Origin of the sequence: Actinomadura monticuli, assembly GCF_041463655.1 — a bacterium.
Lineage (GTDB): Bacteria > Actinomycetota > Actinomycetes > Streptosporangiales > Streptosporangiaceae > Spirillospora > Spirillospora monticuli.
In genome coordinates this window covers 1-56,307 of the sequence record NZ_JAXCEI010000005.1, presented here as the reverse complement: position 1 = coordinate 56,307, position 56,307 = coordinate 1, and the positions used below count along the sequence as shown (strand labels likewise).

At 73.0% G+C, this 56,307-nt stretch carries 51 protein-coding genes (1 of these 51 only partly in view); 22 read left to right on the top strand and 29 right to left on the bottom strand.

What is annotated here, in order from left to right:
* The 3 genes in view from SM611_RS12110 to SM611_RS12100 are tightly spaced (at most 57 nt apart) and all read right to left on the bottom strand, a layout consistent with a single transcriptional unit that may run on beyond the window.
* On the bottom strand, positions 1-741 hold the 5' portion of the coding sequence (locus SM611_RS12110; protein ID WP_371949582.1) for a CDP-alcohol phosphatidyltransferase family protein. Its footprint begins 108 nt before the window's first position; the window shows 741 of its 849 coding nt (coding positions 1-741); its start codon is at positions 739-741; its stop codon lies off the left edge, out of view.
* Positions 731-1,804, bottom strand: coding sequence for an iron-containing alcohol dehydrogenase family protein (locus SM611_RS12105; RefSeq protein ID WP_371949580.1), 1,074 nt, complete (start codon positions 1,802-1,804; stop codon positions 731-733). The genes SM611_RS12110 and SM611_RS12105 overlap by 11 nt, the downstream gene beginning before the upstream one ends.
* A gap of 57 nt (positions 1,805-1,861) precedes the next feature.
* Positions 1,862-2,593 (bottom strand): phosphocholine cytidylyltransferase family protein, encoded by a 732-nt coding sequence (locus SM611_RS12100; RefSeq protein ID WP_371949578.1) that lies wholly within the window; start codon positions 2,591-2,593, stop codon positions 1,862-1,864.
* 308 nt (positions 2,594-2,901) lie between these two features.
* Here SM611_RS12100 and ispD point away from each other — a divergent pair, with 308 nt between their 5' ends.
* Together ispD and SM611_RS12090 are read left to right on the top strand one after the other, a co-directional pair.
* Positions 2,902-3,603 (top strand): 2-C-methyl-D-erythritol 4-phosphate cytidylyltransferase, encoded by a 702-nt coding sequence (gene ispD / locus SM611_RS12095; RefSeq protein WP_371949576.1) that lies wholly within the window; start codon positions 2,902-2,904, stop codon positions 3,601-3,603.
* On the top strand, positions 3,600-4,364 hold the full coding sequence (locus tag SM611_RS12090) for a glycerophosphodiester phosphodiesterase (RefSeq protein WP_371949574.1): 765 nt from the start codon (positions 3,600-3,602) through the stop codon (positions 4,362-4,364). Before ispD ends, SM611_RS12090 begins: the two co-directional genes overlap by 4 nt.
* A gap of 101 nt (positions 4,365-4,465) precedes the next feature.
* Here SM611_RS12090 and SM611_RS12085 read toward each other — a convergent pair whose 3' ends face one another.
* Positions 4,466-5,221, bottom strand: a complete 756-nt coding sequence (locus SM611_RS12085; protein WP_371949572.1) for a hypothetical protein — start codon at positions 5,219-5,221, stop codon at positions 4,466-4,468.
* A 98-nt stretch (positions 5,222-5,319) separates the two neighbouring features.
* The gene (locus SM611_RS12080; protein ID WP_371949571.1) at positions 5,320-6,393 is read right to left on the bottom strand and encodes a glycosyltransferase family 2 protein; all 1,074 of its coding nucleotides are present in this window, start codon (positions 6,391-6,393) and stop codon (positions 5,320-5,322) included.
* 242 nt (positions 6,394-6,635) lie between these two features.
* Between SM611_RS12080 and SM611_RS12075 the strand changes: the two genes are divergently transcribed.
* The 6 genes from SM611_RS12075 (at position 6,636) to SM611_RS37635 (ending at position 12,105) form a co-directional block, all read left to right on the top strand.
* Positions 6,636-8,303 (top strand): LCP family protein, encoded by a 1,668-nt coding sequence (locus SM611_RS12075; RefSeq protein WP_371949570.1) that lies wholly within the window; start codon positions 6,636-6,638, stop codon positions 8,301-8,303.
* Positions 8,304-8,350: 47 nt separating this feature from the next.
* On the top strand, positions 8,351-9,142 hold the full coding sequence (locus SM611_RS12070) for a thioesterase family protein (RefSeq protein WP_371949568.1): 792 nt from the start codon (positions 8,351-8,353) through the stop codon (positions 9,140-9,142).
* A gap of 74 nt (positions 9,143-9,216) precedes the next feature.
* A complete protein-coding gene (locus SM611_RS12065) occupies positions 9,217-9,675 on the top strand; it encodes a hypothetical protein (protein WP_371949566.1) in 459 nt (152 codons plus the stop codon).
* A 112-nt stretch (positions 9,676-9,787) separates the two neighbouring features.
* On the top strand, positions 9,788-10,450 hold the full coding sequence (locus tag SM611_RS12060; protein WP_371949564.1) for a serine/threonine-protein kinase: 663 nt from the start codon (positions 9,788-9,790) through the stop codon (positions 10,448-10,450).
* A gap of 7 nt (positions 10,451-10,457) precedes the next feature.
* On the top strand, positions 10,458-11,573 hold the full coding sequence (locus SM611_RS12055; protein ID WP_371949563.1) for a helix-turn-helix domain-containing protein: 1,116 nt from the start codon (positions 10,458-10,460) through the stop codon (positions 11,571-11,573).
* Positions 11,574-11,589: 16 nt separating this feature from the next.
* Positions 11,590-12,105: a PIN domain-containing protein gene (locus tag SM611_RS37635; protein ID WP_504230280.1), complete on the top strand. Its 516-nt coding sequence runs from the start codon at positions 11,590-11,592 to the stop codon at positions 12,103-12,105.
* A 95-nt stretch (positions 12,106-12,200) separates the two neighbouring features.
* On the opposite strand, the gene SM611_RS12045 is transcribed toward SM611_RS37635, so the two are convergent.
* A complete protein-coding gene (locus tag SM611_RS12045; protein ID WP_371949560.1) occupies positions 12,201-13,370 on the bottom strand; it encodes an acyl-CoA dehydrogenase in 1,170 nt (389 codons plus the stop codon).
* A gap of 114 nt (positions 13,371-13,484) precedes the next feature.
* Between SM611_RS12045 and SM611_RS12040 the strand changes: the two genes are divergently transcribed.
* Positions 13,485-14,819, top strand: coding sequence for a UDP-glucose dehydrogenase family protein (locus tag SM611_RS12040; RefSeq protein ID WP_371949558.1), 1,335 nt, complete (start codon positions 13,485-13,487; stop codon positions 14,817-14,819).
* A gap of 42 nt (positions 14,820-14,861) precedes the next feature.
* Positions 14,862-15,272, top strand: coding sequence for a CoA-binding protein (locus SM611_RS12035; protein ID WP_371949556.1), 411 nt, complete (start codon positions 14,862-14,864; stop codon positions 15,270-15,272).
* Here the strand turns inward: SM611_RS12035 and purE are convergent.
* Together purE and SM611_RS12025 are read right to left on the bottom strand one after the other, a co-directional pair.
* On the bottom strand, positions 15,269-15,736 hold the full coding sequence (gene purE / locus SM611_RS12030; RefSeq protein WP_371950029.1) for a 5-(carboxyamino)imidazole ribonucleotide mutase: 468 nt from the start codon (positions 15,734-15,736) through the stop codon (positions 15,269-15,271). The two genes, SM611_RS12035 and purE, sit on opposite strands and share 4 nt — an antisense overlap.
* 23 nt (positions 15,737-15,759) lie before the next feature.
* Positions 15,760-16,932, bottom strand: a complete 1,173-nt coding sequence (locus SM611_RS12025; RefSeq protein ID WP_371949554.1) for a 5-(carboxyamino)imidazole ribonucleotide synthase — start codon at positions 16,930-16,932, stop codon at positions 15,760-15,762.
* 278 nt (positions 16,933-17,210) lie between these two features.
* Here SM611_RS12025 and SM611_RS12020 point away from each other — a divergent pair, with 278 nt between their 5' ends.
* Positions 17,211-17,780: a GtrA family protein gene (locus SM611_RS12020; RefSeq protein WP_371949553.1), complete on the top strand. Its 570-nt coding sequence runs from the start codon at positions 17,211-17,213 to the stop codon at positions 17,778-17,780.
* 87 nt (positions 17,781-17,867) lie between these two features.
* Here the strand turns inward: SM611_RS12020 and SM611_RS12015 are convergent, their stop codons facing one another.
* The 5 genes from SM611_RS12015 to glgX all read right to left on the bottom strand — a co-directional run bounded on the left by SM611_RS12015 (position 17,868) and on the right by glgX (position 26,403).
* The gene (locus SM611_RS12015; protein ID WP_371949552.1) at positions 17,868-19,139 is read right to left on the bottom strand and encodes an ATP-binding protein; all 1,272 of its coding nucleotides are present in this window, start codon (positions 19,137-19,139) and stop codon (positions 17,868-17,870) included.
* Positions 19,140-19,237: 98 nt separating this feature from the next.
* Positions 19,238-19,909: a response regulator transcription factor gene (locus SM611_RS12010; RefSeq protein ID WP_026402549.1), complete on the bottom strand. Its 672-nt coding sequence runs from the start codon at positions 19,907-19,909 to the stop codon at positions 19,238-19,240.
* A gap of 140 nt (positions 19,910-20,049) precedes the next feature.
* Positions 20,050-21,822 carry a malto-oligosyltrehalose trehalohydrolase gene (treZ, locus tag SM611_RS12005; protein ID WP_371949551.1) on the bottom strand — a complete coding sequence of 591 codons (1,773 nt, stop codon included), beginning with the start codon at positions 21,820-21,822 and terminating at the stop codon, positions 20,050-20,052.
* Positions 21,819-24,203 carry a malto-oligosyltrehalose synthase gene (treY, locus tag SM611_RS12000; RefSeq protein ID WP_371949549.1) on the bottom strand — a complete coding sequence of 795 codons (2,385 nt, stop codon included), beginning with the start codon at positions 24,201-24,203 and terminating at the stop codon, positions 21,819-21,821. The genes treZ and treY overlap by 4 nt, the downstream gene beginning before the upstream one ends.
* 13 nt (positions 24,204-24,216) lie before the next feature.
* Positions 24,217-26,403, bottom strand: coding sequence for a glycogen debranching protein GlgX (gene glgX / locus SM611_RS11995; protein ID WP_371949548.1), 2,187 nt, complete (start codon positions 26,401-26,403; stop codon positions 24,217-24,219).
* Positions 26,404-26,638: 235 nt separating this feature from the next.
* Here glgX and SM611_RS11990 point away from each other — a divergent pair, with 235 nt between their 5' ends.
* Positions 26,639-26,968: a (2Fe-2S)-binding protein gene (locus SM611_RS11990; protein WP_371949546.1), complete on the top strand. Its 330-nt coding sequence runs from the start codon at positions 26,639-26,641 to the stop codon at positions 26,966-26,968.
* Between the two features lie 97 nt (positions 26,969-27,065).
* The gene (gene bfr, locus SM611_RS11985) at positions 27,066-27,563 is read left to right on the top strand and encodes a bacterioferritin (protein ID WP_371949544.1); all 498 of its coding nucleotides are present in this window, start codon (positions 27,066-27,068) and stop codon (positions 27,561-27,563) included.
* 3 nt (positions 27,564-27,566) lie between these two features.
* Here the strand turns inward: bfr and SM611_RS11980 are convergent, their stop codons facing one another.
* Entirely contained in the window at positions 27,567-28,565 is a 999-nt protein-coding gene (locus tag SM611_RS11980) for an adenylate/guanylate cyclase domain-containing protein (RefSeq protein ID WP_371949542.1), read from the bottom strand.
* A 123-nt stretch (positions 28,566-28,688) separates the two neighbouring features.
* Positions 28,689-29,546, bottom strand: a complete 858-nt coding sequence (locus SM611_RS11975; protein WP_371949540.1) for a biotin--[acetyl-CoA-carboxylase] ligase — start codon at positions 29,544-29,546, stop codon at positions 28,689-28,691.
* An 80-nt stretch (positions 29,547-29,626) separates the two neighbouring features.
* Here SM611_RS11975 and SM611_RS11970 point away from each other — a divergent pair, with 80 nt between their 5' ends.
* Positions 29,627-30,397 carry an enoyl-CoA hydratase/isomerase family protein gene (locus tag SM611_RS11970; protein ID WP_371949538.1) on the top strand — a complete coding sequence of 257 codons (771 nt, stop codon included), beginning with the start codon at positions 29,627-29,629 and terminating at the stop codon, positions 30,395-30,397.
* Between the two features lie 222 nt (positions 30,398-30,619).
* On the opposite strand, the gene SM611_RS11965 is transcribed toward SM611_RS11970, so the two are convergent.
* Positions 30,620-33,247: a phosphoenolpyruvate carboxylase gene (locus SM611_RS11965; RefSeq protein WP_371950028.1), complete on the bottom strand. Its 2,628-nt coding sequence runs from the start codon at positions 33,245-33,247 to the stop codon at positions 30,620-30,622.
* Between the two features lie 132 nt (positions 33,248-33,379).
* Here SM611_RS11965 and SM611_RS11960 point away from each other — a divergent pair, with 132 nt between their 5' ends.
* From SM611_RS11960 to SM611_RS11945, 4 genes are all read left to right on the top strand, one after another.
* Positions 33,380-34,972: an acyl-CoA carboxylase subunit beta gene (locus SM611_RS11960; protein ID WP_371949537.1), complete on the top strand. Its 1,593-nt coding sequence runs from the start codon at positions 33,380-33,382 to the stop codon at positions 34,970-34,972.
* Positions 34,973-35,054: 82 nt separating this feature from the next.
* The gene (locus tag SM611_RS11955; protein WP_371949535.1) at positions 35,055-35,297 is read left to right on the top strand and encodes an acyl-CoA carboxylase subunit epsilon; all 243 of its coding nucleotides are present in this window, start codon (positions 35,055-35,057) and stop codon (positions 35,295-35,297) included.
* 87 nt (positions 35,298-35,384) lie between these two features.
* A complete protein-coding gene (locus SM611_RS11950; RefSeq protein WP_371949534.1) occupies positions 35,385-36,440 on the top strand; it encodes an NYN domain-containing protein in 1,056 nt (351 codons plus the stop codon).
* Between the two features lie 97 nt (positions 36,441-36,537).
* Complete coding sequence (locus SM611_RS11945) at positions 36,538-37,749, top strand: YncE family protein (RefSeq protein WP_371949532.1); 1,212 nt, start codon at positions 36,538-36,540, stop codon at positions 37,747-37,749.
* Positions 37,750-37,772: 23 nt separating this feature from the next.
* Here SM611_RS11945 and SM611_RS11940 read toward each other — a convergent pair whose 3' ends face one another.
* From SM611_RS11940 to SM611_RS11890, 11 genes are all read right to left on the bottom strand, one after another.
* A complete protein-coding gene (locus SM611_RS11940) occupies positions 37,773-40,799 on the bottom strand; it encodes a BTAD domain-containing putative transcriptional regulator (protein WP_371949530.1) in 3,027 nt (1,008 codons plus the stop codon).
* Positions 40,800-40,880: 81 nt separating this feature from the next.
* The gene (locus tag SM611_RS11935) at positions 40,881-41,318 is read right to left on the bottom strand and encodes a TadE/TadG family type IV pilus assembly protein (RefSeq protein WP_371949528.1); all 438 of its coding nucleotides are present in this window, start codon (positions 41,316-41,318) and stop codon (positions 40,881-40,883) included.
* Positions 41,315-41,782 (bottom strand): TadE family protein, encoded by a 468-nt coding sequence (locus SM611_RS11930; RefSeq protein ID WP_371949526.1) that lies wholly within the window; start codon positions 41,780-41,782, stop codon positions 41,315-41,317. The genes SM611_RS11935 and SM611_RS11930 overlap by 4 nt, the downstream gene beginning before the upstream one ends.
* On the bottom strand, positions 41,779-42,228 hold the full coding sequence (locus SM611_RS11925) for a TadE family protein (protein ID WP_371949524.1): 450 nt from the start codon (positions 42,226-42,228) through the stop codon (positions 41,779-41,781). Before SM611_RS11925 ends, SM611_RS11930 begins: the two co-directional genes overlap by 4 nt.
* A 6-nt stretch (positions 42,229-42,234) precedes the next feature.
* Positions 42,235-42,456, bottom strand: a complete 222-nt coding sequence (locus SM611_RS11920; protein WP_371949522.1) for a Flp family type IVb pilin — start codon at positions 42,454-42,456, stop codon at positions 42,235-42,237.
* A 37-nt stretch (positions 42,457-42,493) separates the two neighbouring features.
* A complete protein-coding gene (locus SM611_RS11915; protein ID WP_371949521.1) occupies positions 42,494-43,411 on the bottom strand; it encodes a type II secretion system F family protein in 918 nt (305 codons plus the stop codon).
* On the bottom strand, positions 43,408-44,382 hold the full coding sequence (locus SM611_RS11910) for a type II secretion system F family protein (protein ID WP_371950027.1): 975 nt from the start codon (positions 44,380-44,382) through the stop codon (positions 43,408-43,410). Before SM611_RS11910 ends, SM611_RS11915 begins: the two co-directional genes overlap by 4 nt.
* Entirely contained in the window at positions 44,382-45,683 is a 1,302-nt protein-coding gene (locus SM611_RS11905; protein ID WP_371949520.1) for a TadA family conjugal transfer-associated ATPase, read from the bottom strand. The genes SM611_RS11910 and SM611_RS11905 overlap by 1 nt, the downstream gene beginning before the upstream one ends.
* On the bottom strand, positions 45,684-46,556 hold the full coding sequence (locus tag SM611_RS11900; protein ID WP_371949518.1) for a hypothetical protein: 873 nt from the start codon (positions 46,554-46,556) through the stop codon (positions 45,684-45,686).
* Positions 46,557-46,558: 2 nt separating this feature from the next.
* A complete protein-coding gene (locus tag SM611_RS11895; protein ID WP_371949517.1) occupies positions 46,559-47,419 on the bottom strand; it encodes a hypothetical protein in 861 nt (286 codons plus the stop codon).
* A gap of 247 nt (positions 47,420-47,666) precedes the next feature.
* The gene (locus SM611_RS11890) at positions 47,667-48,359 is read right to left on the bottom strand and encodes a TetR/AcrR family transcriptional regulator (RefSeq protein ID WP_371949515.1); all 693 of its coding nucleotides are present in this window, start codon (positions 48,357-48,359) and stop codon (positions 47,667-47,669) included.
* A 112-nt stretch (positions 48,360-48,471) separates the two neighbouring features.
* Here SM611_RS11890 and SM611_RS11885 point away from each other — a divergent pair, with 112 nt between their 5' ends.
* Genes SM611_RS11885 through SM611_RS11875 form a run of 3 tightly spaced genes read left to right on the top strand, consistent with a single transcriptional unit; the run spans position 48,472 to position 54,453 of the window.
* On the top strand, positions 48,472-48,945 hold the full coding sequence (locus SM611_RS11885) for an SRPBCC family protein (RefSeq protein ID WP_371949513.1): 474 nt from the start codon (positions 48,472-48,474) through the stop codon (positions 48,943-48,945).
* 56 nt (positions 48,946-49,001) lie between these two features.
* A complete protein-coding gene (locus SM611_RS11880; protein ID WP_371949511.1) occupies positions 49,002-49,943 on the top strand; it encodes an NAD-dependent epimerase/dehydratase family protein in 942 nt (313 codons plus the stop codon).
* A complete protein-coding gene (locus SM611_RS11875; protein ID WP_371949509.1) occupies positions 49,936-54,453 on the top strand; it encodes an FtsK/SpoIIIE domain-containing protein in 4,518 nt (1,505 codons plus the stop codon). The genes SM611_RS11880 and SM611_RS11875 overlap by 8 nt, the downstream gene beginning before the upstream one ends.
* 198 nt (positions 54,454-54,651) lie before the next feature.
* On the opposite strand, the gene SM611_RS11870 is transcribed toward SM611_RS11875, so the two are convergent.
* Positions 54,652-54,846, bottom strand: a complete 195-nt coding sequence (locus SM611_RS11870; protein WP_371949507.1) for a DUF397 domain-containing protein — start codon at positions 54,844-54,846, stop codon at positions 54,652-54,654.
* Entirely contained in the window at positions 54,846-55,655 is an 810-nt protein-coding gene (locus tag SM611_RS11865) for a helix-turn-helix domain-containing protein (RefSeq protein ID WP_371949506.1), read from the bottom strand. Before SM611_RS11865 ends, SM611_RS11870 begins: the two co-directional genes overlap by 1 nt.
* 108 nt (positions 55,656-55,763) lie before the next feature.
* Between SM611_RS11865 and SM611_RS11860 the strand changes: the two genes are divergently transcribed.
* On the top strand, positions 55,764-56,189 hold the full coding sequence (locus tag SM611_RS11860; protein ID WP_371949504.1) for an ATP-binding protein: 426 nt from the start codon (positions 55,764-55,766) through the stop codon (positions 56,187-56,189).
* Positions 56,190-56,307 lie beyond the last annotated feature (118 nt).

Below are 56,307 nucleotides of genomic sequence, written 5' to 3'. Positions count from 1 at the left end.
GTTGCCGAGGACGGTGTCCAGCACGGCCGCCGCCAGGATCAGCAGCGACAGCTCGACCGCGCCGATGATCCGGTGGAAGCGCAGCATGGACGCGGCCTGCCGGGCCAGCGCGATGCGCGTGGAGCGGGGCCGCAGCGCCCGGTCCCCGCCGGACGGGTCGGCGGTCAGCCCGGACTTCGCGCGGGCGACGACGACGTTGTCGGTCTCCGCCTTGATCAGCGCGGCGCCGAGCGCGGCGAGGAGGCCGAGCTCCACCCAGCCGCCGTTCTCCCAGCCGCCCTGCGCCATGAACCCGAGCCCGGCGAGCAGCGAGATCTCCGACAGGTAGTGGCCGATGCGGTCGAGGAACACCCCGGCCACCGACGTCTGCCGCAGGTAGCGGGCGACCTCGCCGTCCACGCAGTCGAGCAGCAGGTAGAGCTGGATGAGGACGGCGCCGCCCACGGCCGTCCACAGCGGGTCCACCGGCAGCGACACCGCGACGCCGGCGAGCACGCCGCACGCCATCATCATGTACGTGAGCTGGTTCGGGCTGAAGCCGAGGCGCAGCGCGACCCACCCGAAGTACGGGGAGACGTCGCGCATGTAGAGCCGGCCCGCCCAGTGCTCCTCGTTGCGCCGGTCCTTCAGGCCGGGGGGCTGGCCGTACCTGCGGACGTCGGCGACCTTCGCGCCCTTTCGGTGCGGCCGGTGGTCGTCCTCCGGGGGCGCGTCGGAATGCCCGGGGAGCTCAGCCTCCATGGGCCTGGACATACTCTTCCACCGCCTTGCGGGTCTCGCCCTTGTCGAGATTGAGGTATTCCAAGATGGTGTAGCGGCCGGGCCGGGTCTGCGGTGCGAACAGCACGGCCTCGGCGAACTGCTCGGTGCTCAGCCCGACGTCGCCGGGCACCCGGGGCAGGCCGTGCCGGCCGAGGCAGGCGAGGATCTCGTGCAGCCGCTCCCCGCCGGACCCGAGGCGGGTCGCGCGCAGGTGGTAGCAGAACGCGGCGCCGAGACCGGCCAGCTCGCCGTGGTTGGCCGTGTCCGGGTAGAGATGGTCGATGGCGTGCAGGATCTCGTGGTCGCCGCCGCTCGCGGGCCGGGAGTCGCCGGCGAACGCCATCGACATCCCGGACAGGACCAGGCTCTCGGCGAGGACGGTGAGGAACCGGTCGTCCTCGATCGAGCCGGGCTGGTGCAGCAGCGCCTCGGCGGCGGTGCGCGCCACCGTGAGCGCCATCCGGTCGACCCGCTCGCCGCACTGCTCGGACGCGAGCAGCCAGTCGTCCACCGCGGAGAAGTTGCTCACCACGTCGCCGATCCCGGCGCGGATCAGCCGGGCGGGCGCGGCGTGCACGTAGTCGAGGTCGACGACCATCGCGAGCGGCATCACCACGCCGAACGAGCCCTTGCCGCTGTCGTGGACGAGCGAGGCGACCGGCGAGCAGATCCCGTCGTGGGACAGGTTCGTCGCGACCGACACCATCGGGATGCCCGACAGCGTCGCCGCGTACTTGGTGGCGTCGATCGTCCGGCCGCCGCCGATCCCGACGACGGCCTCGTAGGACCCGGCGCGCAGCTTGGACGCCAGTTCGACGGCCGCGTCCACCGTGCCGCCTGCGACCTGGTACACCTCGCAGGCCGACAGGGACGGCCGGACCTGCTCGGCGATCTGGTCGCCCTGCCCGGGGCCGACGGCGATCGCCACCCGTCCCTCGGTGACGATCCGCCGGTCGGCGAGCAGTTCGCCGAGGGCCGCGACGGCACCGCGCCGCACGTCGATGGAGAGCGGCGCGTTGAGCATCCGCGTCAGCAGGGGCATGTGCCTCCTCGCTCGGTCGGGCGCCCGGGGCGGGCGCCCACGTCCGGCAGCCTGCGGTCAGTAGCCCTTGGCGATGCGGCGGGCCTTCTCCAGGTCGTCGTGGTTGTCGACCTCGACCCAGTCGACCTCGCCGATCGGCGCGACGCCGATCCGGCCGCCGCGGTTCACGAGCTCCTGGTAGCCGTCCTCGTAGTAGAGGTCGGAGTCGCGCTCCCAGGTGGCCTTGAGGGCGTCGGCCAGCGGTTCGGCGGCGGCGGGCTCGATCAGGGTGGCGCCGATGTACTCGCCGCCCGCGGCCGACGGGTCCATCAGCTTGGTGATGGTCTTCAGGTGGCCGTCGCCGTCGAGGATGACCTTCATCTCCTCGTCGGCGAGGGTTTTCACATCGTCCACCGCCAGGAGGATGTCCGGGCCGCGGTTGGCCAGTAGCGTCTTCTCGACGCCCACCGGGTGGACCGTGTCGCCGTTGACCATGAGGACGCCCTTGGAGAAGTGCTCCCGGGCCAGCCACATGGAGTAGGCGTTGTTCCACTCCTCGGCCTTGTCGTTGTGAACCAGCGTGAGGGCCACGCCGTACCGCTCTTCGAGGGCGGCCTTGCGCTCCTCGACGGCGGACGCGCAGTAGCCGACGACGATGACGACGTCGGTCAGCCCGACCTCGGCGAGGTTGCGGAGGGCGATGTCCAGGATGGTGGTCTCGCCGTCCACGGGGACCAGGGCCTTGGGGAGGGTGTCGGTGTAGGGCCGCAGCCTCCGGCCCGCACCCGCCGCCAGCACCATGCCGATCATGCTTTCTCCCTTTCCTGTGGGGGCGGACCCCCACGCCCCCCGACAACCGCCCTTGTCAGGTCGAACGTGATCCGTGCCCGCAAGGTAGACGGTCGGCGCGGCGTACGCGAACGAGCCGGGTCTTTGGCGGGGCGGACGATGCCGTCGTGGTGGAGCGGTGCGGGCACCGCCCGCGCGGACCCCGACACGGCGAGGTAACCATACTCGATCCGGCGCGCTCGGGCGGTGCGAGCCGGTTCGTCCGCTCCTCGCCGCGGGGCCGTCCGGTACGTTGAGCGTGGCCGGGAAGCCGGGAGGACTGGGGTGACATGGCGGCGCGGACGGTTGCGGTGGTGCTCGCCGGCGGGGTGGGCGCGCGCATGGGCGCGGGACGCCCCAAGCAGCTCATGGAGGTCGGCGGGCGGCCCATCCTGGCGCACGCGATCGGCGCGTTCGACGCGCATCCGGGCATCGGCGAGGTCGTGGTCGTGATGGCGGCCGGGCACCTGCGCGACGCCGCCGCGATCGCCGCGCCGTTCCGCAAGACGGCCGCCGTGATCGAGGGCGGCGACACCCGCACCGCCTCCACGGTCGCGGCGCTGCGCGTGCTGGACGGGCGTCCCGACGACGTCCGCGTCCTGTTCCACGACGCGGCCCGCCCGTTCGTGGACGCCCCCGTCATCGACCGCGTGCTCGACGCCCTCGACGGCTGCGAGGCCGTCGCCGTGGGCATCCCGTCGCCCGACACGATCGTCGTGGTGGAGAACGGCGTGGTCGCCTCGATGCCGCCGCGCGAGACGCTCAGCCGGTTCCAGACCCCGCAGGGCTTCCGGCTCGGCACCATCCGCAAGGCGTACGAACTGGCGCTCGCCGACCCCGCCCTGCGCGCCACCGACGACTGCGGGATCGTGCACCGCTACCTGCCGGACGTCCCCATCCGGGTGGTCGAGGGCAGCGAGCGCAACCTCAAGGTCACCCAGCCCCTCGACGCCGTCGTCGCCGAACATCTCGCCACCGAGGTGAAGCCTTGATCTTCGACAGCGCCCCCACGGTCATCGGGCACCGCGGCTACGGGGCGGGCGACCTCACGCCGCCCGGCGCCGCGGCGCCCGTCTCCGAGAACACGCTGCCGTCGCTGCTCGCCGCCGCCGAGGCGCTCCACCGCGCTCCCGGCGGGCCCTGGGTCGAGATCGACGTGACGCGCACCGCCGACGACCATCTCGTCCTGCGGCACGACCCGACGACGGTGGACGGCGCCCACCTGATCGACCTGCCCGCCACCGCCAGCGGGCTGCCCCGCCTCACCGAGATCTTCGACGCGCTGCCGGCGGACGTCGCGGTGGACGTCGACGTCAAGACCGTCCTGGAGGACGCGCTGGACGAGCCGTCCCGCCGCACCGGCGCGCTGCTGGTCCCGGTGCTGCGGCGGGAGGCGAAGCGGCGCCGGCTGCTCGTCACGTCGTTCGACCCGTCGCTGCTGACGTTCCTGAAGGACGAGGTGCCGGGCGTCCCGCTGGGGCTCCTGACGTGGCTGCGCTTCCCGCTGTGGCACGCCGTCCCGGCGGCGGCCGGGCTCGGCCTGGACGCCGTCGCCGTGCACACCGGGTCGTGCGGCATCGAGCACCCCGACACGCGGCTGCGCCCGCTGGAGCACTGCGTGGACGTGGCGCACAAGGCGGGCCTGGAGACGATCGCCTGGTGCCCGTCCGCGGAGGCGGCGCCGACCTACGCGGAGGCCGGGTTCGACGCGATGGTGGTCAACGACGTCCCCGGCGTCCTCGCCGCCGTCTGAGCTACGCCTTCGACGCTGTAGGTCGGGCAGCACGTGATCAGATGGGCCGCGATTGACCGTGCGGAGAGCCGCGTACCGGGATGATCACGTCCCGGTCTCGATCACTTCGGGCGGTTGCCGCCGTACATGCGCGTCCACTCGCCGGGCTCGTCGTCGTCGGAACCGCCGTCGCCAGACGGCTTCGGCTGCTCCTGGGCCGCCGGGGCGGGTGCGGCGGACGGCAGCGGCGGCGGGTTGGACGCGGCGGGCCGCGCCGGGGGCGCGGGCGGCGCGCCGGGTGCGCCGTACTGCGGAGCACCCTGCCAGGAGGGGCCCTGCGGCGGCTGCGGGGCGCCCATGGGAGCGCCGACGCCGTGCATGGGCGGCGGGCCCATCGGCGCGGGCGGCGGACCGGCGTAGCGCGGCGCGGCGCCGGCGGCGGCGCGGGCCTTCCAGCGGGACGGCGCCAGCGACGCCACGAGCAGCAGCACGCCGAGGACGAAGAAGACGCCGACGGGGCCGAGCATCGTGTAGCCGTATCGCAGGTCCCTCGGCAGGGAGTCGATGTCGGGGTGGGTGATCGCCCAGCGCGGCGACATCAGCCAGATGAGCCCGATGACCGCGTAGAACGCCCCGGCGACCAGCGAGGCGACCGGGGAGAGCCGGGACCCCGCCAGGAGGCCGAGCAGCACACCCGCCACGGCCAGTACCGCGAGACCGATCCAGAGCTCCTTCCCGTGGTAGCTCTGGAACCGCACGATGCCGAAGCTGTAGACGATGCGCAGTTTGCCGGCGCCGTACATCAGGCACAGCATGACGACCGGCGTCAGGACGACGCCGGCCACCACGCCGAGGCCGTGTCGTGCTCCGTTGGACATGTCCACCCTCCAGGGCCCGGGTCGGCGATCCCGCCAAACCTAACCCTCAGACGTGCGGAAACGCACGCCGGTTCAGAGGTGAATATGCCTTCTCCCCGCTACTGGACGGATTCGCCCGGCTTGACCGGAGTCGGCTGGCCGAGCCTGGGCGGGCTCGTCAGGAACCCCACTCCCCACGTCACGTGCATGGTGGCGAACACCAGCGGGAGCCGGACCCACGCCGACAGCGGCAGCCCGCGTCCCTCCACGGCGGCGCCCGCGACCATCGCGGCCGCGTACCCGCCGGGCAGGAGCCAGCCGGGCCAGAACCCGAACGCCCCCGCGATCACGCCCGCCACCATCGCGACCACGGCGATCGGCGGCGCGAGGTAGCGCAGGTTCAGCGTCCCCTGGTGCTCGCGCCCGACGACGCGCCGCCAGCGCCCGGTGTGGAAGTACTGCTTGGCGAGCGCCCGCAGGTTGGGGCGCGGCCGGTAGGTGACCCGCATCCGCGGGGTGAAGAAGATCCGGCCGCCGGTCTCCCGGATGCGGTGGTTCATCTCCCAGTCCTGCGCGCGGACGAACGTCTCGTCGTAGCCGCCGACCCGCTCCAGCGCGCTGCGGCGGAACGTCCCGAGGTAGACGGTCTCGACCTCGCCCGCCTCGCCGCCGGTGTGGAACCGGGCGTTGCCGACGCCGAGCTTGGACGTCATCGCCCGCGCCACGGCCTTCTCGAACGGGGTGACGCCCTCGGCGGCCATGATCCCGCCCACGTTGTCGGCGCCGGTGTCCTCCATCGTCTCGACGGCGGCGCGGACGTAGTCGGCGGGCAGCAGCGAGTGCCCGTCCACCCGGACGATGATCGAGTACTGCGACGCCTTGATCGCGATGTTGAGGCCCTGCGGGGTGCGCCCGGTCGGGTTGTCGACGACGAGGACGCGCGGGTCCTCGGCGGCGAGGCCGCGGGCGATCTCCTCGGTGCGGTCGCGGGACGGCCCGATCGCGAGCACCAGCTCCAGCTCGCCGGGGTACTCCTGGCTCAGGATGCCGCGCACGGCGTCGGCGAGGTGACGCTGCTCGTTGAGGACCGGCATCACGACCGACACCGCGGGCCAGGTGCGTTCACCGGAGTCGGGTCGGGTCTTCACGGCGTACTGGGTTTCCTGGTTCGTGGCACGGGGAGACGAATTCATGTGGGCTCGCGGACGCGCGCCGGCCGGAGTCACCGGAGGCGGACGCCCTTCCTCTCTCTTGCTCGCTATGCCTGACGCGGCCCACGCCACCCAGGTTCGCGTGCGGGCCGCCGGGGTGTGGTCAAGACGGCGCCACGTTACTGCAAGGACACGAGGTCCAGGTAGCGAACGGACGGGCGTCCCCCACTTTAGAGTGGTGGGGACGCACGGCGGAACGTGAGCTTCGGGAGGCGGCGGCCGGCATGGCAGACGGGCACGACTCGGGTCGCGACGGCCATCCGGCCGAGCCGGATCCGCTGGAGCGCTACTTCCGGCCGCGTCCCGGCGCGCACGCGGCCCCGGGCGACGACGGCGACGGCATCGAGGGCGTGACGATCGACGGGATGCCCGCGCCGCGCGTGTCGGTGGACGGCCCGCGCGGCCCGCGCCGTCCCGGCCGGGGGCTCAGCCCGCGCGCCGCGATGAGCGCCCGGCGGCAGAAGCGCTTCCTCACCCTGACCGGGACGATGTCGGCGGTCGTGCTGCTCACCTCGGGCGGCGCGTGGGCGTTCCAGAACTACGTCACCGGCATGATCGACAAGGTGTCGGTCAGCGGGCTCGGCAAGGGCAAGGACGCGCCGAAGGGCGCGATGACGATCCTCGTCGCGGGCGTCGACCGGCGCGAGGGGCTGACGAAGGCGCAGCAGAAGGCGGCCAAGCTCGGGCATTTCGAGGGCGAGCGCTCCGACACGATGCTGCTGGTGCACGTGTCCCGCGACCACGACAGCGTGTCCGTGGTCAGCCTGCCGCGCGACTCCTACGTGACGATCCCGGCGCACCGGTCGAACGGGTCGGAGGGCGCGAAGGGGTCGCGGGTCGGGGCCCGTCCCGGCAAGCTGACCTGGGCGTACCAGTTCGGCGGCCCCGACCTCACGGTCAGCACGATCAAGCAGGCCACCGGCGTGTCCATCGACCACTACGTCGAGGTGAACTTCTTCGGGTTCGTCCGCATGGTGGACGCGCTCGGCGGCGTGGACGTGTGCACCGAGCAGGCCGTGAACGACGCGAAGAGCGGGCTGCGGCTCCCCGCCGGGAAGTCGCACGTGGACGGACTGAAAGCGCTCGCCTTCGCCCGCGCCCGCTACACCCTGACCGGCGGCAGCGACCTCGGCCGCATCGACCGGCAGCAGCAGTTCATGGCGGCGATGCTGAAGCAGGCGCTGTCGACGAAGACGCTCGGCGACCCGGTCAAGTCGACGAAGTTCCTGAACGCGGCGCTGAAGTCGCTGCGCGTCGACGACAAGCTCGCCGACAACCTGCCGAAGCTCGCCGACCAGATGAAGGACCTGTCGACCGACGACCTCACGTTCGCGACGGTCCCGCTGTCCAACCCCGACTACAACACCGTCCTGTGGAACGCGCCGACCCAGCAGTCGACCGTCCAGTGGGACCACCACAAGGCCCGCGACCTGTTCACCCGGATCCGGCGCGACGAGCCGCTGGCCGAGCACACCGCGAAGCCGAGCGCGTCGCCGACGCAGAAGCCCGAGGACGAGCTGACCGTCCCGCCGGACGACATCTCCGTCCGCGTCCTGAACGCGATCGGCACTCCCGGGCTGGCGACGAAGGCGGGCGGCCAGCTGCGCAAGATCGGCTTCGAGGTCGCCGTCGTGCCGGGCGTGGCGCGGCGCGGCCTGCAGACCACGCAGATCCAGTACGGCCCCGGCCGGGAGGACTCCGCCAAGACGCTGGCCGCCGCGATCCCGGGCGCCAAGCTGAAGAAGGTGCCCTCGCTCGGCTCCCGCGTGCAGGTCATGGTGGGCGCCGACTGGGACGGCGTGAAGAAGGTGAAGGTGGCGGGCCCGAGCGCGTCGCCGTCCTCCTCCCCCGAGATCGAGACGGGCACCGCGACGTCCAAGCTCTGCGCCTGATCCCCGTCCACTAGAATAAAGTTCTGGTGGACGTGGAAGGGAGCACCATGAGCGAGGACGAGGCGTTCTACGAGGCCCTCGGCGGCGGCCGGTTCGCGAGCACCCCGGCCACGGCCGGCCCCTGGTCGCCGGGCCTCCAGCACGGCGGGCCGGTGTCCGGCCTGATCGGGCGGGCCTTCGAGCGGCACGATCCCGTCCCCGGCACGCGGGTGGCGCGGGTGACGGTCGAGATCCTCCGCCCGGTGCCCGTGGCCGTCCTCGACGTGAGCGTCCGGGTCGTCCGCCCCGGCAAGCGGATCGCGCTCCTCGAAGGCGAGATCACCCACGAGGGCAGCCCGGTCGTCCGCGCCTCCGCGTGGCGGATCATGGCGGCCCCGCCGCACCTGGACCCGGTCGCGCACGCCCCGGCCCCGCCGCCGCTCCCCGACACGACGCCGCCGTTCGGGCCGTGGCCCGGCGTCCACGTGGACGGCTACCTCTCCGCGATGGAGTGGCGGCTGGTGGACGGCGCGTTCGGCAGGTCCGGCCCCGGCACGACCTGGGCGCGCGCCCGCGTCCCGCTGGTCGCCGGCGAGGCCGACACGCCGCTCGTCCGAGCCCTCACCCTGGCCGACAGCGCGTCCGGCGTCGGCAGCCAGCTGGACTTCTCCAAGTGGCTCGTCATCAACACCGACCTCACCGTCGCGCTGCACCGCGACCCGGTCGGCGAGTGGCTGTGCATGGCCGCGTCCCTGGACGCCGCCCCCGGTGGCAGCGCCCTCTGCCAGGCCACCCTGGCGGACCCGTCGGGCGAGGTCGGCCGCGCCCTCCAGACCCTCCTGGTGGACGAGCAATCGTGACGGAACGCTCGTGATCGACTACACTGCGTAACAGATCAGTGACAGAACGCAGTCACCCGTCAGGAGTCCAGAGGATGTCGACCAGGGTTACCGGCCTGCTCACGATGGCCGCCGCCGTTTCGATGACGCTCACCGCCGGGATCGCCGCCGCGGGCACTTCGCTCGCGGCCCCGCCGCCGTCCCCTCATGACGAGGCCCCGCCGCCGGCGGCGTCCGCGGAGGGTCAGGCCGCGCCGGCCGCCGAAGAGAGCAAGGCCGACGCGGACTTCAGGGAGTGCGCGGACGCCGACTGCGAGGTCACGATCCGCGACGGCCAGACGATCAAGCTCGGCGAGCAGTACGGCGGCAGCACGGTCCGTGTCAAGACCGAGGACCAGCGGGTCACCTTCATCATCCGCGGCCAGGACACCAGGCTGACCAGCACGGTCGACGCGAGCCCGACGTCCGCGACGACCGCCAGCTACAACGGCGTCACGTTCCGCCCGCGCATGAACAAGGACGGCTCCGTCAACCTCAAGATCTCCCACAACTGATTCGCGACCACACGGGGACGGGCGCCCACCCGCCCGTCCCCCGGGTCCCGCACACGGCTCGCTTATGCCAAGCTCGGGGCTGTACGCCCTAAGATCGCTTGGCGAAGGTGTCATGAGCGAACCGCAGCCATTACGCCCCTGGGACCCGCAGTCCATCGGCCGCTACCGCCTGAGCGGCCTCCTGGGCGAAGGCGGCCAGGGCAGTGTCTACCTGGCCGCGCTCGACGCGGCCCGGGTCGCGGTCAAGCTGCTCCATCCCCGCTATGCCGCCCATGAGAGCGCCCGTGGCCGCTTCATGCGGGAGATCCAGGCCGCGCGGCTGGTCTCCGACTACACCGCCCAGGTACTGGACGCCGGTGAACACCGGGGCGTGCCGTACGTGGTCAGCGAGTACATCCCCGGACCGTCCCTGGCCGACCGCGTCGCGGCGGACGGGCCGTGCGCCGGCGGCGAGCTGGCCCGGCTGGCGTCGGGCACCCTCGCCGCGCTGGCGGCGATCCATGCGGCCGGCATCGTGCACTGCGACCTGAAACCGGAGAACATCCTGCTCGGCCCGGACGGGCCCCGCGTGGTCGACTTCGGGATCGCCCGCGCGCTGGAGACCATCGCTCCCAACGCCAGCCGCCAGATCGGCACGCCCGCCTACATGGCGCCCGAGCAGATCGACGCCGGGCTCATCGGCCCGCGCACCGACATGCTCGCCTGGGGCGCCACCCTCGCCTTCGCGGCCACCGGGACCCATGCCTTCGGCGCCCCGATCGGGCATGTGCGATAATGGCACAATGGAGGAGCAGGGATGGCGTGAAGTCGGGGGCCGGGTCGCAGAGGCTCGCAAGGCCCTGGGACTCAGCCAGGAGGCCCTCGCCACAGAGGTGGGCCTGGATCGCACGGCCGTCACCAAGATCGAGACTGGTCGGCGGCAGATCAGCTCACTGGAGCTTGTGCGCTTGGCCGACGCCCTTGACCGTCCCCTCCAGTGGTTCGTCTCACCCCCGCCCGCCGCCGTCGTCAGCCGGCGCGCGGCCCTGGAGGGACGACGGGGCTACCCGAAGGGCGATCAGGCGCTGAACGACATCTCGCGCGACATCGCTGTCCTCGTCGAGGTGTGTGCCCTCAAACCGAGCACCATCAAAGCCTCCTTGAAAGCCATCAACCCTGGAGATCCCGGCTGGCAAGCGGAGGAAGCCGCATCGCGGGCCAGATCACTGCTCGGTCTGGATCCCCGCTCTCCGATTCACGACCTGGCCGATGTCGTGGAGCGAGCCGGTCTCTATCCGTACTCCGTGGCCCTCGGAGACGACGGCGGGGACGGTGCATACGCCGAGGTTGACGGTGTCGGCGTCGCGCTCATCAATGGGGATCTCGATCCGGGACGGCGCCGGTCCACTCTCGCCCATGAATTGGGGCACCATCTCTTCGGCGACGCCTACTCCATCGATTGGGGGGCGGGCACCAGCGCCACGGAACAGGCGATCGATGCGTTTGCCGCCAACCTGCTCATCCCCCGCGCCGGTTGTACCGAACGCTGGCGAACACTCCGCACCGAGCACGAGCCGCGTCCCGCGGCGATCATCTTGAGCACCGAGTACCGCACGAGCTGGTCCGTCACCCTGCGTCAGCTCAGAACCTTCGAGCTGCTTTCGCGCGAGGAGTTCAGGGCGCTCGATTCCAGGTCTCCGACGCGTGCCGACTACCTCGAATGCGGCATGCGCGTCACGGAAGAACTCGCGGCCCCTTACCTTCCGACGGGTGTTGCCGCCGCCGCGATACGCGCCTACAGAACCCACCGCCTGTCCGCCGAGCGCATCAACGCAATGCTGCGCGGCCAGATCGACATCGACGACCTGCCGGCCCGGGACGAGGTGCCGCTGGAGGCGCTCCGGGGCGAACTCCGGTGAATCGCCGACGCTTGTCATCGACAGCTCACCGCTCAACTACTTCGCACGATCGAACCAGCTTCCGGTTCTGGAGAAGCTGCTGGCGGGTCACGAGTGCTTCATCACGTCCGCCGTTGAGGAGGAGCTCCTGCGGGGAGGTTCCCGGCACGCGCAGTTGTACCAAGCCGCGGCCCAGTCATGGCTGACCGTCGCCAACGAGACCGCTCTCTCGTACCTGGCCATGTTCTCCCAGTACCACGGACGACTCGGCGGCGGCATGCGCAACATTGGGGAGGCGACGACCCTGGCGTACGCGGAATTCCACAGCATTACCGCGATGGTCGATGATCGCGCCGGTCGCCGGCAGGGCGTCGAACGAGGCATCAAGGTCACCGGCACGCTGGAGACACTCTGCGGCGGCGGCCGAGACAAGATCATTGAGGTGGCGGAGGCCGCGGCCGTCGTGGACCTCCTGTCCGACCACGAAGCGTACTTGCCCTGTGACGGCGCCGGCTTCTTCGAATGGGCACGATGCGAGGGTCTGCTGGGGTGAGGAGCGGGGCGGCCGGGCACGGTCTTCGCCTTCACGGTCGTGGGCGGCGCTATTACCGCGGCCCTGGCCGACCCCTTGTGGGTCGCGTGACGCGGTTACTTGAGGAGCTGGCGGGCGATGACCATGCGCTGGATCTGGTTGGTGCCCTCGTAGATCTGGGTGATCTTGGCGTCGCGCATCATCCGCTCCACCGGGAACTCCCGCGTGTACCCGTACCCCCCCAGAAGCTGGACGGCGTCGGTGGTCACGTCCATCGCCACATCCGAGGCCAGCGCCTTGCACGCCGACGACACCAACGTCAGATCCGCCACCTTCTCCCCGCCCATCGCCCGCTCGGACTTGATCGCCGCGTGGTAGGTCAGCTGCCGGGCCCCCTCCAACCGCATCGCCATATCGGCCAGCATGAACTGCACACCCTGGAAATCGGCGATCGGCTTACCGAACTGCCGCCGCTCCCTCACATACCCCAGCGCGAAATCCAGCGCCCCCTGCGCGATCCCCAGCGCCTGCGCCGCGATCGTGATCCGCGTGTGATCCAACGTCGCCAGCGCCGTCTTGAAGCCGGTGCCCTCGGCGCCGATGATCCGATCGGCCGGGATCCGGGTGTCCTCGAAGATCACCTGCCGGGTCGGCGACCCCTTGATCCCCAGCTTGCGCTCCTTGGGACCGAACGAGACCCCCGGATCGGACTTCTCCACCACGAACGCCGAGATCCCCCGCGCACCCGCCGACGGATCGGTCACCGCCATCACCGTGTAGAACTCCGACACCCCCGCATTGGTGATCCACATCTTCGCCCCGTTGAGCACCCAGGCATCACCATCACGCACCGCACGGGTCTTCATCCCCGCCGCGTCCGACCCCGCATCGGCCTCCGACAACGCATAGGAGAACATCGCCTCCCCCCGCGCCACCGGCCCCAGATACCTCTCCTTCAGCTCCCGCGAACCCGCCAGCAGCACCGGCACCGTGCCCAGCTTGTTCACCGCCGGGATCAACGACGACGACCCGCACGCACGCGCGACCTCCTCGATCACGATCACCGTCGCCAACGCGTCCGCCCCCGCACCCCCGTACGATTCGGGCACGTGCACCGCATGCAGGCCATTGGCCACCAGCGCGTCCAGGGCCTCCTGCGGGAACCGCGACTCCTCGTCCACCTCCGCCGCGAAAGGAGCGATCTTGGCCTCGGCCAGCTCACGCACCGTAGCCCGCAGCAGCTCATGCTCCTCAGACGGCGCGTACGTGGGAAAGTCAGAACTCATGCCGCAGATGCTACCCGCCAGTAGGGGGCGTCCGGCGGCGCAGGTACCCGCCCGCAGTGGGCACGTGTCCACCAAGGCCGCACGTCGGCGACGGCGAATCGAAGGGAGCACGTCTTGACCCACCGGCTGACGGTCATCGGAACCGGGTACCTCGGCGCCACCCATGCGGCCTGCATGGCCGACCTGGGCTTCGAGGTGCTCGGCCTGGACGTGGACGCCGAGCGCATCGCGCGGCTGGCGGCCGGTGACCTGCCGTTCTACGAACCCGGCCTGGAACCCGTGCTGCGCCGGGGGCTGAAGACCGGGCGGCTGCGGTTCAGCACGTCCTACGAGGAGGCCGCGGAGTTCGGGGACGTCCACTTCCTGTGCGTCGGGACGCCGCAGAAGTCCGGGGAGTACGCGGCCGACCTGCGCTACGTCGACGAGGCGATCGCGTCGCTGGCGCCGCTGCTGCACCGCCCCTGCCTCGTGGTGGGCAAGTCCACCGTGCCGGTCGGGACGGCCGAGCGGCTGGCCGGCGCGCTCGCCCGGACGGCCCCCGTCGGCGGCGACGCCCTCCTCGCCTGGAACCCGGAGTTCCTGCGCGAGGGGTTCGCCGTCCAGGACACCCTGCACCCCGACCGGATCGTGGCCGGGCTGCCCACCGAGCAGGGCGCCGCCGAGCACGCCGAGAAGGTGCTCCGCGAGGTCTACCGGACGATGCTCGCCGAGGGCACCCCGTTCATCACCGCCGACTACCCGACCGCCGAGCTCGTGAAGGTGTCGGCCAACGCGTTCCTCGCCACCAAGATCTCGTTCATCAACGCGATGGCGGAGGTCTGCGAGGCCGCGCACGCCGATGTGACGAAGCTCTCCGAGGCGCTGTCCTACGACGACCGGATCGGCGGCAAGTTCCTCGGCCCGGGGCTCGGGTTCGGCGGCGGCTGCCTGCCCAAGGACATCCGGGCGTTCATGGCGCGGGCCGGCGAGCTGGGCGCCGACCAGGCGCTGACCTTCCTGCGCGAGGTCGACGAGATCAACATCCGGCGGCGCATCCGGATGGTGGACCTCGCCCGGCAACTCCTCGGCGGCTCGTTCGTCGGCCGGACGGTCGGCGTCCTCGGCGCCGCGTTCAAGCCGAACTCCGACGACGTCCGCGACTCGCCCGCGCTGGACGTGGCCGCGTCCATCCGGGCCCAGGGCGCCAAGGTGACCGTGTACGACCCGCAGGCCATGCCGAACGCGCGCCGCGCCCAGCCGACCCTCGACTACGGGGAGTCGGCGCTGTCCGCCGCCCGCGACGCGCACGTCGTGCTGCTGCTGACCGAGTGGGCGGAGTTCCGGGGCATGGACCCGCACGTGCTCGCCGAGGCCGTCGCCGAACGCAACATCGTGGACGGCCGCAACGCCCTCGACCCCGAGCGCTGGCGGGCGGCCGGCTGGAACTACCGCGCCCTGGGACGCCCGTGAACCGGCGGGAAGCAACGGGTGCGAGCGGCTGTTGTCGTGGGCATGGCTGACGAATTCGCCGACCCGGACGTGATCCGGCGGCTGCTGACCGAGTCCGGGACGTGGGCGTTCGTCGGGCTCGCCGACAACCCCGGGCGCGAGGTCTACAACCAGGCCCGGCTCCTGCAGCGGCGCGGGAAGCGGATCATCCCCGTCCACCCGGCGGCGGCGGAGGTGCTCGGCGAGCAGGGGTACGCCTCGCTCGCCGACGTCCCCGCCGAGGTGGACGTGGTCGGCGTGTACCGGCGCGCCGAGCACGCCGGGCAGGCGGTGGACGAGGCGATCGCGGCCGGGGCGAAGGCCGTGTGGCTGCCGCTCCAGGTGATCGACGAGGCGGCCGCCCGGCGCGCGAAGGACGCCGGGCTCGACGTCGTCATGGACCGCTGCCCCGCCGTCGAGTGGGCGCGCCGCTAGAGCCTCTCGCGGAGCCGCGCGCCCTTCGCCTTCGCCTGGCCGTAGAGGTCCTGCTGGAAGACCTTCATCTTGGCCCGCAGCTCCTCGTCGGACGCGGCCAGGATGCGCACGGCCAGCAGCCCGGCGTTGCGGGCGGCGCCGACCGCGACCGTCGCGACGGGGACGCCGGCGGGCATCTGGACGATCGAGAGCAGTGAGTCCATGCCGTCGAGGTACTTCAGCGGGACGGGCACGCCGATCACCGGCAGCGGCGTCACCGAGGCCAGCATGCCCGGCAGGTGCGCGGCGCCCCCCGCGCCCGCGATGATCACGCGGAGGCCGCGGGCCGCGGCGTCCTCCCCGTAGGCGATCATGTCGTGCGGCATGCGGTGCGCGGAGACGACGTCGGCCTCGTACGGGACGCCGAACTCGGCGAGCGCCTGCGCGGCGCCCTCCATGACGGGCCAGTCCGAGTCACTGCCCATCACGACGCCGACGACCGGATCGCTCACTTTTGCTCCCTTTTGACCTTCTCGCCCATCGCCGTGCCCCAGCGCAGGTAGTCGGCGGCGTGCCGGGCCCGTTCGCGGACGCCGTCGAGGTCGGCGCCGAGCGCCGTGACATGGCCGATCTTGCGTCCCGGCCGCGACTCCTTGCCGTACATGTGCACCTTGACGGCCGGGTCGTGGGCCATCACGTGGATGTAGCGGGAGTAGACGTCCGGGTCGTCGCCGCCGAGCACGTTGGCCATGACCGTGTACGGGGCGGTGGGTTCGGTGGAGCCGAGCGGCAGGTCGAGGACGGCCCGCAGGTGCTGCTCGAACTGCGACGTGCGGGCGCCGTCGATCGTCCAGTGCCCGGAGTTGTGCGGGCGCATGGCCAGCTCGTTCACCAGGAGCCCGGTCTCGGTCTCGAACAGCTCGACGGCCAGCAGGCCGACGACGTCCAGCTCGTCCGCGACGCGGAGCGCGAGGCTCTGCGCCTCGGCGGCGAGGTCGTCGGAAAGGCCCGGCGCGGGCGCGATCACCTCGGTGCAGATCCCGCCCTCCTGGACGGTCTCCACGACCGGGTACGCGGCGCCCTGCCCGTACGGGGAGCGGGCGACGAGCGCGGCCAGCTCCCGCCGGAACGGGACGTACTGCTCGACCATCAGGTCGACGCCCTCCGCCAGCAGCCGCTCAGCCTGCCCGTCGGGCCCGTCGACGATCCAGACGCCCTTGCCGTCGTAGCCGCCGCGGGTGGCCTTCAGCACCAGCGGCCGTCCGTGCTCGGCGGCGAACGCCTCCAGGAACGCCTCGGGATCGGACGGCGGCACGTGCGCGTACGCGGGGCACGGAACGCCCAGGCCGCTCAGCCTTTCCCGCATGACCAGCTTGTCCTGGGCGTGGGCCAGGGCCGCCGAGCCCGGACGGCACGGGAGGCCCGACTCCTCCAGCGCCACGATGTGCGGGCCCGGGACGTGCTCGTGGTCGAAGGTCACCACGTCGCAGCCCTTGGCGAACGCCAGCAGGTCGTCGCGGGACCGGTCGTCGCCCACCCGGACGTCGGGCACGACCTTGGCCGCCGAATCGTCCGGCGCCCCCGCGAGGACGCGCAGCGACACGCCGAGCGCGATCGCGGCCTGCTGCGTCATCCGGGCGAGCTGGCCCCCGCCGGCCATGCCGACCACCGGCGGTTCCACCCGGCGATCCGGGGGGCTCGGGGAGCCGTCCCCCCTCGAAGGACGCTGAACTGTCACGTCAGAAGGTTATCGGCCGCCCGCCCCGAACGAATCCGGCGGCCCCGGCGTCGTACGTGTGTGGGGATCTCGGCAATGGGCAAGGAACGGGCGGAGAGCAAGAAACGTTCATGTTCCGACGTCCCAGCCGCCACAGGCGTCTATCCTCGTGGTGCCTCCGCATCAGCCGCCGCGCCGTCGGCCGTGGCGTACAACGAAGTCCGGAAGGACGGTTCCCCTTCGTGAGCCTGGTCGCCAAACTCCACCGGCGGTTCGCGCACCTCGTGCGGGAACTCGCCAAGTTCGGCAGTGTGGGCGCCATCGCGTTCGTCATCACCGTCGTGATCGGCAACGGCCTGCACACCGGGCTCGGAGTGGGCCCGCTGACCTCCAACGGCGTCGCGACGATCATCGCGACGACGTTCGCCTACCTGGCGAACCGCTACTGGACGTTCCGCCACCGCGACCGCACCGGTCTCGGCCGCGAGTACGTGCTGTTCTTCGCCCTGAACGGCGTCGGGCTGGTGATCACCGAGCTGTTCATCGGCTTCTCGCACTACGTCCTCGGGCTGGACGGCGCCGTCTTCTACAACATCGCGCTGGTCATCGGCACCGGCGTGGCGACGCTGTTCCGCTTCTGGTCGTACAAGAAGTGGGTGTTCCTGCCGTCGAGCGCCCCGAGCGTCGACCCGGCGTCCGGCCTCCCCGAGGCCCCCGCCGCGCCGGACGTCCCGGGTGTGCACCGCGCCGACGTCCAGCGCCTCGGCCACCCCCTGGACGCCCGCGCCGCCGAGGACTACGCCGAGATCTGACGGCCCCCGCTCCGAGACCACCGAGCCGGCCCGCCCCCCACGGGGCGGGCCGGCTCGTGTTCGTCCCGGCCGACCCGGTAGCTCCCATTAGGCGGGGCCCATGACCACGCGTTCGGTGGCGAGGCGGGCTTCCGCGGCCTCCCGGAGGAAGATCCGGAAGACCGCCGGGCGCGACCGGATCAGCTGCAGCTGGCCGCCGTCCACGACGGCCAGGGAACGGGCCAGGTAGAGGCCCAGGCCGGTGCCGTGGCCGCCGCTGACGCTGCGGTCGAAGATGCGGGGCTCCAGCTCGGGCGGTATCCCGGGGCCCTCGTCGCCGATCTCGACCAGCACCGACCCCGCGCCCGGCTTGGTGTGGATGGTGACGGCGCCCGCCCCGTGCACCAGCGAGTTCTCCAGCAGGGTCGCGACGATCTGGGAGAGGCCCTCCGGATTGGTCAGGCCGACGAGGCCCTGCTCGCCGGTGATGCGGACGTCCCGGCCGGCCTTGCGGAAGCTCGGCCGCCACTCCTCGACCTGCTGGGCGATCACCTCGTCGATCGGGGACGGGACGGCCCCGCCGGTCGGGTCGTGGCGGGCGCGCGCGAGTAACTGCTCGACGACCGCGACGAGCCGTTCGGCCTGCGCGACGGCGGCCTCGCCCTCCTCCCGGACGACGTCGGGGTAGTCGGCGGCCTCGATCATCTCCTCCAGCCGCATGGACAGCGCGGTCAGCGGCGTGCGGAGCTGGTGGCTGGCGTCGGTGGCGAACTGGCGGCCGGCGACGACCAGATCGGTGATCCGGACGGCGCTGCGGTCCAGCACCTCGGCGACCTGGTCGATCTCCGGGATGCCGTAGCGGCGGGGACGCGGCCGGGCGTTGCCGCTGCCGAGCCGGTCGGCGGTCTCGGCGAGCTCGCGCAGCGGCAGCATGAACCGGCGCGCCTGGACCATCGCCAGGCCGACGGTGACGGCGACGCCGAGCAGCGCCAGGCCGGCGATCAGCAGGATCAGCCGCAGCGCGGCGTCCCGGACCTCCGACACCGGGCGCGACACGCGCACCCGGACCGCGCCGTGCGTCGCGGTCGCGCTGAGGACGCGGCCGTGCGGCCGCCGCCCGGCGGTGAGGGTGCGGCCGTCCGGCAGCGTGACGGAGACGCGCCGCCCCGGGTACTCGCGGGCGATGACCGCGCCGGTCACGGGCTGCGGTTTCTCCAGGCTGTAGCCGACGCTGCCTGCGATGGAGGACGCCTCCCGGTCGAGCGACCGGCCGGCCTCCTCGTAGACGAGCTTGTGGGCGGCGTAGGCGAGGGGTATGCCGAGCAGGAGGATCGCGACCACCGCCACCGCGAGCGTCGACAGGAGGAGTCGGCGCCTCATCAGGGCTCCTTCGAGGGTGGGGCCGCGGACAGCGCGGCACGCGCCGGGAGCCTCTCGGGAAGGCCCCCGGTCGTCCCGACCGGCCGCGGCGGCCGGTGCTAGTCGCCGCGCTCGAACCGGAAGCCGACGCCCCGCACCGTGGTGATGTAGCGGGGACTGCCGGCGTCGTCGCCGAGCTTGCGGCGCAGCCAGGAAATGTGCATGTCGAGGGTCTTCGTGGAACCCCACCAGTTGGTGTCCCACACCTCGCGCATGATCTGTTCTCGGGTCACGACCTTGCCCGCGTCGCGGACGAGGACGCGCAGCAGGTCGAACTCCTTGGTCGTCAGCTGGAGCTCCTGCTCGCCCATCCAGGCGCGGCGCGACTCGGCGTCGATCCGCACCCCCTGGACGATCGGGGTCTCCGTGCTGCCCCGGCGCAGCAGCGCCCGCACCCGCGCGAGCAGCTCGGCCAGCCGGAACGGCTTGGTCACGTAGTCGTCGGCGCCCGCGTCCAGCCCGACGACGGTGTCGACCTCGTCGGCCCGGGCGGTCAGGATCAGGATGGGCACGCCGTGGCCCTCGGCCCGCACCCTGCGGGCCACCTCGAGGCCGTCCAGCTCGGGAAGGCCGAGATCGAGGACGATCAGGTCCACACCGCCGCCGAGCGCCCGCTCCAGCGCCTGCGGGCCGTCCGGGCTTACTTCGACGGTGTACCCCTCGCGACGCAGCGCGCGGGCGAGAGGCTCGGAGATGGACGTGTCGTCCTCGGCGAGCAGTACTGAGGTCATGAACCGATCGTATGACCATTCTTGACCATTACCGGGCTGCCGCCGCGCTCTTGACCTGCGGTTTGCCACTCGTAGTACATCCGCGAACACGACATATCCGCCACTACCCGAGTTTAGGTCGCATTACGCGCGTCCAGCGGTCAGTGAAAAACCGCGGCGGAGGCCGCCGGCAGCTCCACGGAGGAAGTTCGTGAATCACCGCGCCCCTCACCGTCCAGGCGAATTGCCGGATCTGACGCGAGCAGCAGCCGGGCCCGGCCGCCGGGCGGCGCCGCGGGGAGGACGACCGGGACGTCCCCGAGGTTCGCCGCGACGCAGACGCCGCCCCGCCACATCATCAGCCAGCGCGCCCCGTTCTCCTCCGCCTCGACCCGCACCGCGGTCAGCCGGGGGTCGTTCAGCTCGGGTCTGGCCCGCCGCAGCGAGATCAGCGCACGGTGCCATTCGAGCAGGTCGGCATGGTGCGGGTCGTCGATCTCGGTCCAGTCGAGGACGGACCGGCGGAACGTGTCCACAGCCTGTGGATCGGGCACCTCGCCCGCCCAGCCGTGCCGCGCGAACTCCCGCCGGCGCCCCTCGCTGACCGCGCGCGCCAGCTCGGGGTCCTGGTGATCGGTGAAGTAGCACCAGGGGGTGGAGGCCCCCCACTCCTCGCCCATGAAGAGCATCGGTGTGAACGGCGCGAGCAGGAGCAGCGCCGCGCCCACTTTGAGTAGCCCTGGGGACGGCAAGAGCGCGCCGATGCGGTCGCCGGAGGCGCGGTTGCCGACTTGGTCGTGGTTCTGCAGAAAGCCGAGGAAACGGTGTGCGGGTGTTTCCCGGACGTTCACGGGGCGCCCGTGGCGCCGTCCCCGGTAGGCCGACATGGTCCCGTCGTGGACGAAGACTTCGGTCAGGGCCTTCTTCAGCGTTTCCAGGGACCCGAAGTCGCAGTAGTAGCCCTGCCGTTCGCCGGTGAGGGCGGCGTGCAGAGCATGGTGGAAATCGTCGCTCCACTGCGCGTCCAGACCGTACCCACCCGCTTCTCTGGAGGTCACCAGGCGCGGGTCGTTCAGGTCCGATTCGGCGATGAGAAAGAGGTCCCGCCCGAGGTGGGCGGATTCCGCGGCCACCGCGCGTCCCATTTCTTCGAGGACGTGCACGGCGCTGTGGTCGGTGATGGCGTGGACGGCGTCGATCCGCAGCCCGTCGAAATGATAATCGCGCAACCACATCAGCGCGTTCCGCACGACGAACGCGCGAACCTCGTCCGAGCCCTCCTGGTCGAAGTTCACCGCGTCGCCCCAGGGCGTGGCGTGCGCGCCGGTGAAGTACGGGCCGAAGTTCCCCAGGCAGTTCCCGTCCGGCCCCAGGTGGTTGTAGACGACGTCCAGGACGACGGCCAGGCCGCGCGCGTGGGCGGCGTCCACGAAGCGCTTCAACCCGTCGGGACCGCCATAGGGCTCATGCGGCGCCCAAAGGTGGACACCGTCGTACCCCCACCCGTGCCGGCCGGGGAAGGACGCGACGGGCAGCAACTCCACCGCGTCTATCCCGAGCGCGACCAGATGGTCGAGGCGTTCGGCGGCGGCGTCGAACGTCCCCTCCTGCGTGAACGTGCCCACGTGCATCTCGTACAGGACGCTGCCGGGGAGCGGACGTCCGTGCCAGTGCTGGTCGGTCCAGGCGAACCGTCCGTGGTCGTAGACACGGCTCTGGCCGTGCACGCCGTTGGGCTGCCAAGGCGAGCGGGGGTCGGGCAGTACGTCGTCGGCGCCGTCCAGGACGAAGCCGTAGTCCGTCCCATGTCCCGCGCCGGGAACGCGGGCCTCCCACCAGCCGGAGGGCCGCGCCTCCATGGCGTGCCGCGCGCCGCCGACCGCGACCTCGACGCGTTCGGCGGCGGGCGCCCACACCGCGAACCGGGTGCTCACCTATCGATCTCCCTGGGGACGAGCAGCGCGACGGGCAGATGCTGGAAGACGCGGGCCGCGTCCAGGATCGGGCCCATGTGCGTGCAGCCGGTCAGGACGTCCCGCCAGCCCTGCCGGCGCACGTCCACCCTCGTGCCGGACCAGCCGCCGCGGCGCTCCAGCCCGACGGGGAGCCGGGTCGCGAGCGCGACCGCGTCGCCGCGGGCGAACCCGACCAGGTGCTCGGCGGCCGGCCCGCGCGCCGTGACCGGCTCGTGCCGCGACCCGGGCCCGAACCACTCGGGATGCGCCCGCCGCACCCGCAGTGTCCGCGATGTGACCAGCAGCTTCTCGTCGTCGACCTCCTTCGGGCGGCGGCCGGTGTCGAGCCGGGCGAGGTGCTCGCGGCGCCGCCCGTAGTCGACCGGGCGCCGGTTGTCGGGGTCGACGAGCGCCAGCCCGGTCAGCTCGCAGCCCTGGTAGACGTCCGGGACGCCCGGCATCGCCAGCTGGACGAGCTTCTGCCCCAGCGTGTTGACGCGCGCGTAGGGCGACAGTTTCGCGACGAACGACGTCATGTCGGTGATGAGGTCGGCGTCGGCCAGGACGTCCCGCGCGTAGGCGAGAACGGCCTCCTCGTACTCGGCGTCCTGCTCGACCCAGGACGTGCGGGTCTTGGCCTCGCGCATCGCCTTGACGAGGAACTCCTCCAGGCGGCCACGGGTGATGGGCCAGGCGCCGACGAGCGTCTGCCAGAGGAGGTATTCGAGGTCGGGCTCCAGCGGCGATGGGGCGGAACCCCATGTGCGCCAGCGTTCGACCGCTTCCGTCCACTCGCCCGGGAGTTCGGCCAGTACGGACAGCCAGGCCCGCACGTCCTCCTCGCGCTTGGTGTCGTGCGTGGACAGCGTCGTCATCGTCAGCGGCCAGTCGCGCGCGAGCCGGATGCAGTGCGCGTGGAAGTCCTCTGGGCTGACGGAGAACCGCCCTGGCGCGCCGCCCACCTCGTTCAGCGCGGCCATGCGGTTCCACCGGTAGAACGCCGTGTCCTCCACGCCCTTGGCCGCGAGCGGCGCCGACGTCTGCTGGAACCGCACGATGAACTCGGCGTCGGTGCGCTCGCCCCGTCCCAGGGCGAGGTCCACGACGGCCTCCAGGTCACCGTGCAGGTCCTCCGGGAGATGAGCGCTCGCACGGTCGGCGGCTTCGCTGAGGATGTCCACGGCGTGCTGCGGCGCGTCCTCCCCGGGGACGACGTAGGCGCGGTAGACCGGCATGGCGACGAGCAGTTCGACCAGGGCCCGCTCCATACCGGGACGGCGTTCGCCCACGACCCGGTGGAGGACGCGCAGGAGCCGGTCCATCTCGGGCTTGAGGCCGTGCGTCGCCGCGTACAGGCGGGCCTCGTGCTCGACCTCTTCGAACTCGGCCGGATTGCCCGTCAGCGACACGTAGTAGTCGGTGAGCGGCTTCTCCCCCGCCGGGTCGACGAACAGCCCGCCGATCATGCCGAGCGAGTCGTAGCCGGTGGTGCCCGCGCACGGCCAGTCCGGCGGCAGCCGCTCCTCGCCCTCGGTGATCTTCTCGACGAGCAGCCAGCGGCCCGGGGCGGCCTCCGCCAGCCGCCGCAGGTAGCCGCGCGGGTCGGCGAGCCCGTCCGGATGGTCGATGCGCAGGCCGTCCACGAGGCTCCGCTCGACCAGGCCCAGCAGCAGCGCGTGCGTGCGGCGGAAGACCTCCGGATCCTCCTGCCGCAGCCCGATCAGCCCCGATATGTCGAAGAAGCGGCGGTAGTTCGGCTCGCCCTCGCCGGGCAGGACGATCCGGCCGCCGCCCGCGTTCCAGTCGACGTCGAACCATCTCGCGAACGGCGAGCCCGGCCCGTCCGCCAGGGCGCCGGACAGCGGCAGGTTCAGCCCGTGCGGATCGGGGATCGCCATGTGGTTCGGGACGACGTCGACCAGCATCCGCAGGCCGTGCGCGCGGAACCGGGCCGCCATGGCGCCGAACGCCTCCGCCCCGCCCAGCTCGTCCGAGAGCCGGGAGTGGTCGACGACGTCGTAGCCGTGCGTGGAGCCGGGCGCGGCCTGCAGGACCGGCGACAGGTAGACGTGGGACACGCCGAGGGACGCTAGGTAGGGGGCGAGCGCGGCGGCCTCGGCGAACCCGAAGCGGCCCTCGGGCGTCCCGCGGAGCTGGAGGCGGTAGGTGCCGGACGGGGGCGCGGCGAACGGGTCCTCGGCGGGGATGTTCTCTTCGGCCGGGGTCTTCTCGGTGCTGTGGTCCTCGGACACGGTGTCCTCTGGGGGGTCGTCGGGGAGCGGTTCCTCTGCGGCGGGCGCGGCATCGGCGGGCACGGGATCGGGGGGCGCGGGATCGGGGGGCGCGGGATCGGCGGGCATGGCGTCGGCGTCCTCAGAGCCGGCGCAGGACCTGGATCGAGCGGGCTCCCACCGGGACGATCTCGCGGGCCTTCACGACGGGCGACTCCTCCTCGGCGAGCAGCGGGTCGGCGGTGTCGAGCATCTTGATCCACATCTGCCCGTAGACGGCGGGCGGGAGCGTGAACGGCAGGTCGCCGTCGTGCGCGTTGAACAGCAGCAGGAACGAGTCGTCCCGGACCTGCCGCCCGCGCCGGTCGGGCTCGCCGATCGCGTCGCCGTTCAGGAACACGTTCAGCGACTTGTTGAAGCCGGCCGACCAGTCCCTGTCCGCCATCTCCTGCCCGCCGGGCGTGAACCAGACCAGGTCCGGCAGCTCCTCGGACTCGGCGTCCGCCTCGCCCTTGCGCCGCGCGGCCTTGCGGGCCCGCTTCGTCCGCTGGTCGCCGAGGAAGAAGCGCCGCCGCCGGAACACCGGGTGCTCGGTGCGCAGGGCCGACAGCCGCCGGACGAAGTCCAGCAGCGGGCCGCGCTCGTCGAAAAACGTGTCGTCGCGCAGGCCCGTCCAGTCGACCCAGGAGAGCTCGCCGTCCTGGCAGTAGGCGTTGTTGTTGCCGCCCTGGGTCCGGCCTATCTCGTCGCCGTGCAGCAGCATCGGGACGCCCTGCGAGAGGAACAGCGTGGTCAGGAAGTTGCGTTTCTGCCGTTCACGCAGCGCGATGACGTCCAGGTCGTCCGTGGGCCCCTCGTGCCCGCTGTTCCACGACCGGTTGTCGTCGGTCCCGTCCCGGTTGTTCTCCCCGTTCGCCTCGTTGTGCTTGCCGTCGTAGGAGACGAGGTCGTGCAGGGTGAACCCGTCGTGGCAGGTCACGAAGTTGATCGAGGCGATCGGGCGGCGCCCGTCGTCGGCGTACAGGTCGGACGAGCCCGTCAGCCGGGACGCGAAGTCGGGCATCGAGCCCGGCTGCCCGCGCCAGTAGTCGCGGATGGTGTCGCGGTACTGGCCGTTCCACTCCGTCCACAGCGGCGGGAAGTTGCCGACCTGGTAGCCGCCCTCCCCGATGTCCCACGGCTCGGCGATCAGCTTCACCTGGGAGACGACCGGGTCCTGCTGGACGAGGTCGAAGAACGCCGACAGCCGGTCGACCGCGTGCAGCTCGCGGGCCAGCGTCGCCGCGAGGTCGAAGCGGAACCCGTCGACGTGCATCTCGGTCACCCAGTACCGCAGCGAGTCCATGATCAGCTGGAGCACGTGCGGGCTGCGCATCAGCAGGCTGTTCCCGGTGCCCGTCGTGTCCATGTAGTAGCGGGGGTCGTCCTCGGCGAGCCGGTAGTACGAGGCGTTGTCGATGCCCCGGAACGACAGCGTCGGCCCGAGGTGGTTGCCCTCGGCGGTGTGGTTGTAGACGACGTCCAGGATCACCTCCATGCCCGCCTCGTGCAGGGCCTTCACCATCGCCTTGAACTCCAGCACCTGCTCGCCCCGCTGCCCGGACGAGGAGTACTCGTTGTGCGGCGCGAAGAACCCGATCGTGTTGTAGCCCCAGTAGTTGCGCAGGCCGCGGCTCGTCAGCGCGTCGTCGTGGACGAACTGGTGGACGGGCATCAGCTCCACCGCCGTCACCCCGATCGAGCGCAGGTGATCGGTGATCACCGGGTGGGCGAGACCCGCGTAGGTGCCGCGCAGCGCCGGTGGGATCTCCGGATGCCGGGCGGTGAGGCCCTTGACGTGCGCCTCGTAGATCACCGTCTCGTGGTAGGGGATGCGCGGCGGGCGGTCGTCCCCCCAGTCGAAGTACGGGCTGACGACCACCGACCGCATCGTGTGGCCCGCCGAGTCGGCGTCGTTGCGCGACCACGGGTCGCCGAACTCGTAGCCGAAGCACGACTCGTCCCAGTCGACCGTCCCCTCGACGGCCTGCGCGTACGGGTCGAGGAGCAGCTTCGCCGGATTGCAGCGGAGCCCGTCGCGGGGCTCGTACGGCCCGTGCACCCGGTAGCCGTACCGCCGCCCCGGCATGACGCCCGGCAGGTAGCCGTGCCACACGAAGGCGTCCACCTCCGGGAGCACGAGCCTCGTCTCCTCGCCGTCGCCCGCCGGCCCGTCGAACAGGCAGAGCTCCACTCGCTCCGCCGTTTCGGAGAAGACGGCGAAGTTGGTGCCCGCGCCGTCGAACCGGGCCCCGAGGGGGTAGGCGTCGCCCGGCCAAACCTGTGCCAATGTCCCGTCCTCCCAGTCGTGCCGCGACGGGCCCTGTCACGGCTGCGACGCGGGGGCCCGGGGCGGACGCCGGAAGCCCTTCCCCCTGAGGGGTGGATCACACCGATCGGGAGGCCACTGGTCAGAACGGACATTCGTGAGTTACCTTAGGCATGCCTTACCTCAATAAGGGCACCCTAAGGGTGAGAGGTCGGGGCCGAGCCAGCAAGAGCCGCACGGAAGGTCTCCTACCGGCATGTACGTCTGCGTGTGCAACGCCATCACCGAGGACGACGTCCACGGCTGCATGGCGAGCGGTTGCGCGACCGCCAAGGCCGTCAAGGCCGCATGCGGCTTCAAGCCCGGCTGCGGCATGTGCACCAAGCGCATCTACACCATGGTCAGCCAGTACCGCACGGCCAACGAGCTCGCGGACGCCCTGACCGGCGGCCCGCTCGCGCTGACCGCCGTCCCCGAACCGTCCCCCGGCGCCGGGCCGGGGGCGCCCGCGCCGGCCGTCCCGTCCGGGCCGGCCGCCGCCGAGACCGCCGTCATCGAGGGAGCCGCTCCGCAGACCGCAGCCTGAGTTCCTCCGCCGCCCGCACGGCCCGCCGCGGAACCGGACATGCGCCGTGCGGGGTCAGTGCTGTCCTCAACCCGTCCGGCATGGAAGCATGGGCGGCATGGAAGGCGACAAGGACATCATCGCGCTGCTGAACGAGCAGCTCACCGCGGAACTCACGGCGATCAACCAGTACTTCCTGCACTCCAAGATGCAGGAGAACTGGGGTTTCCTCCGCATCGCCAAGCACACTCGCGACGAGTCGTTCGACGAGATGAAGCACGCGGAGCGGCTCACCAACCGGATCCTGTTCCTGGAGGGGCTGCCGAACTACCAGAAGATCGGCACGCTGCGGATCGGGCAGACCATCGTCGAGCAGCTCAAGGCCGACCTGGAGATCGAGATGGAGGCCGTGGCGCGGCTGCGTCCCGGCATCGAGCTGATGCGCTCGCGCGGCGACGTCACGTCCGCGCGGCTCTTCGAGCACATCCTCGCCGACGAGGAGGAGCACATCGACTACCTGGAGACCGAACTGAGCCTCGTCCAGGCGCTCGGCGAGCAGAACTACATGCAGCGCCTCACCGACTCGCCCAGCGAGAGCGGCCCCAGCGTCTACTGACGGTCAGCCGGTCTTGCGGCGCAGCACGTACGGCTGGACGATGCCGAGGCCGCGGACCGGGCGCCGCACGATCCGCGTCACCTCGTAGGCCGGGTTCTTCTCCAGCCGCGCCGCAAGCTCGCCGTCGATCACGACCGAGCCGGGCCGGGCCAGCGAGGTGAGCCGGGCCGCGAGGTTGACGGTCGTGCCGAAGACGTCGCCCATCAGCGGCAGGACGGGCCCGTACGCGACGCCGACCCGCACGTCCGGGACCTCGGTCTCGTCCTGGATGGCCGCCGCCACCGTCAGCGCGATCTTCGCGCCGACCTCCGGGGTCTCCGCGCTGAACAGCACCTCGTCGCCGAGCGTCTTCACCAGCCGGCCGCCGCACGAGGCGATGATGTCGGCGGCGGTCTCCTCGAACCACTCCACGACGCGAGCCAGTTCGATCTCGTCCAGCTCCCGGCTGACCTGCGTGAACGACACCATGTCGGCGAAGCCGACGGTGGTCATCGGGCGGCCCGCCGGGTCGCCGTTCTCCCGGGTCGCCGCCGCGGCCAGCGCGCGGGTGCCCGCCGCGGCGAGCTGCCGCCGCCAGGCGTGCACGACCAGCGGCTCGAACTCCCCGATGTGCTTCTCCGCGATGTCGACGACCGTGTCGACCGCCTCGGCGGAGGGCAGGTCGTGCGGGTCGGGGGCGAGCATGCTGCGCAGCAGGTTGACCTGCCATTCCGCGAGCCGCGTCATCGTCTGCCCGAACGCCCGGACGAGGCGGATCACGCCGTCCTCGTCCAGGATGCCGTCGTCGACCAGCCGGCGGAGCCGCTCCAGGGCCGCGACGTCCCCCTCGGTGTAGGCGATCGTCTCGTCCGGCATGGACGGGTAGCCGAACGCCCGCCAGATCCGGCCGGCGAAGTCCCGGGAGACCCCGGACCGCCGGACGGCCTCGACGCGGTTGTACCGCAGCTCGCCGCCGAGCAGGAGCTCCTCGATCTCCTTCGGATCGGGCAATCCGGCCGCCATTTCCCGCCCCTCAGGCCGCCGCCGCCATGGGCCGCGGCGACGGCGTCGTGACTCGGTACAAGGACATATCGTTGCAGATCAGCAATCGGATCAACGCCCGGACGGGGAATCCGCGTTCCCCGTTCACCGGACGTGCACCACGTCGCCCGCGCTGACCGCGCTGTCCCCGCCCTTCCCCGCGACCACCAGGCGCCCCGCCCCGTCCACGTCCGTCGCCGTCCCGGCCAGCCGCTCGCCGCCGGGCATCTCCACCCTGACCTCGCGCCCGAGCGTCGTGCACAGGTCGCGGTAGGCGGTACGGAGCCCGCTGGTCTCCGGATCACCGGCCAGCGCCGTCCACTCCTGGTACCAGGTCCCGAACTCGCGCAGGATCGCGCGCAGCAGCGGCGCCCGGTCGCTCAGCGGCGCGCCCTCGATCGCGAGGGACGTCGCGGTGGGCACCGGCAGTTCCTCCGCCCGCAGCCCCACGTTCAGCCCGACCCCGATCACGAGGCCGTCCTCGACCTTCTCGGCGAGGATCCCGGCGAGTTTCCGGTCCCCGACGAGGACGTCGTTCGGCCATTTGAGGCGGGCGTCCACGGCCACGTCGGCGGCCTCGCCGAGGAACCGGTCCCCCGTCTGCGACCAGGCGGTCATCCTGCGGACCGCGGTGGCGACGGCGACGCCCGTCAGCAGCGGCGCCCACCCGAGCAGCGGCACCGGCACGGCGGGCCGCAGCAGCATCGAGAACGCCAGCCCGGACCGGGCCGGCGCCGTCCACGTCCGGCCCTGGCGGCCCCGGCCCGCCGTCTGCAGCTCGGTGGCCAGCACCGTCCCCTCCGGCGCCCCCTCGCGCGCCCGCGCCGCGAGGTCGGCGTTGGTGGAACCCGTCTCGTCCACGACCCGGATCTCCCGCCACAGCCCGCCCTTCCGGACGAGCGCCCGCTGGAGCGCCCCCTCGTGCAAGGGCGGCCGGTCGAGATCCCCGTAAGCTGAGTCCACCCCTATATCCAACCCCAAAGCGGGTTCGATCTTGGGGGCGGCCGTCCGGGAAGCCGCCCCCCGCTCGTTAGGGTGCGGCTATGGATCGTGTGACGCTGCGGCGCGACGGACATGTCGCGGAGATCGTGCTGGACCGGCCCGAGGCCATGAACGCCCTGTCGACCGCGATGGCGCGGCGGCTGACGGCCGTCTGCGCGGAGGTCGCGGCGGACGCGTCCGTCCGCGCGGTGGTGCTGAGCGGGGCGGGCGAGAAGGCGTTCTGCGTCGGCGCCGACCTCAAGGAGCGCAACGCGATGACCGACGCGGAGATCTTCGCGCAGCGCACGGTCTTCCGCGGCGCGTTCGGCGGCGTCCTGAACCTGCCGCAGCCGGTCGTCGCGGCCGTGCACGGCTACGCGCTCGGCGGCGGCTGCGAGTTCGCGCTGTCCACCGACCTGATCGTCGCGGACGAGACGGCCGTGTTCGGCCTCCCCGAGGTGCGCGTCGGCCTCGTCCCGGGCGGCGGCGGGACGCAGCTCGCGCTGCGCCGCCTCGGCCCCGCCAGGGCCGCCGACCTGGTGTTCACGGGCCGCCGCCTGGACGTCGACGAGGCCGTCGCCTATGGCCTCGCCGACCGCAAGGTCCCGGCGGGTCACGCCCGCGAGGAGGCCCTCGCCCTCGCGGGCGTGATCGCGAAGAACTCCCCGGTCGCCGTCCGGGCCGCCAAGCGCGCCCTGCGGCAGGGCGCGGGCGTCAGCCTGGACGCGGGCCTGGACCTGGAGGAGAACGCCTGGCGCACCGCCGCCGCCTCCGCCGACCGCCGCGAGGGCATCGCCGCCTTCAACGAGAAGCGCGAGCCCGACTGGGGCTGAGGTCGTCGGAGCGGCCCTCCGCCAGGCGGGCGCACTGGGCGGTGGGGCGGCCGTCCCCGCGGAAGAAGCCGGCCTTGACCGAGCCGTCCCGGGGCCGGCCGGCGGGCGAGTCCTCCCAGTCCTCCCGGCGCCCGTAGGCGCCGTCCTCATGGGCCGATCCTGCCCGGGGTCTCGGACACCACCCGCGTGCCGCCCGTCGCGGGAGGGCCGTGATCGCGCCGGTCAGCCGGTGTTCTGGAGGCCGGCGGCGACGCCGTTGACGGAGAGGAGGAGCAGGTCCTCCAGGTGGGCCCGCTCCTCGTCGTTCTCCACGCCCGCGCGGAGGGCCTTCAGGGCCCGCAGTTGCAGGTGGGAGAGGGCGTCCACGTAGGGGTTGCGGAGTTCGACCGCGCGGGACAGCACCCGGCGGTTCTCCAGCAGGCGGTCGTGGCCCGTCACCGCGAGGACGAGGCGGCGGGTGCGGTCGTACTCGGTCAGGACGGTCTCGGAGAGCTCGGGGCGCCCGCCCAGGGCCAGGTAGCGTTCGGCGATCGCGCGGTCGGACTTGGCGAGGCTCATCTCGGCGTTGTCGAGCAGGGTGTTGAACAGCGGCCACGCCTCGTACGCCTCGCGGAGCTCGGCGAGGTCGCGGCCGTCGTCGGAGACGGCCGCGAGGCCGCTGCCCAGGCCGTACCAGCCGGGCAGGTTGACGCGGGTCTGCGTCCAGGCGAACACCCACGGGATGGCGCGCAGGTCCTCCAGGCCGCGGGCGGCCTTGCGGCGCGCCGGGCGGGAGCCGATGCGCAGCTCGGCGATCTCTTCGAGGGGGCTCACCCGGGCGAACCAGACGGCGAAGTCCGCGGTCTCGATCAGGCCGCGGAACGCCGCCTTCGCGGAGTCGCTGATCTTGTCGGCGAGGGGGCGGAAGCGGGCGGCGGCCTCCCGGGCGCGGTCCTGGACGGGGTCCGTCGAGGCGAGCAGGACGGCGCTGGTGACCTGGTCGACGTGCCGGCGGGCGATCTCGCGGTGCCCGTAGCGGGCGAAGATGACCTCGCCCTGCTCGGTGACCTTGAAGCGGCCCGCGACCGAGCCCGGCGCCTGGGCCAGGATGGCGCGGTTGGCGGGGCCGCCGCCGCGGCCGAGCGAGCCGCCGCGCCCGTGGAAGAGCGTGAGCCTGATGTCGTGGCGCGCCGCCCACGCGGCCAGGGCCTCCTGGGTGTCGTACAGGCGGAGGGTCGCGCTGGTCGGGCCGAGCTGCTTGGCGGAGTCGCTGTAGCCGAGCATGACCTCCAGGCGGCGGCCGGTCTCGTCCAGGCGGCGCCGCACGGCGGGGATGTCGAGCATGCCGTCGAGGACGGACGGGGCGCGCTCCAGGTCCTCCCCGGTCTCGAAGAGCGGGATCACGTCCAGGACGGGGGCGCCGTCGCCGAGGGATTCGGCGAGCGCGTGCACGTTGGCGATGTCCTGCGCGGAGCGGGTGAACGAGACGACGTAGCGGTGGCAGGCGCGGACGCCGAAGCGTCCCTGGATCCAGGCGACGACGCGGAGCGTCTCCAGGATCTCGGCCGTCATCTCACTATGCGGTTGCCGGGGGGTGTGGGGGGTCGTCCCCCCACCGGTGGCACGCTCGCCGTCCAGTTCGGCCAGGGCCTGCTCGTGCAGTTCGGAGTGCTGGCGGATCTCCAGCTCGGCGAGGTGGAAGCCGAACGTCTCGACCTGCCAGATCAGCTGCTGGAGGCGGCCGTACGCCTGCCGGGCGGCGCCCGCGCCGGCGAGGGAGTCCTGGACGGCGCGCAGGTCGGCGAGGAGGTCGTCCGGGGACGCGTACGCCAGGTCGGCGTCGCGCTCGCGGGTCGCGGCGATGCGGGCGGCGGCGTGCAGCAGGACCTGGCGGTGCGGCTCGCCGGGCGAGCGCTTGCCGATCTCGGCGATCAGCCGCGGGTGCGCGGTGCGCGCGGCGGCGAGGACGCCCAGCAGCTCCGCCGACGCGGGCGTGGTGGTCTCGTGGACGGTCAGCTCGCGGCCGATCCGGGCGCACGCGTTCTCCAGGGCGCGCAGGATGTGCTCCGCCTGGATCGTGACGGCGTCCCGGGTGACCTGCGCGGTGACGTAGGGGTTGCCGTCGCGGTCGCCGCCGATCCAGCTGCCGAACCGCAGGTAGGGGCGGGCCCTGGGCGGCCGGGTGCCGGTGCCCTCGCGGTCGAGCGCGCGGTCGAGGGAGCGGTAGATGTGCGGCACGACCCGGAAGATCGTCTCGTCGAACGCGGCCATCGCGGTGCGGACCTCGTCCAGCGGGTCGAGCTGGGTGTGCCGGCGCAGCGCGGTCCGCCAGAGCAGGTCGATCTCCTCGCGGAGGCCGCGCTCGATCTCCTCCCGCTCGGACGTGCCGGGCGCCTCGTTCAGGTGCGCGAGCAGGTCGCTGATCCGCTGGATGGCGGTGACGACGGCGCGGCGGCGCGCCTCGGTCGGGTGCGCGGTGAAGACGGGCCGGAACTCCAGGCCGTCGATGATCCCGTCGAGCCGGCCGTCCCCGGAGGCCCGGATCTGCTCGATCGCGGCGGCCACGGAGCCGGGGACGGTGTCGGCGGTGTCGCGCTCCCGCAGCGTCCGGATGCGGTGGTGCTCCTCGGCGAGGTTCGTCAGGTGGAAGTAGACCGTGAAGGCGCGGGCGACCTGACCGGCGCGCTCCAGCGTCCAGCCGTCGACGAGGGCGGCGACCTCGTCGATGCCCGTCTCGCCGCGGCGGGCCGCGATCACCGCGTGGCGGAGCCGCTCGACGTCGTCCAGCAGCCCTTGGCCGCCGTACTCCACGAGGCCGTCGCCGAGCATGGCGCCCAGCAGCCGGACGTCGCGGCGCAGCGGTTCGGGCATGTCCTGCCGAAAGGTGTCACGCGTCTTCGTAGCCACCCGCCAAGCCTAACGAGCAGCGCCGGGACGGTCTCCGTCCCGGTCACCGGCACCCGGCCGCATGAGCGGAATCAGCGTGCGGTTACCCTGACCGGCATGGCGATGGAAGCCCCTGAACCCCCCGTGGACTACGACGTCCACACCACGGCGGGAAAGATCGCGGACCTGGAGCGGCGCCGGTACGAGGCGGTGCACGCCGGCTCGGCACGCGCCGTCGAGAAGCAGCACGCCAAGGGCAAGATGACGGCCCGGGAGCGGATCGACGCGCTGCTCGACCCCGGCTCGTTCGTGGAGTTCGACGAGATGGCGCGGCACCGCTCCACCAACTTCGGGATGGAGAAGAACCGGCCGTACGGCGACGGCGTCGTCACCGGGTACGGCACGGTGGACGGCCGCCCGGTCGCGATCTTCAGCCAGGACTTCACGGTCTCCGGCGGGTCGCTCGGCGAGGTCTTCGGCGAGAAGATCGTCAAGGTGATGGACCACGCGCTGAAGACCGGCTGCCCGGTGATCGGCATCAACGACTCCGGCGGCGCGCGGATCCAGGAGGGCGTGGTCGCGCTCGGCCTGTACGCGGAGATCTTCAAGCGGAACGTGCACGCGTCCGGGGTCATCCCGCAGATCTCGCTGGTCATGGGGCCGTGCGCGGGCGGCGCCGTGTACTCCCCGGCGATCACCGACTTCATCGTCATGGTCGACCAGACCTCGCACATGTTCATCACCGGGCCGGACGTGATCAAGACCGTCACCGGCGAAGAGGTGACGATGGAGGAGCTGGGCGGGGCGCACTCGCACAACTCCAAGTCCGGCGTGGCCCACTACCAGGGGTCGGACGAGGAGGACGCGATCGAGTACGTCAAGGCGCTGCTGTCCTACCTGCCGTCGAACAACCTGTCGGACGCGCCCGCGTTCGACGTGCCGGTCGACGTGGCCGAGCCGGTCGAGGAGCTCGACACCCTCGTCCCCGACTCGCCGAACCAGCCGTACGACATGCACACCGCGATCGAGGGCGTGCTGGACGACGGCGAGTTCCTGGAGGTCCAGGAGCAGTTCGCGCCGAACATCATCGTCGGGTTCGGACGGGTCGAGGGCCACTCGGTCGGCATCGTCGCGAACCAGCCGATGCAGTTCGCGGGGACCCTCGACATCGACGCGTCCGAGAAGGCCGCCCGGTTCGTCCGGACCTGCGACGCGTTCAACATCCCGGTGCTGACGTTCGTGGACGTCCCCGGCTTCCTCCCCGGCACCGACCAGGAGTGGAACGGGATCATCCGGCGGGGCGCGAAGCTGCTGTACGCGTACGCGGAGGCGACCGTCCCGCTCGTCACGATCATCACGCGGAAGGCGTACGGCGGCGCGTACGACGTCATGGGGTCCAAGCACCTCGGCGCCGACATCAACCTGGCGTGGCCGACCGCGCAGATCGCGGTGATGGGCGCGCAGGGCGCGGTCAACATCCTGTACCGGCGCGACCTCGCCGCCGCGGAGGACCCGGACGCCCGCCGCGCGGAGCTGATCACCGAGTACGAGGACACGCTCGCCAATCCCTACATCGCGGCGGAGCGCGGCTACATCGACAACGTGATCAAGCCGTCCGAGACGCGCGGGCAGGTCGTGCGGGCGCTGCGGGCGCTGCGCGAGAAGCGCACGACGCTGCCGCCCAAGAAGCACGGGAACATCCCACTGTGACCGTTTCTCAGGCGAGTTCCCGGGTGCCTGCGGGGCGCCCGGGGCCGACTTTGGTGCTGACTCTCCCAGGAGGTCGGGTTTCGTGACCGCTGAGCAGAAACCGTTCCTCCAGATCGTCCGCGGCGACCCGGGCCCGGAGGAGATCGCGGCGCTCGTCGCCGTGCTCACCGCCCGCGCCCGCGCCGCCGCCGCGGCCCGGGACGGCGCGGGCCCGGCCCGGCCGTCCCGCTGGGCCGACCGGTCCCGGCTCGTCCGCACCACGTTCGCGGGCGACCCCGGGCCGCGCGGGCCGGGCGCGTGGCGGGCCGGGGGCCTGCCCCGCTGACCCCGTCCGCGGCGGCGGACGGCCGAAGCGGAATGTAACCGTGGTTCGCGCCCAGTGGGGGGCTCCGCACGAATAAGGTGGAAGGCCATGGCCACCTCGGAGTACGTTCCCCAGCCCGCGCGATACGCGATCTTCGTCGACGCGGGTTACCTCTACGCGGCCTCCGGGGCCCTGCTGCTCGGCTGCGGTTCGCGCCGGGAGTACCGGGTCGCGGCGGAGAAGCTGATCAAGGCGCTCACCGACCACGCCGACGAGCAGCGCCGCGGCGAACTGCTCCGGGTGTACTGGTTCGACGCCGCGCCGAAGCGGCAGCCGACGGTCGACCAGCGCGTGATCGCGAACCTTCCGCTGGTGAAGCTGCGCCTCGGCAACCTGAACGCGCAGGGCCAGCAGAAGGGCGTGGACGCGCAGCTCCGCGCCGACCTGGAGGCCCTCGCCCGGCACCGCGCGATCACCGACGCGGTGCTGCTGGCCGGCGACGAGGACATGCTGCCCGCCGTGGAGGCCGCCCAGCGCTACGGCGTCCGCGTGCACCTGTGGGGCGTCGAGCCCACGCACGGCTCCAACCAGGCCGAATGGCTGGTGTGGGAGTCCGACACGGTCGAGGTGCTGGCCGCCGACTTCCTGCGCCCCTACTTCACCAAGGCCAAGGTGCTGCCGGTCCCCGCGCCCGGCAGCGCCGCCGCCGTCCGGGACGCCGCGGCCGCCGCGCAGCGCGCGAACCCCGTCCCGTCCCCGTCGCAGGTGTTCGCGGGCAAGCCGCCGTCGGTCAAGCCGGTGCCCGCCGCCGTCCGCGCCGCCGTCCCGGTGCCCGGCGCGGCGACGCCCGCCACCGTGGCCGCGTCGATGAACTCCGCGGCCGCCCCGGCCGACGTCAAGCTCGGCCCCGACCGCGACCACATGCTGGAGATCGGCGAGCATGTCGCGCAGAAGTGGATCTTCGAGCGGGGCCGGGACAACATCCGCGACCTGCTGCCCGGCCCGATCCTGCCGCCCGTCATCGACAAGGAGCTGCTGATCGAGGCCGAGAAGACCCTGGGCTCGTCGCTGCGCCCCTACCAGGAGGCCCGCACCTGGCTGCGGGACGGCTTCTGGGAGCGCGTCTACCGCGAGTTCGGCATCGGCATCGGCAAGTCCGACTAGCTCCCGGGCCGCACCACCGATTCACGTTTGGCGATTGTCCGGACACGGTACGTCGTCCCTCGGTAAGGTCCCCGCCGTGACTGGGGGGTGACCATGCGTGAGTTCCGCTGAAGGACGGTCCCGGGCCACCGCGCTGCTTCCCACCGTCCTCCTCGGGCTGAGCTGCGGCGTTCTCGCCGGGTGCGAGTCGCCCGTCGCGTTCCACCGGCCCGGGGAGCGGTCCCCGGACGATCCGGTGGTCGGGCTGGGCGGGCCGGCGCCCTACCAGAGCGTCCGGCCGGACGCGCGGCGCACGGCCGGGGCGGACGACCCGCCCGCCCCGGGCGGCGGGGTGCCGGTCGCGCCGGCGGGCGGGCGCGTGTACGCCGCCACCGGGCCCGGCATGATCGCGCCGAACGCGCGCGGGCTGCCGCCCCGGATCTACGTCGCGAACGGCCGGGTGGTCGACGTCATCGACCCGGACACCGCCGCGGTCGTCGGGCGGCTCCGCACCGGGGCGACGGCGTCGCGGGTCGTGCCGTCGTGGGATCTGCGGCGGCTGTGGGCGATCGACCGCGCGCACGGCCTGCTCGTCCCGATGGGACGGCGCGGCCGACCGGTCAGGGCCCCCGGCGCCGCCGGGCTCTACTTCACGCCGGACGGGCGGGACGCGCTCGTGCTGGCACGCCGCCGCATCGACGTCCGCGCCCCGCGCACGATGGAGCCGCGGGCGTCGGTGCCGATGCCGTGCTCGGCGTCCCACGCCGACTTCTCCTTCGGGGGCGCCTCCCTGGTGGCGTCGTGCACGACCGCCGGCGCGCTCGCCGTCGTCGATCTCGCCGGTCGCCGCGTCGCGGGCACGATCCCGCTGCCGGACGGGGCGCGGCCCGGCGATCTGCGGCTCTCCCCCGGCGGCACGGTGTTCTACGTCGCCGACGCGGCCAAGGGCGGGGTGTGGCTCGTCGACGCGCGGCGGTTCGCACTGCTCGGGCTCGTGGCGACCGCCCCGGGCGCCCGCGGTCTGGCGATCAGCCGGAACGCGCGGCGGCTGTTCGTCGTGGGCGGCGGCACGCTCACGGCCGTCGGCTTCCGGACGCGGCGGGTCGTGTCCCGCTGGCCGCTGCCCGGCGGCGGCTCCCCCGTGCCGGGCGGCGTGTCCTCGGACGGGCGGGCGCTGTGGCTCGCCGACCCGGCCGGCCTCGTCTACGCCGTGTCCACGAGGACCGGACGCGTGGTCCGCGAGATCCGGGTGGGCGGCCGCCCCGCCGGCCTGTGCGTCCACCCGCAGCCGGGCCGCTACTCCCTCGGCGGCACCGGCCTCTACCGCTGACCGCCCGGCCCCCCGCGCGCGGCTCAGCGCGTGACCGCTCCGGCGGACCATTCGGGGACGAGTTCCTCGACCAGCGCCTCGGTCTCCGGCTGGAGCCGGTCGAGGAACGGGTCGCGCACCACGCGGGCGCGCAGCTCGTCCACCACCACCTGGACCTGCGCGACGTCGCCCGTCGCGTGGGTCGCGCGGAGCAGGTCCCGCCACAGGCCCTCGTCCTCGGGCGCGAGCCGCAGCCCGGCGCGGGCCGCGCCGACCGCGCCGCGCGCGTCACCCTCGTCCAGCCGCAGCACGACGAGCCGGTGCGCGACGTCGATGATCCGCGCGGGCGTCTCGTACTCCAGGTCGTGGTTCGCCAGCCACGCGTACCGGCCGCGGGGCCGGCCGGCGAGCAGCGGGCCGCGGACGAGGTCCAGCGCGTACGCCATGTAGGCGGTCTCGGACGCGGGCTCGGCCGCCGACCGCCACACCAGCCAGCGGAACATGGCGATGTCGACCCGCACCTCGGAGCCGAGCCTGATCCGGCCGCGCTCGTCGGTGTACAGGTTGGGGCGGCCCCGCGCGTCCCGGCCGAGCCAGTCCGACACGCGCGCCACGGTCGCGTCGCGGACGCCCGCGCTGACGCCGCGCGGCCAGATCGCGCCGGACAGCACCGTCGGGTGCACGCCCTCCGGGTGCGCGGCGAGGAACACCAGCAGCTCGGTGCACAGCTCGCGGCGGCTCTCGTCCATCGGGCCCGGCGCCTCGATCTCGATGGGGCCGAGCAGCCGGATGTCGACCGACGCCTGCTGCGCCGCGGGCGGCTCCGCGCCGCCGGCGAGGCCGGGCAGGTCCACCGAGTCGAGCCGCCCCGCCGTGCGGAACAGCTCGAACACGCCGCGGTAGTCGTCGTCGCGGACGAGCTGCGCGTCGACGTCGAAGCCGAGCACGCCGGCCTGGAGGCGCCCGGCGGCGTCGACGTCCCACGTCCAGGTGGCGCCCTGCACCTCGCCCGGGACGATGTACCCGGCGGCCATCCGGGTCCCGGTGCGGGCGAGCGCGACGAGCCGGTCGGCCTCCTGCTCGTCCGGGGCGTCCGCCATGATCAGGTAGTGCGGCATCCACGCCTCGCCGAACACGCCGCGGCAGCGTCCGGTGAGCACCGAGTCGACGCCGGACGCGGCGAGCGCCTGCCGCACCTCCTCGCTGCGCCCCTCCAGCTCGGGCAGCGCGTCGCGGAGCATCGGGACGGCCCGGACCCGGTCCGGGGCGATCTCGGTGAGGCCCTCGCCGAGCTCCGCGTCGAACCCGACGAGCGTGATGCGCATGTGGTCGGACCAGCGGTTGGTGGCCAGCTCCAGCGCGACCGCGGACAGCGCGGCGCGGCGGACGTCGTCCGGGCCGCGCAGCGCGATCAGCCCGTGCGCGGCCTCCAGGTCGACGAGGATGCGGCCGTTGGCGTTCGTTCCGATCGACACCAGGCCCGGGTAGGGGGCGAGGACGTCGGCGAGGCCCGCCGCCTCCAGCATGGGCAGCGCGTCGGCGCGCAGCCGCCACACCTGCCCGTCGTCGAACGCCTGCCAGGGGGCGGGCGGGTTGCGGTCGGCGGGCGCGATCCACAGGTCGAGGCTGCCGCGCCCGAGGTGGACGCCGTAGACGGTGGGCAGGGCCCGGCCGCCCGCCGCCATGGACTTGGACATGTGCCGCAGGCCGAGGTCGAGGAGCTTGGCCGCGTCGTCGTCGGCGCCGATCCGCAGCGCCCGCTCCGCCTCGGCCGCCTCCCCCTCCGGGCGGACGACCATCTGCCCGAACGCGCGGTTCCACAGCTGGGCGCGGCGGCGCCGGCCGAGCGCGGCGAGCAGCCCGGCGGCGACCAGCGACGCCGCCGCGAGGCCCTGCGGCCAGCCGAACTCGAACGCGGTACCGGTGTCCTCGTGCTCCGGGGCCCCCTGGCCGGGGACCTCGGCGCCGCCGCTGCCCGCGTCACCGCCGAGTTCGCCGGACGGGCCCTCCGCGTGCGCGGGCGGATGCGCGGGCTCGGACTCCTGCGGGGCCTCCTTCTCCGGCGCCGGGCTCTGCTCGGGCGCGGGCGTCCGGCTCTGCTCCGGTGCGGGCGACGCCGACGCCGGCGGCTGCGATGCCGGAGGCTGGGACGCGGGCGGCTGCGATGCCGGCGGCTGGGCCGGCTGCTCCGGCGCCGGGTCGGGCTCGGGAGCGGGCTTCTCCGGCTCGTCCGGGACGGCGTGCCCGTAGCGGAAGTAGTCGTGCAGGTCCTTGACGGGGACGACCTTCGCGCCCTTGGCGTCCGCCGGCATCTCCAGGATCCAGCCGGGGCGGATCAGGCTGGCGATCGTCAGGCGCGTCCCGTCCGGCTGGACGTGCCCCTTGTTGAGGGAGTAGATCTCCTTGTAGCGGCGGCCCTCGCCGAGGCACTTCTCGGCGATCTCCCACAGGCTCTCGTGGTGGCGCCCCTCCGGCGGCTGCACGCGGTAGATCTTCGTGGTGGCGGACTTCTCCGCCGGGTTCGCGGCGAGGTCCTCGGCGACCCGGTCGGCGGCGGCCGGACGTTCCGGCGCGTCCGGCACCTGGTGGAACGCGGCCGACTGCGGCTGCATCTGCGCCGGCGCCGCCGCCGGCGGGCGCTGCGACAGCCCGCCGCCGGAGAACGCGGGCATGATCGTGGTGGTGGCGGTGAACAGCAGCAGCGCCGCGACGACGAGCCGGTGCACGAGCGACTGCGTCCCGCCCGCGAGCGGCACCCGCGCGGGCACCCCGACGCCGCGCACCCCGGCGTACACCTCGACGACGACGCACGCCGCGAGTTGCAGCCAGGCGAGCCACACCAGCGCGACGAGGATCGCGATCAGCGACCCCGGCCCCACCTTCTGGGTGAGGTCGGACGCGGCCGGCAGGTGCTCGGGCAGCGGCGACCCGAACAGCGTGAGCAGCGCGAACGGGACGCCTGCCAGCAGTGCCGCCAGCGCGGCGACCGCGCCGATCCCGGCCAGCACGTCGCCGGCGCTCCGGCGCCCTCGCACCCGGACGGGCGTCCGCCGATCCTGCCGCGTCACCATCGCGTCACCATCGCGTCCCTGCCGTTTCCCCGGAGGTCGCCCTCATCGTAAGTCCGTTCTCCCGCTCGATCACGGCCCATCTCACGGCCCGCCCCCTCCGGTGACCGGGCGGGCGGTCGCGGTGGAGGACATCCGGAACTCGCCGAAGCCGGGGATGATGCCGAGGAGCTGCGGCCGCACGCTGATCTGGACGGTGACCGCGACCTCCTGCTCGTCGGCGTCGCACTGGGACGCGGTGACCCGGTCGGGGTAGGCGGCGAGCAGGTCGCACGCCGCCGCGCGGGCCCGGCCCGGGTCGAGGACGGGCTCGCCGGTCTCGCGCAGGGCGGCGGTGTCGATCTGGTTCGCGCCCGCCCGCGCGGCCTGCTCGGCCATGTCGGCGGCCCGCTGCCGGGCATGGATGGCGAGGCCGCCGTCCACGAGCAGCCCGGCCAGCAGCAGGACGATCGGTGTGAACAGCACCGTGTACATCGCGATCGTGCCGCGGTCGCCGCGCTCGCCGCGCTCGGCGGTCCTCATGGCGCGGCTCCCGGGTCGTCGGCGCCGCCGGCTTCCGTCCCGCGGTTGGTGAAGGTGTCGACGGGCGCGATCGCGTGGCCCTGCAGGCGCTTGGTGCCGGGCAGCCCGATGAACGCGAGGTCGCCGAGGTCGACGTCGCAGGTGATCGTCACGCCGACGCTGCCGCCCGGCCCCCAGGCGGACACGTCGGTCCGCACGGACGGCCCGCCCGAGCACCAGTCGGTGCCGCGCATCCCGGCGGCGGCGGTGTCGGCGGCGAGGGCCTGCGCGGACCCGGCGCTGCGGGCGATGGACGCGGCGCGGGCGGCGTCGCGGGCGGCGCCGTCGACCTGGCTCTTGGCGTCCACCATGCGGCCGGCGCCCGCGAGGAAGAGCAGGAACGCGATGAAGATGGGCGTGACGAGCACCATCTCCAGTGACATCGAGCCCCGCTCGCCGGCGTGCTCTGACGCGCGGCGTCTCACGGGCCCGCCCCCTGCTGGCAGGCGGTGCCGGCGCCGACGTCCGGCCGGAAGCACTCGATCGGCCCCTGCGAGCGCTGCGACACGTGGAACGTCATGAACGGGACGACCTGGACCGCCTCGCCGCTCACCTCCACCCATCGTTCGTCGTTCTCCTCGCCCGCCCGCACCTGGAGGCCGCTCAGCAGGTCCGGGCCGATCTCGCGGACGGACCCGGCCGCCTTCGCGGTCGCCACGCCCTCCCAGCCGCCGCCGACCGGCGACGTCCGCGCGACGCGGGCGCCCGACTGCGCGGCGGCGAGCGCGACGTGCCGGGCGTGGAAGACCATGGCGAACTGCACGACGACGAGCATCACCAGGATGAGGATCGGCGTGAGCAGCGCCCACTCCATCGACGACACGCCCGCGTCGGACCGCAGGAGGGGGGCCGCGCGCTCCCGGAGCCGCATCGGGGGTCAGCCCGTGTTGATGCTGTTGGCCTTGTCCTGGATCTTCTTCTGGATCACCGCGCCGATCGTGATGGCGATCAGCGCGAGGATCGCGGTGATGATCGCCCACTCGATCGCGGACGCGCCGCGGCTGCGCTCCTCGTCCGAGCGCAGCCGCGCCATCCGGGCGCCGAGCACGGCGCGCAGATAGGCCACCGCCGGATCGTTGAGGGGGTTGAGCGGGTTCATACGGACACCTCCACGGGGTCGGGGGCGGGCCCTGGGGTCATGACGCGAGCACCCGCATCAGGGCCGGATAGGCGAGGAAGATCAGGAATCCGGCGCAGAGGAACAGCTGCGCGACGAGCATCGACTGGGAGCGCTCGCCGGCCTTGCCCTCCAGCTCCGACAGCTCGCGGCTGCGCATGGACGCGGCGCGCGCGGCGAGCGACTTGCGGACCTGCGCGCCGTCGTCGGAGACGAGCGCGAGCGCCCCGGCGAGGTCGCGCAGCTCGGCGATGTCGAGCTCCTCGCCGAGCCGGCCGAGCGACTGCCAGGGCGTCTGCCCGGTGATGCGGGCGTTGGACAGCGCGTCCCGGATGCGGTGCATGGCCCAGCCCTCGCCGACCCGCGACGCCGTCATCAGCGCCTCCGGGACGCCGCGCCCGCCCGCGAGGTTCATCGAGACGAGGTCGAGGAACGCGCCGACGACGTGCCGGAAGTCCTGCCGGCGGGCCTGCGCCTCCTGCCGGAGCTGCATGTCGGGGAAGAAGAAGAACAGCACGGCGAACAGCACGCAGATCCACGCGGGGACGGCGACGGACGAGCCGAGCCCGAGCAGCGTGAAGTAGGCGACGATCAGCGGGATGAACAGCAGCGCGGCGGCGGGCAGCAGGAACTTCGAGGCGAGGAACGCCTCCAGCGACCGCTCGGTGATCGCGAGGTCGGCGCGGATCCCGCGCAGCCGCCAGCCGCGCGCCTCGCAGAACCGGGCCAGCTCCCGTCCGACCTTCGCGCGCACCCCGCCGACCCGTTCGAGCGTCGGCGACATGCGGCCGAGCTGCTGCTCCTCCAGGTCGCGGCGGCGGGCGGCGTCGAGCGCGGCCATCCGGGCGGCGAGGCCGGGACGGGCCGGGAACAGCGCCCGGACGAGCGCGTACAGGCCGAGGCCGACGACGGCGCCCGCGATCATCGCGGCGTTCACGGCGCGCCACCCCCTCCGGCGTCCATGGTGTGCCGGCCGCGCAGCGGGAGCTCCGCCTGCTCGCCCTGCCAGCCGGCGACGGTGCTCGGCACCTCGCCGGGCACGCCCGGCTCGGCCGGCCTGCGCGGCTCGCTGAGGAAGCGCCCCGGCAGCTCGTACCGCGACAGGCGGCGCAGCCACAGGAACGCGGCCCCGTACAGGGCGACGACGACGCACAGGACGAGCTGCCCGAGGAAGTCGTCGTACGGCTCGACGTAGGAGTGGTTGAACACGGCGAGGGCGAGGGCCGTCCCGACGGAGACGGCGACGACGATGCGGACGCTGCGCCGGGTCGCGCGGCGGTCGGCCTCGACGCGGCGCCGCATGTCGAGTTCGGCGCGGGCGGACGTGGCGAGCGCGCTCAGCATGTCGCGCAGGCCGGGCCCGCGCAGCTTGGAGTTCAGGATCAGCGCGGCGATCACCAGGTCGGCGGACGGGTCGTCCAGGTCGTCGGCGAACCGGCGCAGCGCCTCCGGCATCGGGACGCGGGTGTGCAGCCGGTCGACGAGGTCGCGCAGCGGCTGCTGGAGGGCGGGCGCGGCGGCGCGCTGCGAGGCGGGGATGGCCTGTTCGAGGCCGACCGCGCCGGCGATGGTGTCGCGGAGCGACTCCGTCCAGCCGGCGAGGCCCTCCAGGCGCGCCATGCCCCTGCGCTCCTCGGCGGCGCCGCCCGCCAGGCCGTTCCAGGCGAGGACGAGCGCGCCCGTGCCGGCGGCGGCGATCGGCCACCGCGTCACGACCAGGACGAGGAAGCCGACGATGACGGCCATGGCGGTGCGGGTCGTGAGGGTGCGGACCAGGTCCTCGCGGCTGCGCCCGCGGGCGGGCCCGGGACGGGCCGGCAGCCCGCGCAGCGCGACGACCAGCAGCAGGAGCCCGCCGCCCGCGGCGGCGCCCGCGACGACGGCGAGCAGGACGTCCGGCGTGTACATCACCAGGCGCCCCCCGCCGCCGGGTCGTAGCCGTACTCGGCCAGCTCGGCCGCGCACGCGATCGGCGCGGACGGCACGGCGAACCCGCCGGTCCCGAGCGCGAACACCTCCGACGACAGGACCCGCCCGTCCACGCCGGTGACCTCCCGGACGCTGGACACGTACCGGCGCAGCCGCCCCCCGGACGCGTAGTCGTTGCGCTTCTCGATGAACACGACGAAGTCGATCGCGCCCGCGATCAGCATGTGCGTCGCCTCGACCGGCAGCCGCTCCGCCGACTGGATCGCGTACGTCGCGACGCGGTTGAACACCTCCACCGACGAGTTCGCGTGGATCGTGGACAGCGACCCGTCGTTGCCCTGCGTCATCGCGTTCAGCATCGTGACGATCTCGTCGCCGAGCACCTCGCCGACGATGACGCGGGACGGGTTCATGCGCAGCGACCGGCGGACGAGCTCCGCCATCGAGATCGCGCCCTGCCCCTCGGAGTTCGGGAGGCGCTGCTCGAACGCGACGCAGTTCGGGTGCAGCTCGGGGAAGGCGTCCAGGCCGAGTTCGAGGGCGCGCTCGACGGTGATGAGCCGCTCGTGCGGCGGGATCTCGTTGGCGACCGCGCGCAGCAGCGTCGTCTTCCCCGCGTTCGTCGCGCCCGCGATCATGATGTTCTTGCGGGCGAGCACGGCGGCGCGGAAGAACTGCCCGATCTCCTGCGTGAACGTGCCGTTGCCGACGAGGTCGGCGAGGAACACCTTGCCGAGCCGGGCGCGCCGGATCGACAGCGCGGGGCGGACGGTCACGTCCATCACGGCCGAGAGCCGCGAGCCGTCCGGGAGGCGCAGGTCGAGCTGCGGGTTCGCGGTGTCGAACGGCCGCGACGACAGCCCGCTGTAGGCGGCGAGGATCTGGATCAGCTCGACGAGCTCCTCGTCGCTCTCGGCGACCGGCTCGGCCATCACCTCGCGGCCGTCGGCGTAGCCGATGAACACGCGGTCGCACCCGTTGATGTCGATGTTCTCGATCTCGGGGTCCTCGAGCAGCGGCTGGAGGCGGCCGACGCCGAACAGCGCGGCGTGCACGCCGGCGGCGAGCGCCTCCTCCTCTTCGGCGTTCGGCGGGCGGCGCCCGGACGTGATCTCGCCGCGCGCGAACTCCTCCAGCACCTGGCCGATCAGCGCGCGGGCGTACTGCCGCTCGTCCTCCCCGGACATGGGCGGCAGCCCGTTCGCGGCGTCCAGCCGGCGCTGCTGCGCCAGCCGGTCGCCGACCTCCTGGCGGAGGCGTTTGACGAGCCCGTGGTCCATCTAGCGCCTCCCCTCCGGCCGCACCCCGACCGGGGCCTGCGCCGCCGCCTCGGCGTGCGGCGACCGCGCGAGGCGTCCGGCGAGGTCGGCCGCGACCTCGCGGGCCGACCGGATGAGCAGTGACCGGTCCAGCCGCCCGCCCCACTGCCCGGACAGCAGGTCGGCGCCCTTGGGGTCGAGCGCCAGGCCGCCGAGGACGGTCACGCCGGGCGGCGGCGGGCCCTGCGCCGGGTCGGGGACCTGGCCGCGGCCGCGCGCGCCCGCGATGATCCGGTCGACCTCGGCGACCGAGCCGCGGAAGTCGCGCGGGTCGGCGAGCACGAGCACCCCGATCGGCGGGCCGCCGCGCAGCTCCTCGGTCAGCGCGCCGACGCGTTCGCGCAGGTGGGCGACCTGTTCGAGGGTGGCGCGGGTGAGCAGGACGACCATGTCGGCCTCCCGCATCAGCTCGGTCAGCGGGGTGCCGGCGCCGAGCCGCCCGCAGTCGGCGAGCACGTCGACCGGGGCGAGGCCGGCGAACGCGCGGCCGAGCGGCCCCCACAGCCATGTCATCGCCTGCGCCTGCTCGGCGTTGGTGATGCCGACGAGGACGTCGAGGCCGCCGACGAGCCGCTGGCAGTGCTCGGCGATCTGGTCGGGGCGCAGCCCGCGGCGGGCCGTCGCGGCGAGGCTGAGCAGCCCCCGGGACGGGTTGAGCATGCCGCCGTCCCCGTCCCCGTCGGGCTGGGCGGCGGGCAGCCGGTACACGAGGTCGCCGCCCGCCTGGTCGCACTCCGCGACCAGCACCGGGCGCGGCCACACGGCGCCGAGCGCGACCGCCGCGGTCGTGACGCCCGGCGCCCCCTTGTCGGCAGCGAGCGCGATGAGTGCCACCGTCAGTTACCGCCCGTGCCCGGTGCCGGGGTGCCGCCTGGAAGGGGGTCCACGCCGGGCTGGTCCCCGGTGCCGCCGGGGCCGGTCTGCCCGGCGGGCTTGTTGGGCGGCGCCGCCGTCGTGCCGGGCGGCAGCAGCGCGATCGCGACCGCGCCGGCGGACGCCGCCTGCGTCACCTGCGCCGCGTCCGCCGGGAGGACGGCGACGTCCACGCTGGTCTGGTCGGAGCGCAGCCGGGTCGGGCCGCCGGCGTCGGCGCCGCCGACGCCGATCACGACGGCGTCCTGGGCGAGGACGGTCCCGGCGCGCGGGGCGCCGTTCTGCGCGCCGGAGCCGACCGCGTACAGGGTGACGCGGCTGCCCTCGACGACGTCTCCCGCCGGCATCTGCCCGGGTTTGAGGGCGAGCCCGACGATGACGCGCCCGTTCTCCGGGGCGGTCTCCGGGCTGATCATGGAGTTGGTCAGCAGCGCGCCCTTCACCAGCGGGACGGCCGCGATGTGCCGGGTCACCTTCGCCCGCTCCGTCCAGGCGAGGTACTGGATCCCGGTGTCGCCGATCTGGACCTCTTCGAGGGCGCTCGCCGGGATCTTCTGCCCGGCGGCGACCGGCTGCGCGACGCGGATCGCCGACACCCGCTCGCCGCTCGCCATCACCAGGTAGGCGCTGGCGAGGGCGCCGCCGAGGATCAGCAGCACCGCGAGCGCCGCCAGCGCGGGCTTGCGCTCGCGCGGCGAGGTGGGAAGCCGCTGCCCCCCGGAGGTGCCGAGCCCCGACCGGCCGAGCCCCGCCGTGCCGCCGGACGAGCCCGCCGCCCCACCACCGGAGACGGTCGACTGGTTGGCCTTCATCGCGCTGCCCACGCGCTCCTTCCCGCCGTCCCGCGGACCTCGTCCCACATGGTCCGCGCATACCGAGCGATCCATGCTTGCGGGGGCGGCAAGGTCCCGTCAATGGATTCGGTGATGTGAAGCCGTTCCGTATCCATGCGTACAGCGATGACCTGCGAATTTGTCGGTCACATGACTACTTACCACCAGTCACATCAGTCACTGACCACATGCTGGACACCTTCGGAGGCCGCGCGAGGGCCCCGGGCGTCAGGGTTTCTCAGGGTTTCAGGCCGGCGAGACGGCCGAGCAGGGTCATCGTGTGGTCGAAGTAGGCGGCCCGCTCCTCGATCACGTTGTTGAATTGCCCGAACAATTCGAAACTGACCGTTCCGTACAGTCCGGCCCACGCGGTGAGCCCCCGGACGATCACCTCGTCCGGGACGTCCATGAACAGGGCGGAGCGCACCCTGGCCATGTCGCCGGCCAGCGCGGGCGGGCACGGGCCGGACGGTTCCAGCGCGCCGGCGGCGTGCGCCTCGCCGATGATGCGCGCGAGGACGACCGTGTCGCGCATGGCGGCGGGGACGGTGTCCTCGGGCGCCTTGTAGCCGGGGACGGGCGATCCGTACAGCAGGGCGTACTCGTGCGGATGCTCCAGCGCCCACTCCCGGACCGCTCTGCACACGGCCAGCCACCGGCCCGCGAAGTCGGCGGCCCCGGCGTTCGCGTCGGCGCGCTCCACGGCCTCCCCGACCGCGTTGTAGCCGTCGATGATCAGGGCGGTCAGCAGCTCGTCGCGGCTCGCGAAGTACCGGTAGATCGCCGAGGACACCATGCCCATCTCGCGGGCGACCGCGCGCAGCGACAGCCCCGCCGCGCCCTCGGTGGCCAGCTGCCGTCTCGCGATCTCGGTGATCTCCCGGATCAGCTCCGCCCGGACCCGCTCCCGTGCCGTACGACCTGCGCTCATGGCGCGAGCCTAGCAGAGCGACGCACCGAATCGAGAGCACTGCTCTTGACATCACCGCTCTCTAGAGAGAGCATTGCTCTCGTAACGGAGCATCGAGCACCTGGAGGCGGTCATGCCGAACCTGGCGACCCTGCACGACGAGTACGCGCTGCGCGGCCGGATCGACGAGTCCGCGCCGGTCACCAACACGTCCAGCGTCCTGATCGACGCCTCGCCGGCGCGGGTCTGGGACGTCCTCGCCGACCTGCGCGGCTGGGAGACCTGGGCGCCCGGCTTCAGGCTGCGCGCCCTGCACGCCGTCGAGCCGGGCCGCGAGTTCCGCTGGGCCCAGAACGGCACGCCGCTCCGCTCCCGCTTCGCCGTGGTCGCACCGGGCCGCGAGCTGAGCTGGACGGGCACCTGCCTCGCCCTCTACCGGGCCGTGGACCGCCTGGTCCTCGCCGAGGAGGGCGGTCGCACCCGCGTGACCGTCCAGGAGTCCCTGACCGGGCCCCTCGTCCGGCGCCTCTACGGGCAGCGCAAGCTCCGCGAGGGCCACGAGATCCGGCTCGCGGCCCTCAAGACCCGCGTCGAGGACGCCGCCTGACGCGGCGAGACCTCACATCGAAACCTCAGACCGAAACCTCAGCAGAGGAGAGCACCATGGGCAAGCACGTGATCGTCGGAGCGGGGCAGGTCGGAACGCACCTCGCCGAGCGGCTCGCCGGGCGCGGGCACGACGTCGTGGTCGTGACGCGGTCCGGGTCGGGGCCCGAAGGGGTCGAGCGGGTCGCGGCGGACGTCGCGGACCGGCCCCGGCTGACCGAGGTCGCCAAGGGCGCCGACGCGCTCTACAACTGCGTCAACCCGAGATACCACCGGTGGGTGCAGGACTGGCCGCCGATGGCGTCGTCCTTCCTCGGGACCGCCGAGGACACCGGGGCCGTGCTGGTGACGCTGAGCAACCTGTACGTCTACGGGCCGGTCGACGGGCCCATGACCGAGGACCTGCCGCTCGCCGCGCCCGGCACCAAGGGACGGGTGCGGGCGAGAATGTGGGAGGACGCCCTGGCGGCGCACGAGGCCGGGCGCATCCGGATGACCGAGCTGCGGCCGTCCGACTACTACGGGCCGCGCAGCACCGACCAGGCGTACATCGGCGAGACGCGGTTCGTGCGGCCGCTGCTCGCGGGCAAGCGGGTGTGGTACTTCAGCGACCCGTCCGTCCCGCACGCCTGGACGTACCTGCCGGACGTCGCCGAGGCCCTCGCCGTCGCCGGGACGGACGAGCGGGCGTGGGGGCGGCCCTGGCACGTCCCGACGGGCCCGGCCGTGTCCACGCTGGAGGTCGCCGAGCGGCTGTGCGCGATCGCCGGCGCACCGGAGCCGCGGGTCAGCGAGGTGCCGCGCGCCCTGTTCAACGCCCTCGGGCCGTTCTCGCCGCTGCTGAGGGAACTGCGGGAGACGCGCTACCAGTTCGACAAGCCGTACATCCTGGACTCCTCCGCGTTCCAGGAGACTTTCGGGGTGGCGCCGACGCCGCTGGACGACGCCCTCGAAACGATCGTCGCGGCCTCCCGCGAGCGGACGGGGGTTGATGCTTAAGCTGACTGCGGTCGACCAGCGGACGTCGGAGGCACGGATGCGGATCTCGTTCACGGCGCTGACCGGCGGAGGACCCCGGGATGTCGTGATAAATCTCGATTCCGAGGTCACCGTGGACGGCGTCGCCCAATCGCTCGCCGCCACCCTGGACGGCCCCCGGCCGGCTCTCACCCCCCGGTTCTCCAAGGCCGCCCTGCTCGCCAAGGACGGCCGGCCCGCCACCGACGGGGGCCCCCGCCGGGCCCTCTGGATGGACGGCCGGATGCTCGACCCGCAGGCCCTCGCCGTGAAGGAACTGCGCGACGGCGCCGTCGTGGCCGTCGAGCAGCGCGGCGCCGCCGCCACCGTCCTCGCCGAGCCGACCGGCCTCGTCGAGGTGCGCGTCATCGGCGGCCCGGCCGCCGGGTCGGTGCACCGGCTCGGGCTCGGCACCAGCACGATCGGGTCCGGGCACGACGTGGACGTCGTGCTCGACGACCCGTCCGTCCCCGCCCGGTCCCTGCGGCTCACGGTCGGGCGGGAGGCCGTCGAGGTCGAGGCGTCCGCACTGACGATGCGGGGCTCCGCCGCGCTGGACGGCACCCCGCTCGGCGCGAAGACGATCTGGCCGGTGGGCGGCCTGCTCACGGTCGGCGGCAGCGTCCTGACGCTCGCGCCGAGCAGCGCGCCCGACGCCCACCTGGAGCCGCTGCCCGAGGGCGGCCTCGCGTTCAACCGGCCGCCCCGGCTGCGTCCGGCGCACCGGGCGCGGACGCTGGACGTCCCGAAGCGCCCCGAACGCAACCCGCGCGAGCGGCTGCGGCTGTTCGGCGCGCTGCTGTTCTCGGCGTTCGGGCTCGTCATGGCGTTCGCGCTCGGCCAGTGGTGGTGGGCGCTGTTCGCGCTGGCCTGGCCGGTGATGACGCTCGGCGAATGGATCGGCGACCGGCTGCACGGCCGCAAGTCGTACAAGAAGGCGCTGAAGGAGTACCACCGCAGGTCGGGCGAGTTCGACGACGAGATGGAGCGGCTGCGGCGCGAGGACGAGGCGGAGCGGCGGGCCCTGCACCCCGACCCGGCCGAGGTGCTGCTCACCGCGACCGGGCCGCGCCGCCGCCTGTGGGAGCGGCGCCGCGACGACGCCGACGTCCTGCACCTGCGGCTCGGCCTCGCCGACCTGCCCGCCCGCATCGAGCTGACCGGCGAGGCGGGCGAGGTGCCGGTCCCGGCCGCCCGGCAGGTCCCGGTGGCGCTGCCGCTCGCCGACCTGGGCGTCATCGGGCTGACCGGGCCCCGGCACGCCTCCCGCGGCCTGGCGCGCTGGCTGGTCGCGCAGGCCGCCGTCCTGCACAGCCCCCGGGACCTGGCGATCGTCGTCCTGTCCGCCGACCAGCGGTCCGGCACCGAGTGGAACTGGGTGCGCTGGCTGCCGCACTGCGCGCCCCGCGAAGGCGAGGACTGCGTCGCCCTCGTCGGCACCGACCCGGAGTCGGCCGCGCACCGCGTCACCGAACTCGCCATCAAGGTGACGGAACGGCGGCGTGCCGCGCAGGCCGAATCGTCGTTCTTCGGGCAGGAGGGGGCGCCCTCCGTCCCGTACAACATCCTGATCGTGCTGGACGGCGCGCGCGCGTTGCGCCGCATACCCGGCATGCCGATGCTCCTGTCACGAGGCGCCGAGTACGGCCTCTACGCCGTCTGCGTGGACGACGAGGAACGCCTCCTCCCGGAGGAATGCCAGGCCGTCGCCGCATGGGAACCGCAGTGGCCGTCGCTGATCCGGCTCCAGGGGCAGGGGCTCGACGACGTCGGCCCCGTGGTCGCCGACCAGGTCTCGGCGACCTGGTCCGACCGGGTGGCGCGCGCGCTGGCCCCCGTCCGGGACGTGTCCCGCGAGGACGCCGACGACTCGATCCCCGCGGACGTGCGGCTCCTCGACGTCCTCGGCATGCCCGACCCGACGGCCGAGCACATCCTCCAGGCGTGGAGCCAGGCGGGCGGGCGCACCACCCGCGTCCCCATCGGCGTCGGCTCCGGGCAGACCTACGAGGTCGACCTCCGCGCCGACGGCCCGCACGGCCTCATCGCGGGAACCACGGGCGCGGGCAAGTCGGAACTGCTGCAGACGCTCATCGCCTCCCTCGCCGTGGCGAACCGCCCGGACGAGATGACGTTCGTCCTCATCGACTACAAGGGCGGCGCCGCGTTCAAGGACTGCGGGCGCCTCCCCCACACCGTCGGCATGGTCACCGACCTCGACGGCCACGCCACCGAACGCGCCCTCGAATCCCTCGCCGCCGAACTCCGCCGCCGCGAGGAGATCCTCCTCGAAGCGGGCGCCAAGGACATCGACGACTTCAACGACCTGCGCGCCGCCGACCCCGGGCTGCCGACCATGGCGCGGCTCGTCCTCGTCATCGACGAATTCGCCGCCATGGTCACCGAACTGCCCGACTTCGTCACCGGCCTCGTCGACATCGGACGCCGCGGACGGTCCCTCGGCGTCCACCTGATCCTCGCGACGCAGCGTCCCGCCGGGGTCGTCACGGCCGACATCCGCGCCAACACCAACCTGCGCATCGCGCTGCGCGTCACCGACCCGGACGAGTCCGCCGACGTCCTCGACTCGCCCGACGCCGCGCAGATCTCCAAGTCGACGCCCGGACGCTGCTACATCCGCTCCGGCGTGTCGGCGCCGCAGCCCGTCCAGTCCGCCCGGATCGGGGGCCGCCGCCCCGGCGACGCCGGCGCCACCGGCCCGAGCGTCCTGCCGCTCCCGTGGCAGGGCCTCGGCCACCCGCTGCCCGCGCCCCGCGACCCCGCCGACGACACCACCCTGGCCACCGATCTGGGCGTCCTCGTCCAGGCGATCGACGAGGCCGCCCGCCGCGCCGGCATCGCCCGCCGGCCGTCCCCGTGGCTGAACCCGCTGCCGGAGCGCATCAGGCTCACGACCCGCACCGCCGCCGGGGGCTCCGTCGTGGACGTCCCGCCGATCCGGTTCGGCATCACCGACCTGCCCGGCGTCCAGTCCCGCGAGGAACTGGGCCTCGACCTCGCCACCGGCGGCCACCTCTACCTCGCCGGCTCCGCCCAGTCGGGCCGCTCCACCGCGCTGCGCACCATCGCCGGCTCCCTCGCCGCGTCCTGCTCCCCCTACGACGCCCACCTGTACGCGATCGACTGCGGCGCCAACGCGCTGCTCCCGCTCATCTCCCTGCCGCACTGCGGCGCCGTCGTCACCCGCGACCAGCTCGACCGCTGCGAACGGCTCCTCACCGCGCTGACCGCCGAGGTCGCCCGCCGCCAGCAGCTCCTCGCCGAGGCGGGCTTCGCGTCCCTCGCCGAGCAGCGCGCCGCCGTCGCCGCCACCGACCGCCTCCCCTGGACGGTGCTGCTCCTCGACCGCTGGGAGGGCTTCCTCGGCGCGTTCGAGCACTACGACTACGGCCGCCTCGTCGACCAGGCCGTCCGCCTCCTGCGCGAGGGCGCCGCCGTCGGCCTCCGCGGCGTCTTCACCGGCGACCGCTCCGGCCTCGGCGGCCAGATCTCCACCGTCTTCGACCGCCGCCTCCTGCTGCGCATGGCCGACCCGAACGACTACGGCTACGGCGGCCTCCAGGACCGGCAGATCCCCGCCGCCATGCCGCCCGGCCGCGCCCTCGAACCCGGCGCACCCGGCACGCCCCCGCGCGAATCCCAGATCTGCATCCTCGGGGACGACCCGTCCGGCACGTCCCAGGTGGCGGTCCTCCAGGAGATCGCCCGCACCTGCGTCACCCGCTACGGCCGCCTGCCCCGCCGGCAGCGCCCCCTCCACGTGGACGAACTCCCCGTCCGCGTCACCTACCGCGAGGCCATGTCGCTCGACCCCGACTTCACCGCCCCGTCGCCCCTCTGGGCGCTGGTCGGCGTCGGCGGCGACACCCTCGCGCCCGTCGGCATCGACCTCCTCAACGAGGGCCCCGGCTTCGCCGTCGCCGGCCCGCCCCGCTCGGGCCGCTCCACCACCCTCCGCACGATCGTCCACTCCCTCCTGGACCCGGCGGTGGGCGGCGGGCTCGTCCCCGTCGTCCTGGTCACGCCCCGCCGCTCGCCGCTCCGCCAGCTCGCCGGCCACCCCGGCGTCCTCGGCGTCCTGACCTCCGACTCCGACCCCGACGACCTCGCCGACGCCATCGGCGACGAGCACCGCTACGCCGTCATCGTCGACGACGCCGAACTCCTCGACGAAACGGACATGGACGACGCCCTCCGCGACGTCCTGCGCACCGCCCGCGACGGCGAGCACGCCGTCGTCATCGGCGGCACCACCGCCGACCTGAGCCGCGGCTACCGCGGCTTCCTCTCCGACACCCGCCGCTCCCGCTCCGGCGTCCTGCTGTCCATCGACTCCCCCGACGACGGCGACCTCTTCGGCCTCCGCCTCCCCCGCAACGCCCCCCTGGGCGGCCCCACCGGCCGCGGCCTCTTCGTCGCCACCGGCCTGACCACCCAGATCCAGACAGCCCTCCCACCCACCACCGACTGACCACCCACCGACCGCCATCCGGCACGCCGCGCCCGCCGAGAAGCACCTCAGCGAACGCGTCGACCCTGACCCGTCATGGCGGCAACCCGGCGTCACAGGCGGCCGATCCTCAACACAACACCGGTGCCACCCACCGTCGCACCACCCGCCCGCTTGCCCTTCGGCGCGAACGTGGTCGTGCGTCAGCTCCTTCACGCGTCAGGGCCGGTCGAGTACTCCTGCCTTGATCCGGTGGAGCAGACGCCCGAACTGGTCGCCGGTCACGTCCAGCCGTCCCCCATCGGGATCCTTGGAATCCCGGATGCCCACACCGCTGATCAACCCGGCCACCTCGACACACATCTCATCGTTCGAGCTGCCGCTGTACGAGCTCTTGCGCCAGTTGACCACCATCAGAAACCCTCCATGAGCTGCCTGATCAGGGCACGGGATTCGCCTTCGGACGAGGCTTTTGCCCCGATCAACTCGAAATCTACGGCCATCTCCCGCACCTCGGCAGCATCCTGGGCCAACCTGCCGCCGCGGAACGCACCGATGTAAGCGACGTCCCTGTGTTCCAGGCTCATGATCTGGAACGGCCCATTCAGTCCAAAGTGCCACCCCGCTGAACGGGCGATGACTCGAATGCTCACGGTCGGACGCTCCCCCAGCTCCAGCAACCGCTGGAGCTGGGCCTTCATTACCCGGACACCTCCAGTCGGGCGGTCCAGGGCGTCCTGATCGATGAGGACCATGATCAGTGGATGGTCTTCCCTGCCAATGATCAACTCCTGCCGCGCCATGCGGTCCATCAGTGCCTTATCGATGTCCGCGATGCGAGCCATCGACAACACTGCGCGGGCATAGTCCTCGCTTTGCAGCGGAACGGGAATCGTCTGCCCCTGGTAGATGCGCAGAATTCTGGCCTTCACCTCGTACTCGACGCTCTGGCGGAACCAGTCAGGGTTGTGGAGCGCCCGCGCGAAGAACAGGAGTCGCTCGAAGTGCCCGCCCGTGTCCCACGCCTCGTCGAGGGCCTTCGCCTGCTTCATGTCGATGCAGGCACGCCCCGCCTCCAGGTTCGCAACATGCGAGCGGACGCAGTTGATGATCTGGCCGACCTGGGTGCCGGTCAACCCTCGCTTCAGACGATAAAACCGCAGGTCATAAGCGAGCCAGGCGTAGAGCGAGGACGCGGGGTCGATCTCATCGGCAGCGCTCATGGACATCTCCCGGGGGTTGAGATGTTTATGAATACACATCAGTCTAGCCACCCTGCGTGACCCTGGAGGCACGATCCGTAAATCTCTCCAGGAAGGAGCCGGCGACCGATGATGAGCACACCGGACTGCCTGCTGATCCCCATGCTGGCGTCGAAGGCTGCGGCCGGCCTCGCACGCACGCTTACGAAAACGCGCCTGCACAATTGGGGCTACATGCATATTTCGGACGATGCATTCCTGATCGCCTCGGAACTGATCGCCAATGCCGTGACGGCCACGCCCGGCGAGGAGATCCGGTACCAGTGCAGCCGCGACATCGCCGGCGTCCTCATCGCCGTCTGGGACGCCAGCCCGGAACCACCTCAGGCGCGTCCGGTCGTCGAGCTGACGCTCGACACCCTCGACGTCTCGAAAGAGCACTGGGACGACAACGGCGGCCGGGGCCTCCCGCTTGTCGCGGCCCTCGCCGCCTCATGCGGCCACACCCCTGACCCGACCGGCGGCAAATGGGTCTGGGCCCGCCTCAAGCCCTGACAGAGATGATGTAGGTGAGCACCTCCCGACGGGGTCTGACCCAAGCCCTGACTGACTTCGTGTCTTCCACGGGATCTGTCGTCCCCGGCCGGGAGGTGCTCGTGTGCACTCACCGTGC

What these genes read in the sequence shown, in the direction of transcription:
- SM611_RS12105 (WP_371949580.1), bottom strand. Translation starts at nt 1,804, where the DNA reads ATGCCCCTGCTGACGCGGATGCTCAACGCGCCGCTCTCCATCGACGTG.
- SM611_RS12100 (WP_371949578.1), bottom strand. Translation starts at nt 2,593, where the DNA reads ATGATCGGCATGGTGCTGGCGGCGGGTGCGGGCCGGAGGCTGCGGCCC.
- ispD (WP_371949576.1), top strand. Translation starts at nt 2,902, where the DNA reads ATGGCGGCGCGGACGGTTGCGGTGGTGCTCGCCGGCGGGGTGGGCGCG.
- SM611_RS12085 (WP_371949572.1), bottom strand. Translation starts at nt 5,221, where the DNA reads ATGTCCAACGGAGCACGACACGGCCTCGGCGTGGTGGCCGGCGTCGTC.
- SM611_RS12080 (WP_371949571.1), bottom strand. Translation starts at nt 6,393, where the DNA reads ATGAATTCGTCTCCCCGTGCCACGAACCAGGAAACCCAGTACGCCGTG.
- SM611_RS12075 (WP_371949570.1), top strand. Translation starts at nt 6,636, where the DNA reads ATGGCAGACGGGCACGACTCGGGTCGCGACGGCCATCCGGCCGAGCCG.
- SM611_RS12070 (WP_371949568.1), top strand. Translation starts at nt 8,351, where the DNA reads ATGAGCGAGGACGAGGCGTTCTACGAGGCCCTCGGCGGCGGCCGGTTC.
- SM611_RS12065 (WP_371949566.1), top strand. Translation starts at nt 9,217, where the DNA reads ATGTCGACCAGGGTTACCGGCCTGCTCACGATGGCCGCCGCCGTTTCG.
- SM611_RS12060 (WP_371949564.1), top strand. Translation starts at nt 9,788, where the DNA reads ATGAGCGAACCGCAGCCATTACGCCCCTGGGACCCGCAGTCCATCGGC.
- SM611_RS12055 (WP_371949563.1), top strand. Translation starts at nt 10,458, where the DNA reads ATGGAGGAGCAGGGATGGCGTGAAGTCGGGGGCCGGGTCGCAGAGGCT.
- SM611_RS12045 (WP_371949560.1), bottom strand. Translation starts at nt 13,370, where the DNA reads ATGAGTTCTGACTTTCCCACGTACGCGCCGTCTGAGGAGCATGAGCTG.
- SM611_RS12035 (WP_371949556.1), top strand. Translation starts at nt 14,862, where the DNA reads ATGGCTGACGAATTCGCCGACCCGGACGTGATCCGGCGGCTGCTGACC.
- purE (WP_371950029.1), bottom strand. Translation starts at nt 15,736, where the DNA reads ATGGGCAGTGACTCGGACTGGCCCGTCATGGAGGGCGCCGCGCAGGCG.
- SM611_RS12015 (WP_371949552.1), bottom strand. Translation starts at nt 19,139, where the DNA reads ATGAGGCGCCGACTCCTCCTGTCGACGCTCGCGGTGGCGGTGGTCGCG.
- SM611_RS12010 (WP_026402549.1), bottom strand. Translation starts at nt 19,909, where the DNA reads ATGACCTCAGTACTGCTCGCCGAGGACGACACGTCCATCTCCGAGCCT.
- treY (WP_371949549.1), bottom strand. Translation starts at nt 24,203, where the DNA reads ATGCCCGCCGATCCCGCGCCCCCCGATCCCGCGCCCCCCGATCCCGTG.
- SM611_RS11990 (WP_371949546.1), top strand. Translation starts at nt 26,639, where the DNA reads ATGTACGTCTGCGTGTGCAACGCCATCACCGAGGACGACGTCCACGGC.
- bfr (WP_371949544.1), top strand. Translation starts at nt 27,066, where the DNA reads ATGGAAGGCGACAAGGACATCATCGCGCTGCTGAACGAGCAGCTCACC.
- SM611_RS11980 (WP_371949542.1), bottom strand. Translation starts at nt 28,565, where the DNA reads ATGGCGGCCGGATTGCCCGATCCGAAGGAGATCGAGGAGCTCCTGCTC.
- SM611_RS11970 (WP_371949538.1), top strand. Translation starts at nt 29,627, where the DNA reads ATGGATCGTGTGACGCTGCGGCGCGACGGACATGTCGCGGAGATCGTG.
- SM611_RS11965 (WP_371950028.1), bottom strand. Translation starts at nt 33,247, where the DNA reads ATGCCCGAACCGCTGCGCCGCGACGTCCGGCTGCTGGGCGCCATGCTC.
- SM611_RS11960 (WP_371949537.1), top strand. Translation starts at nt 33,380, where the DNA reads ATGGCGATGGAAGCCCCTGAACCCCCCGTGGACTACGACGTCCACACC.
- SM611_RS11950 (WP_371949534.1), top strand. Translation starts at nt 35,385, where the DNA reads ATGGCCACCTCGGAGTACGTTCCCCAGCCCGCGCGATACGCGATCTTC.
- SM611_RS11940 (WP_371949530.1), bottom strand. Translation starts at nt 40,799, where the DNA reads ATGGTGACGCGGCAGGATCGGCGGACGCCCGTCCGGGTGCGAGGGCGC.
- SM611_RS11935 (WP_371949528.1), bottom strand. Translation starts at nt 41,318, where the DNA reads ATGAGGACCGCCGAGCGCGGCGAGCGCGGCGACCGCGGCACGATCGCG.
- SM611_RS11925 (WP_371949524.1), bottom strand. Translation starts at nt 42,228, where the DNA reads ATGCGGCTCCGGGAGCGCGCGGCCCCCCTCCTGCGGTCCGACGCGGGC.
- SM611_RS11920 (WP_371949522.1), bottom strand. Translation starts at nt 42,456, where the DNA reads ATGAACCCGCTCAACCCCCTCAACGATCCGGCGGTGGCCTATCTGCGC.
- SM611_RS11910 (WP_371950027.1), bottom strand. Translation starts at nt 44,382, where the DNA reads ATGTACACGCCGGACGTCCTGCTCGCCGTCGTCGCGGGCGCCGCCGCG.
- SM611_RS11905 (WP_371949520.1), bottom strand. Translation starts at nt 45,683, where the DNA reads ATGGACCACGGGCTCGTCAAACGCCTCCGCCAGGAGGTCGGCGACCGG.
- SM611_RS11890 (WP_371949515.1), bottom strand. Translation starts at nt 48,359, where the DNA reads ATGAGCGCAGGTCGTACGGCACGGGAGCGGGTCCGGGCGGAGCTGATC.
- SM611_RS11885 (WP_371949513.1), top strand. Translation starts at nt 48,472, where the DNA reads ATGCCGAACCTGGCGACCCTGCACGACGAGTACGCGCTGCGCGGCCGG.
- SM611_RS11880 (WP_371949511.1), top strand. Translation starts at nt 49,002, where the DNA reads ATGGGCAAGCACGTGATCGTCGGAGCGGGGCAGGTCGGAACGCACCTC.
- SM611_RS11875 (WP_371949509.1), top strand. Translation starts at nt 49,936, where the DNA reads ATGCTTAAGCTGACTGCGGTCGACCAGCGGACGTCGGAGGCACGGATG.
- SM611_RS11870 (WP_371949507.1), bottom strand. Translation starts at nt 54,846, where the DNA reads ATGGTGGTCAACTGGCGCAAGAGCTCGTACAGCGGCAGCTCGAACGAT.
- SM611_RS11865 (WP_371949506.1), bottom strand. Translation starts at nt 55,655, where the DNA reads ATGAGCGCTGCCGATGAGATCGACCCCGCGTCCTCGCTCTACGCCTGG.
- SM611_RS11860 (WP_371949504.1), top strand. Translation starts at nt 55,764, where the DNA reads ATGATGAGCACACCGGACTGCCTGCTGATCCCCATGCTGGCGTCGAAG.